Annotated in this window: 61 protein-coding genes (2 of these 61 cut by a window edge); 57 read left to right on the top strand and 4 right to left on the bottom strand. The window is 69.2% G+C overall.

The features are described 5' to 3' along the window. Positions 1-467, top strand: partial view of a Holliday junction branch migration DNA helicase RuvB gene (gene ruvB, locus VHC63_15345; GenBank protein ID HVV37984.1) — the final stretch only. 586 nt of this gene lie to the left of the window's left edge; 467 of the gene's 1,053 nt are visible here — the last part of the coding sequence; its start codon lies off the left edge, out of view; the stop codon is at positions 465-467. Here the strand turns inward: ruvB and VHC63_15350 are convergent. Together VHC63_15350 and VHC63_15355 are read right to left on the bottom strand one after the other, a co-directional pair. After that, entirely contained in the window at positions 464-709 is a 246-nt protein-coding gene (locus tag VHC63_15350) for a hypothetical protein (protein HVV37985.1), read from the bottom strand. The two genes, ruvB and VHC63_15350, sit on opposite strands and share 4 nt — an antisense overlap. Further along, a complete protein-coding gene (locus VHC63_15355; protein ID HVV37986.1) occupies positions 706-1,710 on the bottom strand; it encodes an RNA polymerase sigma factor in 1,005 nt (334 codons plus the stop codon). The genes VHC63_15350 and VHC63_15355 overlap by 4 nt, the downstream gene beginning before the upstream one ends. A gap of 108 nt (positions 1,711-1,818) precedes the next feature. Here VHC63_15355 and queA point away from each other — a divergent pair, with 108 nt between their 5' ends. The 23 genes from queA to nusB all read left to right on the top strand — a co-directional run bounded on the left by queA (position 1,819) and on the right by nusB (position 25,012). After that, positions 1,819-2,829, top strand: a complete 1,011-nt coding sequence (queA, locus tag VHC63_15360; GenBank protein HVV37987.1) for a tRNA preQ1(34) S-adenosylmethionine ribosyltransferase-isomerase QueA — start codon at positions 1,819-1,821, stop codon at positions 2,827-2,829. Further along, positions 2,826-3,938 (top strand): tRNA guanosine(34) transglycosylase Tgt, encoded by a 1,113-nt coding sequence (tgt, locus tag VHC63_15365; GenBank protein HVV37988.1) that lies wholly within the window; start codon positions 2,826-2,828, stop codon positions 3,936-3,938. Before queA ends, tgt begins: the two co-directional genes overlap by 4 nt. Before the next feature lie 14 nt (positions 3,939-3,952). Next, entirely contained in the window at positions 3,953-4,240 is a 288-nt protein-coding gene (gene yajC, locus VHC63_15370) for a preprotein translocase subunit YajC (GenBank protein ID HVV37989.1), read from the top strand. After that, entirely contained in the window at positions 4,237-5,679 is a 1,443-nt protein-coding gene (gene secD, locus VHC63_15375; protein HVV37990.1) for a protein translocase subunit SecD, read from the top strand. Before yajC ends, secD begins: the two co-directional genes overlap by 4 nt. Further along, positions 5,676-6,827 carry a protein translocase subunit SecF gene (secF, locus tag VHC63_15380; GenBank protein ID HVV37991.1) on the top strand — a complete coding sequence of 384 codons (1,152 nt, stop codon included), beginning with the start codon at positions 5,676-5,678 and terminating at the stop codon, positions 6,825-6,827. The genes secD and secF overlap by 4 nt, the downstream gene beginning before the upstream one ends. A gap of 19 nt (positions 6,828-6,846) precedes the next feature. Then, positions 6,847-7,377: an adenine phosphoribosyltransferase gene (locus tag VHC63_15385; protein ID HVV37992.1), complete on the top strand. Its 531-nt coding sequence runs from the start codon at positions 6,847-6,849 to the stop codon at positions 7,375-7,377. Between the two features lie 7 nt (positions 7,378-7,384). Next, a complete protein-coding gene (locus VHC63_15390) occupies positions 7,385-9,601 on the top strand; it encodes a bifunctional (p)ppGpp synthetase/guanosine-3',5'-bis(diphosphate) 3'-pyrophosphohydrolase (GenBank protein HVV37993.1) in 2,217 nt (738 codons plus the stop codon). A 79-nt stretch (positions 9,602-9,680) separates the two neighbouring features. Next, on the top strand, positions 9,681-10,925 hold the full coding sequence (gene hisS, locus VHC63_15395) for a histidine--tRNA ligase (GenBank protein ID HVV37994.1): 1,245 nt from the start codon (positions 9,681-9,683) through the stop codon (positions 10,923-10,925). After that, on the top strand, positions 10,922-12,643 hold the full coding sequence (aspS, locus tag VHC63_15400) for an aspartate--tRNA ligase (protein HVV37995.1): 1,722 nt from the start codon (positions 10,922-10,924) through the stop codon (positions 12,641-12,643). Before hisS ends, aspS begins: the two co-directional genes overlap by 4 nt. 147 nt (positions 12,644-12,790) lie before the next feature. Continuing rightward, the gene (locus VHC63_15405; protein HVV37996.1) at positions 12,791-14,038 is read left to right on the top strand and encodes a replication-associated recombination protein A; all 1,248 of its coding nucleotides are present in this window, start codon (positions 12,791-12,793) and stop codon (positions 14,036-14,038) included. 11 nt (positions 14,039-14,049) lie between these two features. Then, positions 14,050-14,256 carry a hypothetical protein gene (locus VHC63_15410; protein HVV37997.1) on the top strand — a complete coding sequence of 69 codons (207 nt, stop codon included), beginning with the start codon at positions 14,050-14,052 and terminating at the stop codon, positions 14,254-14,256. 45 nt (positions 14,257-14,301) lie between these two features. Then, the gene (gene alaS / locus VHC63_15415) at positions 14,302-16,881 is read left to right on the top strand and encodes an alanine--tRNA ligase (protein ID HVV37998.1); all 2,580 of its coding nucleotides are present in this window, start codon (positions 14,302-14,304) and stop codon (positions 16,879-16,881) included. Next, complete coding sequence (gene ruvX, locus VHC63_15420) at positions 16,878-17,309, top strand: Holliday junction resolvase RuvX (protein ID HVV37999.1); 432 nt, start codon at positions 16,878-16,880, stop codon at positions 17,307-17,309. Before alaS ends, ruvX begins: the two co-directional genes overlap by 4 nt. Positions 17,310-17,320: 11 nt before the next feature. Continuing rightward, a complete protein-coding gene (gene mltG, locus VHC63_15425) occupies positions 17,321-18,337 on the top strand; it encodes an endolytic transglycosylase MltG (GenBank protein ID HVV38000.1) in 1,017 nt (338 codons plus the stop codon). After that, on the top strand, positions 18,337-19,176 hold the full coding sequence (locus VHC63_15430) for a shikimate dehydrogenase (protein ID HVV38001.1): 840 nt from the start codon (positions 18,337-18,339) through the stop codon (positions 19,174-19,176). The genes mltG and VHC63_15430 overlap by 1 nt, the downstream gene beginning before the upstream one ends. Next, complete coding sequence (locus VHC63_15435) at positions 19,173-19,868, top strand: A24 family peptidase (protein ID HVV38002.1); 696 nt, start codon at positions 19,173-19,175, stop codon at positions 19,866-19,868. Before VHC63_15430 ends, VHC63_15435 begins: the two co-directional genes overlap by 4 nt. 9 nt (positions 19,869-19,877) lie before the next feature. Further along, positions 19,878-21,032 carry a chorismate synthase gene (gene aroC, locus VHC63_15440; protein ID HVV38003.1) on the top strand — a complete coding sequence of 385 codons (1,155 nt, stop codon included), beginning with the start codon at positions 19,878-19,880 and terminating at the stop codon, positions 21,030-21,032. Continuing rightward, entirely contained in the window at positions 21,025-21,522 is a 498-nt protein-coding gene (locus tag VHC63_15445; protein HVV38004.1) for a shikimate kinase, read from the top strand. Before aroC ends, VHC63_15445 begins: the two co-directional genes overlap by 8 nt. Beyond that, positions 21,516-22,523, top strand: coding sequence for a 3-dehydroquinate synthase family protein (locus VHC63_15450; protein ID HVV38005.1), 1,008 nt, complete (start codon positions 21,516-21,518; stop codon positions 22,521-22,523). Before VHC63_15445 ends, VHC63_15450 begins: the two co-directional genes overlap by 7 nt. Before the next feature lie 4 nt (positions 22,524-22,527). Next, positions 22,528-22,965: a type II 3-dehydroquinate dehydratase gene (locus VHC63_15455; protein HVV38006.1), complete on the top strand. Its 438-nt coding sequence runs from the start codon at positions 22,528-22,530 to the stop codon at positions 22,963-22,965. Next, positions 22,958-24,061, top strand: a complete 1,104-nt coding sequence (locus VHC63_15460) for an aminopeptidase P family protein (GenBank protein ID HVV38007.1) — start codon at positions 22,958-22,960, stop codon at positions 24,059-24,061. The genes VHC63_15455 and VHC63_15460 overlap by 8 nt, the downstream gene beginning before the upstream one ends. Further along, entirely contained in the window at positions 24,049-24,612 is a 564-nt protein-coding gene (efp, locus tag VHC63_15465) for an elongation factor P (protein ID HVV38008.1), read from the top strand. Before VHC63_15460 ends, efp begins: the two co-directional genes overlap by 13 nt. 22 nt (positions 24,613-24,634) lie before the next feature. Beyond that, positions 24,635-25,012, top strand: coding sequence for a transcription antitermination factor NusB (gene nusB, locus VHC63_15470; protein ID HVV38009.1), 378 nt, complete (start codon positions 24,635-24,637; stop codon positions 25,010-25,012). A 9-nt stretch (positions 25,013-25,021) separates the two neighbouring features. Here nusB and VHC63_15475 read toward each other — a convergent pair whose 3' ends face one another. Then, positions 25,022-26,335, bottom strand: a complete 1,314-nt coding sequence (locus tag VHC63_15475) for a hypothetical protein (GenBank protein HVV38010.1) — start codon at positions 26,333-26,335, stop codon at positions 25,022-25,024. A gap of 296 nt (positions 26,336-26,631) precedes the next feature. Between VHC63_15475 and pyrR the strand changes: the two genes are divergently transcribed. The 25 genes from pyrR to VHC63_15600 are packed head-to-tail and all read left to right on the top strand — an operon-like array spanning position 26,632 to position 49,864. Next, positions 26,632-27,270, top strand: a complete 639-nt coding sequence (gene pyrR / locus VHC63_15480) for a bifunctional pyr operon transcriptional regulator/uracil phosphoribosyltransferase PyrR (protein ID HVV38011.1) — start codon at positions 26,632-26,634, stop codon at positions 27,268-27,270. Continuing rightward, complete coding sequence (locus VHC63_15485) at positions 27,267-28,190, top strand: aspartate carbamoyltransferase catalytic subunit (GenBank protein HVV38012.1); 924 nt, start codon at positions 27,267-27,269, stop codon at positions 28,188-28,190. The genes pyrR and VHC63_15485 overlap by 4 nt, the downstream gene beginning before the upstream one ends. Next, on the top strand, positions 28,183-29,460 hold the full coding sequence (locus VHC63_15490) for a dihydroorotase (protein HVV38013.1): 1,278 nt from the start codon (positions 28,183-28,185) through the stop codon (positions 29,458-29,460). The genes VHC63_15485 and VHC63_15490 overlap by 8 nt, the downstream gene beginning before the upstream one ends. Continuing rightward, entirely contained in the window at positions 29,457-30,536 is a 1,080-nt protein-coding gene (gene carA / locus VHC63_15495; protein ID HVV38014.1) for a glutamine-hydrolyzing carbamoyl-phosphate synthase small subunit, read from the top strand. The genes VHC63_15490 and carA overlap by 4 nt, the downstream gene beginning before the upstream one ends. Further along, positions 30,536-33,820 (top strand): carbamoyl-phosphate synthase large subunit, encoded by a 3,285-nt coding sequence (carB, locus tag VHC63_15500; GenBank protein HVV38015.1) that lies wholly within the window; start codon positions 30,536-30,538, stop codon positions 33,818-33,820. Before carA ends, carB begins: the two co-directional genes overlap by 1 nt. Positions 33,821-33,833: 13 nt before the next feature. Further along, positions 33,834-34,769, top strand: coding sequence for a dihydroorotate dehydrogenase (locus VHC63_15505; GenBank protein ID HVV38016.1), 936 nt, complete (start codon positions 33,834-33,836; stop codon positions 34,767-34,769). Then, on the top strand, positions 34,766-35,449 hold the full coding sequence (pyrF, locus tag VHC63_15510) for an orotidine-5'-phosphate decarboxylase (protein ID HVV38017.1): 684 nt from the start codon (positions 34,766-34,768) through the stop codon (positions 35,447-35,449). Before VHC63_15505 ends, pyrF begins: the two co-directional genes overlap by 4 nt. Continuing rightward, positions 35,427-36,044, top strand: coding sequence for a maleylpyruvate isomerase family mycothiol-dependent enzyme (locus VHC63_15515; GenBank protein ID HVV38018.1), 618 nt, complete (start codon positions 35,427-35,429; stop codon positions 36,042-36,044). Before pyrF ends, VHC63_15515 begins: the two co-directional genes overlap by 23 nt. Before the next feature lie 33 nt (positions 36,045-36,077). Then, positions 36,078-36,404 carry an integration host factor, actinobacterial type gene (mihF, locus tag VHC63_15520; GenBank protein HVV38019.1) on the top strand — a complete coding sequence of 109 codons (327 nt, stop codon included), beginning with the start codon at positions 36,078-36,080 and terminating at the stop codon, positions 36,402-36,404. Beyond that, positions 36,404-36,961, top strand: a complete 558-nt coding sequence (locus VHC63_15525) for a guanylate kinase (GenBank protein HVV38020.1) — start codon at positions 36,404-36,406, stop codon at positions 36,959-36,961. The genes mihF and VHC63_15525 overlap by 1 nt, the downstream gene beginning before the upstream one ends. Then, positions 36,954-37,265: a DNA-directed RNA polymerase subunit omega gene (gene rpoZ / locus VHC63_15530; GenBank protein ID HVV38021.1), complete on the top strand. Its 312-nt coding sequence runs from the start codon at positions 36,954-36,956 to the stop codon at positions 37,263-37,265. The genes VHC63_15525 and rpoZ overlap by 8 nt, the downstream gene beginning before the upstream one ends. 28 nt (positions 37,266-37,293) lie before the next feature. Next, positions 37,294-38,496, top strand: a complete 1,203-nt coding sequence (coaBC, locus tag VHC63_15535; GenBank protein HVV38022.1) for a bifunctional phosphopantothenoylcysteine decarboxylase/phosphopantothenate--cysteine ligase CoaBC — start codon at positions 37,294-37,296, stop codon at positions 38,494-38,496. Then, entirely contained in the window at positions 38,493-39,683 is a 1,191-nt protein-coding gene (metK, locus tag VHC63_15540; GenBank protein HVV38023.1) for a methionine adenosyltransferase, read from the top strand. Before coaBC ends, metK begins: the two co-directional genes overlap by 4 nt. A gap of 4 nt (positions 39,684-39,687) precedes the next feature. Continuing rightward, entirely contained in the window at positions 39,688-41,307 is a 1,620-nt protein-coding gene (locus VHC63_15545) for a hypothetical protein (protein ID HVV38024.1), read from the top strand. Between the two features lie 25 nt (positions 41,308-41,332). Beyond that, entirely contained in the window at positions 41,333-41,827 is a 495-nt protein-coding gene (gene def / locus VHC63_15550; GenBank protein ID HVV38025.1) for a peptide deformylase, read from the top strand. Between the two features lie 8 nt (positions 41,828-41,835). Next, a complete protein-coding gene (locus VHC63_15555; GenBank protein ID HVV38026.1) occupies positions 41,836-42,639 on the top strand; it encodes a methionyl-tRNA formyltransferase in 804 nt (267 codons plus the stop codon). Beyond that, on the top strand, positions 42,636-43,769 hold the full coding sequence (locus VHC63_15560; protein HVV38027.1) for a transcription antitermination factor NusB: 1,134 nt from the start codon (positions 42,636-42,638) through the stop codon (positions 43,767-43,769). Before VHC63_15555 ends, VHC63_15560 begins: the two co-directional genes overlap by 4 nt. 12 nt (positions 43,770-43,781) lie before the next feature. Continuing rightward, positions 43,782-44,441: a ribulose-phosphate 3-epimerase gene (rpe, locus tag VHC63_15565; protein ID HVV38028.1), complete on the top strand. Its 660-nt coding sequence runs from the start codon at positions 43,782-43,784 to the stop codon at positions 44,439-44,441. A 10-nt stretch (positions 44,442-44,451) separates the two neighbouring features. Further along, the gene (locus VHC63_15570; GenBank protein HVV38029.1) at positions 44,452-45,519 is read left to right on the top strand and encodes a hypothetical protein; all 1,068 of its coding nucleotides are present in this window, start codon (positions 44,452-44,454) and stop codon (positions 45,517-45,519) included. Between the two features lie 16 nt (positions 45,520-45,535). Then, positions 45,536-46,453 carry a bifunctional diaminohydroxyphosphoribosylaminopyrimidine deaminase/5-amino-6-(5-phosphoribosylamino)uracil reductase RibD gene (gene ribD / locus VHC63_15575; protein HVV38030.1) on the top strand — a complete coding sequence of 306 codons (918 nt, stop codon included), beginning with the start codon at positions 45,536-45,538 and terminating at the stop codon, positions 46,451-46,453. Continuing rightward, complete coding sequence (locus VHC63_15580; protein HVV38031.1) at positions 46,454-47,014, top strand: riboflavin synthase; 561 nt, start codon at positions 46,454-46,456, stop codon at positions 47,012-47,014. 37 nt (positions 47,015-47,051) lie between these two features. Continuing rightward, a complete protein-coding gene (locus VHC63_15585) occupies positions 47,052-48,299 on the top strand; it encodes a bifunctional 3,4-dihydroxy-2-butanone-4-phosphate synthase/GTP cyclohydrolase II (protein ID HVV38032.1) in 1,248 nt (415 codons plus the stop codon). Then, complete coding sequence (gene ribH / locus VHC63_15590; protein ID HVV38033.1) at positions 48,299-48,775, top strand: 6,7-dimethyl-8-ribityllumazine synthase; 477 nt, start codon at positions 48,299-48,301, stop codon at positions 48,773-48,775. The genes VHC63_15585 and ribH overlap by 1 nt, the downstream gene beginning before the upstream one ends. A 1-nt stretch (position 48,776) precedes the next feature. Continuing rightward, positions 48,777-49,652, top strand: a complete 876-nt coding sequence (hisG, locus tag VHC63_15595; protein HVV38034.1) for an ATP phosphoribosyltransferase — start codon at positions 48,777-48,779, stop codon at positions 49,650-49,652. Next, positions 49,649-49,864: a cold shock domain-containing protein gene (locus VHC63_15600; GenBank protein ID HVV38035.1), complete on the top strand. Its 216-nt coding sequence runs from the start codon at positions 49,649-49,651 to the stop codon at positions 49,862-49,864. The genes hisG and VHC63_15600 overlap by 4 nt, the downstream gene beginning before the upstream one ends. Here the strand turns inward: VHC63_15600 and VHC63_15605 are convergent. Then, the gene (locus VHC63_15605; protein HVV38036.1) at positions 49,854-50,237 is read right to left on the bottom strand and encodes a hypothetical protein; all 384 of its coding nucleotides are present in this window, start codon (positions 50,235-50,237) and stop codon (positions 49,854-49,856) included. The two genes, VHC63_15600 and VHC63_15605, sit on opposite strands and share 11 nt — an antisense overlap. 197 nt (positions 50,238-50,434) lie before the next feature. Here VHC63_15605 and infC point away from each other — a divergent pair, with 197 nt between their 5' ends. The 8 genes in view from infC to argC are tightly spaced (at most 40 nt apart) and all read left to right on the top strand, a layout consistent with a single transcriptional unit that may run on beyond the window. Next, a complete protein-coding gene (gene infC / locus VHC63_15610) occupies positions 50,435-51,037 on the top strand; it encodes a translation initiation factor IF-3 (GenBank protein HVV38037.1) in 603 nt (200 codons plus the stop codon). Between the two features lie 5 nt (positions 51,038-51,042). Then, complete coding sequence (gene rpmI / locus VHC63_15615) at positions 51,043-51,237, top strand: 50S ribosomal protein L35 (protein ID HVV38038.1); 195 nt, start codon at positions 51,043-51,045, stop codon at positions 51,235-51,237. Between the two features lie 28 nt (positions 51,238-51,265). Then, positions 51,266-51,637 (top strand): 50S ribosomal protein L20, encoded by a 372-nt coding sequence (rplT, locus tag VHC63_15620; GenBank protein ID HVV38039.1) that lies wholly within the window; start codon positions 51,266-51,268, stop codon positions 51,635-51,637. Between the two features lie 29 nt (positions 51,638-51,666). Next, positions 51,667-52,422, top strand: a complete 756-nt coding sequence (locus tag VHC63_15625; GenBank protein HVV38040.1) for an RNA methyltransferase — start codon at positions 51,667-51,669, stop codon at positions 52,420-52,422. After that, positions 52,422-53,414, top strand: coding sequence for an ATP-binding protein (locus VHC63_15630; GenBank protein HVV38041.1), 993 nt, complete (start codon positions 52,422-52,424; stop codon positions 53,412-53,414). The genes VHC63_15625 and VHC63_15630 overlap by 1 nt, the downstream gene beginning before the upstream one ends. Further along, positions 53,407-54,426: a phenylalanine--tRNA ligase subunit alpha gene (gene pheS, locus VHC63_15635; protein HVV38042.1), complete on the top strand. Its 1,020-nt coding sequence runs from the start codon at positions 53,407-53,409 to the stop codon at positions 54,424-54,426. The genes VHC63_15630 and pheS overlap by 8 nt, the downstream gene beginning before the upstream one ends. A 9-nt stretch (positions 54,427-54,435) precedes the next feature. Continuing rightward, positions 54,436-56,856: a phenylalanine--tRNA ligase subunit beta gene (gene pheT / locus VHC63_15640; protein ID HVV38043.1), complete on the top strand. Its 2,421-nt coding sequence runs from the start codon at positions 54,436-54,438 to the stop codon at positions 56,854-56,856. Positions 56,857-56,896: 40 nt separating this feature from the next. Then, a protein-coding gene (gene argC, locus VHC63_15645) for an N-acetyl-gamma-glutamyl-phosphate reductase (protein HVV38044.1) crosses the window boundary here: on the top strand, positions 56,897-57,671 show its 5' portion. The gene runs 242 nt beyond the window's last position; 775 of the gene's 1,017 nt are visible here — the first part of the coding sequence; its start codon is at positions 56,897-56,899; its stop codon lies beyond the right edge, outside the window.

Raw genomic sequence — 57,671 nt, forward strand, 5'->3', positions numbered from 1 at the left:
CGCGCATCCTCGACGTGCCGATCACGCCCGAGGGCGCAGGCGAGATCGCCCGGCGCTCGCGCGGCACGCCCCGGATCGCCAACCGTCTGCTCAAGCGCGTGCGCGACGTCGCCGAGGTGCACGGCGACGGCACCATCGACGCCGCCGTCGCCCGGGAAGGACTCGCCCTCTACGGCGTCGACGAGCAGGGCCTCGACAAGGTCGACCGCGCCGTGCTGCGGGCGTTGTGCGTCAGCTTCGGCGGCGGACCCGTCGGGTTGTCGACCCTCGCCGTCGCTGTGGGTGAAGAGCCCGAGACGGTCGAGGACGTGCACGAACCGTTCCTGTTGGTCAGCGGCTTTCTCGTGCGCACGGCGCGTGGTCGCATGGCGACGCCCGCCGCCTGGCGCCAACTCGGCCTCGACCCGCCCGCAGCCGCGCCGAATGTGGCTTCAGAAGCGCTCGGGTTGTTCGACGCGCCCGACTAGAAGGGGAACGGGAAGAACAGGCACCACGCCTGGTTCGTCTTGGTGTCGCCGAAGCAGACGTGGCGTTGTGCCCAGCCCGGCGGCGACGGCACGAGCGCCAGGACAGGATTCACCAGCGCCCCGACGGTCGCGCTGGAACGCGGGTCGGACACTGGCGACGAACCGTCCGCCAGCACTGGTCGAGCCGCGAGCATGCCGGTGGCGGCCGCGACGATGGCCGCGCCCGCGATGAGTCGCTTCACTTGCGCACCCCGAACTGAACCTTGCCGATGTTCGCGGCGTCAGTGGCGACGAAGAAACGGCCGACTGCCAGGCCCGACGGACTCGACGCGCTCGCCGAGGTGGCGTCGGTCTTCTGGAAATTCGCCGCTGCAGGTGTCGTTGCCACCACGGCCGGAGCCGCTTGCTGCGTTGCCGGGGGCGCGACGGTCGCCGGAACAACCGGTGACGCCGCTACGGCGCTTGTGACCGTGACGACCGTGGGCACCCTGGGCGCCGCGACGGCCGGCACCGCGGGTGCGGCGGCGCCGCCGAAGCCGAGCGAGGTGGCGACCGCCGCCACACCCATGGCGCTGGCCGCCGCGGCCGGCGCGAGCTGGGACGAGAGCGCCCCGGCGTGCATGCGGGCCCGCGCCGCGATCCGCCACGCGATGCCGAGGATCGGCAGGCTGGCGAGGCGGGCGTCGGGGCCGGCGAGCGCCAGGAACTCACGGCGCAGCGCCTTGCGCGCCCGGAACAGCAGCGCTTCGACGGTGCCCATCGTGACGCTGTAGTGATCGGCGATCTGCTGGTAGCTCCAGCCCTGCGTCTCGCGCAGTTCGAGCACCTCGCGGTGGCGCGGGCCGAGCTGCTGCATCGCCTGCGACAGGTACGCCAGATCGACGTTGTCGATGACTTGCTGCTGACCGCCGTCGACGGCGCCGGGGTCGATATCGGCGGTGGGCTCAGAGCGCGACACGCGGCGGTGGCTGTCGATGCACAAGCGAGCGGCGATCACGGTCAGCCACGGGTAGAAGCGACGCTCACCGGCGAAACGCGGCATGGCGGTGAAGGCGCGGGCGAAGGCTTCCTGCGTGATCTCTTCGGCTTCGTGCATGTCGCCGACACGACGGGCGCAGAAGCGCAGCAGGCGCTGGTAGTAGCGCGCGTAGAGGTCGCCAAAGGCGGCTTCGTCGCCCGCTTGGCAAAGTTCGACCAGGCTACGGTCCCTTACGAGATCGACGTCGTCTGCCCGGACAGCCACTCCAGCCCCAACCCTCTGTACTCGACGGAGCCCTTAGGGTAGCGAAGGCGAGCGGATTCGTACAGCCACGATCCTTCGAATTCATCCAGCGTTCTAGATTCGGCGCCCATGCAGGTCAGCGAACTGGTCTACGACCTGCCCGAAAGTGCCATCGCTCAGCGGCCGATCGAACCCCGGGATGCCGCCAGATTGCTCGTAAGCCTTGGAAATGCTGCGCCGCAGCACGCGCGTGTACGGGATTTGTGCCAATTTGTGAGAAGCGGCGACATTTTGGTCGTCAACGACACGAAGGTCCTGCAGGCTCGGCTGCGTCTGCAGAAACAGACGGGCGGAAACGTCGAGGTGTTCCTGCTGTCGCCCCGGGACGACACCCATACGTCGTGGGAAGCGCTGGTGCGCCCGGGCAAGCGCGTGCCACCGGGCACGCAACTGCTGCACGCCGGCAAGCCGGTCGCAGTGGTGGGCGACGTGCTCGACGAGGCGGGCACGCGTGCCGTCGAGTTGCTGGGCGACGGGTCGCCGGACGAACTCGTCGCCGCCATCGGTGACGTGCCGCTGCCGCCCTACATCCACGAACGCCTCGACGACCCTGAGCGCTACCAGACGGTGTACGCCCGCAACCCCGGGTCGGTCGCCGCGCCGACCGCGGGACTCCACCTCACCGAGGAAGTGCTGGACGCCTGCCGTGCCGCCGGGGCGCGCGTCGCGGCCGTCACGCTCGACGTCGGGCTAGGAACGTTCCGGCCGATGTCGTCTGAGCGCGTCGAGGACCACCACATGCACGCCGAGACCTATCTGGTGCCGGAGGAGACGGCGGCGGCCATCGCCGAGGCGTCGCGCGTCATCGCGATAGGAACGACGTCGCTGCGCTGCCTCGAGTCGTGGGCCGCCACGGGAGCGCGCCGCGGCTCGACGGAGTTGTTCATTCACGGCGACTACCCGTTCAAGGTCGTCGACGTGCTGCTGACGAACTTCCACCTTCCGGGATCGTCGCTGCTCGCGTTGCTCGACGCCTTCAGCGGTCCGCGGTGGCGCGACCTGTACGCGCTGGCGTTGCGCGACGGGTACCGCTTCTTGTCCTTCGGTGACGCCATGCTCGTCGATCGGCGCGGCGCATGAGCGTGTCGCCGATCGCCATCGAAGCCGTCGACGGCGAGGCGCGCGCCGGCACCGTCACGACGGCGCGCGGCACGTTTGCGACGCCGGTGTTCATGCCGGTGGGGACGCGTGGTTCGGTGAAGGCGGTCGACGCCCGCGACCTCGAGGCGCTGGGCGCGTCGGTCGTGCTCGGCAACACGTATCACCTGATGCTGCGGCCGGGCGCCGATGTCGTCGCCGCACTCGGCGGCCTCGGCGCGTTCAGCGGGTGGCGCGGCCATACCCTCACCGACTCCGGCGGCTTCCAGGTGTTCTCGCTCAACCCCAAAGTCGACGACGAGGGCGTCACGTTTCGCTCGACCTACGACGGGTCGCAGCATCGGCTCACGCCCGAGAGCGCGGTGGCGACGCAAGCCGCGATCGGCGCCGACATCCAGATGGTGCTCGATGTCTGCTCGGCGCTGCCGGCCGAAGACGACGTCATCCGCCTCGCCGTCGAGCGCACCGCGCAGTGGGCCGAGCGTGCCCGCGGCGCAGCGCGTCCCGAGGGCCAGGCGCTGTTCGGCATCGTCCAGGGTGGTGTCGACGAGGCGCGGCGCGTGGATTCGGCGCGGCGCACCGTCGCCCTCGACTTCGACGGCTACGGCATCGGCGGGCTGTCGGTGGGCGAGTCCCGCGCCGACATGGTGCGCACGCTGGAGGCGACGACGCCGGAGTTGCCCGTCGACCGGCCCCGCTACCTCATGGGCGTCGGCGACCCGATCGGAATGGTCGAAGCGATCGCCCGGGGCGTCGACATGTTCGACTGCGTGTTGCCGACCCGCCTGGCGCGCCACGGCACCGCCTTGACGGCGTCCGGTCGGCTTCAGGTGCGCAACGCCGTGCACGCCACGTCCGCGGACCCCATCGACGTCGCCTGCGACTGCCCGACGTGCCAGCGCTACAGCCGCGGCTACTTGCGCCACCTGCTGCAGGTGAACGAGCCCAGTGCGGCGCGGCTGCTCACCCTGCACAACCTGGCCTGGGTGCTCGGCCTGATGCGAAGGATCCGCGAGGCGATCGCTGCCGGGCGATTCGCCGCGATCCGGGAGGAAGTCGTCGACATCTGGGATCGCCCTCAGGTCAAGTAAGTTCGGCCGCCGCTATGGGTGCCTTGATTTTTCCGCTGCTGCTCCTCGCTGCTTTCTACTTCCTGTTGCTCCGGCCGCAGCAGAGCCGCGTCAAGTCGCACAACAACCTCGTTTCGTCGATCGCCATCGGTGACGAGATCGTCAGCGCCGGCGGCATCGTCGGTCACGTGACCGCTATCGGCGACCGCGACGTGCAGTTCGAGATCGCCCCGGGCGTCGTCGTGACCCTCGCCAAGGGCGCAATTGCCCAGCGGGCTCCGAGCAACGAGCCGGCACCAGGAGCCACGGAGACGACCGAATGAAGAAGCGGCGCAACGCGCTGTCGCTCGTCATCATCGTCGCAGTCGCGCTCAGCTCGCTGACCTACACGCTGGTCAAGAAGAACAAGCCCACCCTCGGCCTCGACCTCCAGGGGGGTATCTCGCTGGTGCTGGCGCCGGCCAAGAAGGTCGACTCCGGCGTGCTGAAGCAGTCGGTGGCGATCATCCGCAACCGCGTCGACGCTCTCGGCGTCGGCGAGCCCGACATCACCACCCAGGGCAACAACATCATCGTCGAGCTCCCCGGCGTGAAGGACCAGGACAAGGCGCGCAAGATCATCGGCCAGACCGCCGAACTGCGCTTCCGTCCGGTGCTGCAGGCGAACATCCCGCCGGAGAAGACGGCGGCGACCACGACGACGAAGAAGGGCGCCACCACGTCCACGACCGCCGAGGGCGCCACCACCACGACGACGATCCCCGACATCCCGACGACGCCGCGGGACCAGGACATCGCCACCGAGACCGTGATCCTGCCGATGAACGACGCCAAGGGGAACCAGGTCGAGCGTTTCCAGCTCGGCCCGGCGCTGCTGACGGGCCAGGTGGTGCGCACCGCCCGAGCCGCCTTCGACCAGTCGCAGGGCACGTGGTACGTCCAGCTGTTCCTCACCAGCAAGGGGAGCCCCCAGTTCGACGCCATGGCGGCGGCGAACCAGGGCAAGCAGATCGCCATCGTGCTCGACGGCGTGGTGAAGTCGGCGCCCACGATCAACGCGACGTCGTTCAACGGGAAGCCCACGATCACCGGTTCGTTCACCCAGCGGGAGGCGAAGGACCTGGCCCTCGTGCTGCGCTACGGCGCCCTGCCCGTACAGCTGAAGGAACAGAACGTCGAGAAGATCTCGGCGACCCTCGGCAAGGACTCGCTCAAGGCCGGTGTGCTCGCCGGCCTGGTCGGTCTCGTCCTCGTCCTGCTCTACATGATCTTCTACTACCGGGCTCTCGGCATCGTGGTGGTCATGGGCCTGACGGTGTCGGCGTCGCTGCTGTGGTCGATCATCGGGTACCTCGGTGAGCACAACGGCCTCACGCTCTCGCTGTCGGGTGCCACGGGCATCATTGTGTCGATCGGCGTGACCGTCGACTCCTACGTCGTGTTCTTCGAACGTTTGAAAGACGAGTTGAAGTCGGGCAAGACGATTCGCAGCTCGGTCGACCGCGGGTTCTCCAAGGCGTATCGCACCATCCTCAACGCCGATGGCTCGAGCCTCATCGCTGCGCTGGCCCTCTACTGGTTGACGGTGGGCCCCGTGCGCGGCTTCGCCTTCTACCTCGGCTTGTCGACGCTGCTCGACCTCTTCGTCGCCTACTTCTTCACCCGGCCAATGGTGGCGGTGTTGGCCCAGAGCCGGACGTTCACCGAGGCCCGTCACCTCGGCGTGGCCCGCGGCCTCGCGGTGGAAGGAGCCGCAGGATGACGAACGCAACGCACGAACGAGGCCTCTGGACCCGCCTGTACCACGGCGAAACGCGCATCAACTTCCTCAACGCGAGCAAGTGGTTCTTCCTCGCCTCGGGGATCATCATCGTGCTCGGACTGTTGAGCCTCACCTTCAACGGGCTCAACCGCGGTATCGAGTTCCGCGGCGGCACGTCGTGGGAGATACCGGCCCACAAGCTGACGGTGGCCAAGGCGCGCTCGACGCTGCCTGCGGCGCTGCGCGACGCCAAGGTGCAGCAGCTCGGCAGCGGCGCCATCCGCATCGAAGCCGATCCCAAGAGCACGGAGGCGGCGGACAAGATCACCGTCGATCTCGCCAAGGCGGCGCACGTGCAGGAGCGCCAGATCAGCGTCAACTCCGTCGGGCCGACGTGGGGCAAGGAGATCACGGCCAAGGCGCAGCGCGCCCTCGAGTGGTTCCTCGTGCTGGTCGGCATCTTCATTGCCGTGCGCTTCAGCGAGTGGAAGATGGCCGTGACGATTCTCATCGCCCTGGTGCACGACATCCTGATCACCGTTGGCGTGTACTCGCTGTTCAAACTCGAGGTGACGCCGCCGACGGTCATCGCCATCCTGACGATCCTCGGCTATTCGATCTACGACGGCATCGTCGTGTTCGACAAGGTCGAAGAGAACACCAAACCACTCGCGGTGAGCGGGCGCATGACCTACACCGACATGGTCAACGTGTCGCTCAACCAGACGCTGATGCGGTCGGTCAACACGACGCTCACCGCGGTCATGCCGATCCTGTCGCTCTTGGTGATCGGCGCCTTCATCCTCGGCGCCACCACCCTCGAGGAATTCGCCATCGCGCTCCTCATCGGTCTGGCGTCGGGCGCCTACTCGTCGATCTTCATCGCGTCGCCGATCCTGGCGTGGCTGAAAGAGCGTGAGCCGCGCTTCGCCGCCGTGCGAGACCGACTGGCGCGCGGCGTCGGCGGCGGCGGTCCGCTCGTGCCCGGCGTGGCGACCGTGGGCGCGGCGGGCAGTGGTTACCGCGACCGCGATACCGGGGGCGCCGCACCGCTCGTGCCCGGCCAGGTGCTGACCGGCGAGGGTGCGTCGCGTCCGGCTTCCGCGCCCATCACCGCCCGGGCGCGGAAGAAGGGTCGTCGGCGCTAGCCGAACGTACACTCGACTCATGTCGTCGGACTTCGGTTGGTTGAAGAACCACATCACAGAGGTCCCTGACTTCCCACGGCCGGGCGTCGACTTCAAAGACATCACGCCGCTGTTCGCGGATCCCGACGCCTTCCGCTTCGCGGTGGACGCCCTCGCCGATCACGTCGCCGGCGACCAGGTCGACTACGTCGTGGGCATCGAAGCGCGCGGCTTCGTCACGGCCGCGCCCGTCGCCTACCGCCTCGGTGCCGGACTGGTGGTCGTGCGGAAGGAAGGCAAGCTGCCGCGGGTCGTCGAACGCACGATGTACGCGCTCGAGTACGGCGACGGTGTGCTCGAGGTCCACGCCGATGCGATCCCCACGGACGCGCGCGTGCTCATCGTGGACGACGTACTCGCCACCGGCGGCACGGCGGTGGCGGCCGTCGAACTGGTCGAGCGACTCGGTGGCATCGTCGTCGGCCTCGGGTTCCTCGCCGAGTTGGCGTTCCTGCACGGGCGGGACCGCCTCGCCGGTCGCGACGTCACGACCCTGGTCACCTACGAGTAGCTGAGCGATGGCGACGGTCGACAAGGTCCTGCCGTGGCGGCGCACCGCCGCGTCCGACTCGATCGTGGCGCCCGTCGTCGACGCCTACCGCCAGCGCCACAGCAAGGGCGACGCCGCCCTGATCCTGCGGGCGTACGACAGCGCGGCCGAAGCGCACCGTGAACAGACGCGACAGTCGGGCGAGGCCTACATCCACCATCCGGTGGCCGTGGCCAACATCGTGGCCGGCCTCGGGCTCGACGACATCACCATCGCCGCCGCGCTGCTGCACGACGCGGTCGAGGACACGTCGCTCACGCTCAACGACGTCGCCGACCGATTCGGCAGCGTGGTGGCGGCCGTGGTCGACGGCGTCACCAAACTGGACCGGGTCGCCTTCGACTCCAAGGAGGCGCAGCAGGCCGCCACGATGCGCAAGATGCTCGTGGCGATGGCGAAGGACTGGCGCGTCCTCATCATCAAGCTCGCCGACCGGCTGCACAACATGCGCACCGTGGCCGCCATGCCGGTGTGGAAGCAGCGCCGCACCGCGCAGGAGACGCTCGACATCTACGCGCCGCTGGCGCACCGCCTCGGGATCCAGGAACTGCGCTGGCAGCTCGAGGACCTGTCCTTCGCCGTGCTGCACCCGAAGCTGTACGCCGAGATCGACCACATGGTGGCGGTGCGCTCGCCTGAGCGCGAGGCGTATCTGACCGGCGTGCTCGACACCGCCCGCGAACACCTCGAACGCCTCGGGGTCGAAGCCACCGTCACCGGTCGCCCGAAGAACCTGTACTCGATCTACGAGAAAATGGTGATCAAGGGCAAGGAGTTCAACGAGATCTACGACCTCGTCGGCATCCGCGTGCTCGTCGAGTCGCAGAAGGACTGCTACGCCGCCATCGGTGCCATTCACGCCACGTGGCCGCCGCTGCCCGGGCGCGTGAAGGACTACATCGCCACGCCGAAGTTCAACCTGTATCAGTCGCTGCACACGACCGTCGTCGGCCCGGGCGGCAAGCCCCTGGAAGTGCAGATCCGCACCCACGACATGCACCGGCGCGCCGAGTTCGGCATCGCCGCGCACTGGGGCTACAAGGAGAAGGCAACGCCCCAGGACATCGCCTGGGTACAGCGCTTCGTCGACTGGCAGCAGGACACCACCGACCCAGCCGAGTTCCTCGAGACGCTCAAACTCGACCTCGACACCGACGAGGTCTACGTCTTCACTCCCAAGGGCGACATCATGACGTTGCCGATCGGCTCAGTACCGGTCGACTTCGCGTACGCGGTGCACACCGAGGTCGGTCACCGCTGCATCGGTGCGCGCGTCAACGGGCGTCTGGCACGCCTCGACTCGAAGCTGTCGTCGGGCGACACCGTCGAGGTCATCACCTCGAAACTGCCGACCGCGGGCCCGTCGCGCGACTGGCTCGACCAGGTAGCGTCGCCGCGGGCGCGCAACAAGATCCGCCAGTGGTTCAGCCGGGAGCGCCGCGACGACGCCATCGACAATGGTCGTGACGAGTTGTTCAAGGCGATGCGACGCGAGGGCTTGCCCGTCCAGAAGCTGTCGAACTCGCCGATGTTGCCGACCATCGCCGTCGAGATCGGTCACGCCGACCTCGACGCGCTGTACGCCGCGATCGGCGAGAACCACGTCTCGGCGCACTCCGTCGCCCAACGCATCGCCCGTGAGTTGCGCGGCGGCGATCACGAAGAGCAACTGCCGACCACGGCGCGCCAGGAGCGGCGCAGCGCCCGCAAGCGGCACCCGGCCGGCGTCTACGTCGAAGGGCTCGACGACGTCATGGTGCGGCTCTCGAAGTGCTGCACGCCGGTGCCGGGCGACGCCATCTTGGGCTTTGTGACACGGGGCCGCGGCGTGTCGGTCCACCGCGTCGACTGCGCCAACGCGGCGTCGCTGACGGCGATGGCCGACTCCGGGGAGTCGCGGCTGATCGAAGTCGAGTGGGACCGCGAGTCGCCGGGCGTGTTCATGGTGTCGATCGAGGTATTGGCCCTCGACCGCACCCGCCTGCTGCTCGACGTGTCGCGGGTGCTGTCCGAGCACCACATCAACATCCTCGGCTCGGCGACGGGCGCCGGCGCCGACCGCTTGTCGCGCATGCGCTTCGACATCGAACTCGCCGACCCGTCGCACCTCGAGACGCTCCTGTCGGCCATCAAGCGCATCGACTCCGTCTACGACGCCTACCGCGCGCTGCCCGGAAGGAACTAACGGCGTTCTGTGAAGGATCGCCCGTGTCTGACACGGAAAATCTTTCACAGAAGTGTCGGCCTCTAGGCTTCGTCGCTCCATGGCCGGTCAGTACAAAGCTCCGAAGGGGACCTTCGACGTCCTCGGCCCCGAGTCGGCCCGCTACGAGGCGCTCATCGCGCTGTTCGCCACTATGGCGCACCGGTACGGATTTGAGTTGCTCGTGCAGCCCATGTTCGAGGACGTGGGCGTGTTCCAGCGCATCGGTGGCTCGACCGACGTCGTGCGCAAGGAGATGTACGACTTCGAGGACAAGGGCGGCCGCCACATCGCCCTGCGCCCCGAAGGCACGGCGCAGGCGGCGCGCGCCTATCTCGAGTACCACCCCACGCCGCCGTGGAAGGTCTGGTACACCGGCCCGAAGTTCCGCTACGACCGCCCGCAGAAGGGGCGGTACCGCCAGCACCACGAGGTCGGTGTCGAAGCCATCGGCACCAGCGACGCCGACGTCGACGTCGAGGTCATCTCGCTGGCGTGCGACTTCTACGCCGCCCTCGGCCTCACGCGTCTCAAGCTACGCCTGACCTCGCTCGGCGACAGCGTCTGCCGGCCGGCGTACCGTGCCGAGCTCGAGGCGTTCCTCGAAGCCCGCCGCGACCAGCTGTGTCCCGAACATCGCGACCGCATCAGTGAGAACCCGATGCGGGTGCTCGACTGCAAACGCGACGACTGCATCGCCGCCACCAAGGACGCGCCCCACATGGTCGACCGGTTGTGCGAGCCCTGCACCGAGCACTTCGCGCGGGTCAGGGCCGGCCTCGACGCCGCCGGCATCGCGTATGTGCTCGACCCGTCGCTGGTGCGCGGCCTCGACTACTACACGCGCACGACCTTCGAGTTCGAAGCCGAGGCCCTCGAGTCGGCCCAGAACGCCGCCGGCGGCGGGGGCCGTTACGACGGGCTGATCGAGCAGCTCGGTGGTCAGCCGACGCCGGGCATCGGCTTCGGGCTCGGCATCGAGCGCATCCTCATCGCCTGCGACGCCGAAGGCGCCTTCGCCACCCCGACTGAGCGCCTCGACGTGTTCGTCATCGACACGACAGGAGGCGACGCCGCGCGCGACATCGCCCGCGAGTTGCGCCTCGCCGGTCTGCGCGTCGACCGCGCTTTCGACAACCGGTCGTTCAAGTCGCAGATGACCGCGGCGTTGCGGTCGGGGGCGCGCCTCGCAATCGTCGTCGAAGACACCGGCATCACCATCCGCACGCTGATGCAAAAGGGTGAGCCCGTCAGCGTCGAGCGTGCGAACCTTGTTGCTTCCCTCAATGAAAGGTTGTCCTCGTGACCCTCCGTACCGACTACTGCGGGGCCCTGCGCTCCAGTGACATCGGGCGGACCGTCACGGTCTGCGGTTGGGTGGCTCGTCGGCGTGAGCACGGCGAGCACCTGGCGTTCGTCGACGTGCGTGACTACACCGGCGTGGTGCAGTGCGTGGTCGACGGCGCCCACGACTTGCGCAACGAGTACGTCGTCGCCGTGACCGGGGTTGTCCGCGCTCGCCCGGAGGGCACGGTCAACGACAATCTGCCGACGGGAGAGGTCGAGATCGGCGACTGTAGTGTCGAGGTGCTGAACACCGCCGAGCCGCCGCCGTTCCCGCTCGACGGGCGCGTCGACACGGACGAGACCATCCGTCTCCGTTACCGCTACGTCGACCTGCGCACCGAGCGCATGCAGAAGAACCTGCGCGTCCGGGCCAAGGTCAACAGCGCGGTGCGCCGTGCCATGGAGGAGCAGGACTTCCTCGAGATCGAGACGCCCATGCTCATCGCGTCGACGCCCGAAGGGGCGCGCGACTTCGTGGTCCCGTCGCGCCTCCAGCCCGGCACGTTCTACGTGCTGCCGCAGAGCCCGCAGCTGTTCAAGCAGCTGTCGATGGTCGGTGGCTGCGACAAGTACTTCCAGATCGCCCGCTGCCTGCGCGACGAAGACCTGCGCGCCGACCGTCAGTTCGAGTTCATGCAGCTCGACTTGGAGATGAGCTTCGCCGAGCAGCAGGACGTCCTCGCGGCCACCTCGCGCGCGGTCGCCGCCGCGGTCAAGGCGGTCACCGGCGAAGACCTCGGCACCATCGAAACGATGACGTGGCTCGACGCCATGGAGCGTTTCGGATCCGACAAGCCCGACCTGCGCTTCGGCATGGAACTCGTCGAGCTGACCGACGTCTTTGCTGCGACCGAGTTCAACGCGTTCAAGGCGCCCTGCGTCAAGGGCATCAAGGTCGACGGCGGCGCGGAGTTCACCCGCAACCGGCTCGACGACCTCACCGACATGGCCAAGCGCTACGGCGCCAAGGGTCTCGTGTGGATGCGCGTGACCGACGACGGCCTCGACTCGCCCGTCGCCAAGTTCCTCTCCGCCGACGAGATCGGCGCGCTGCGCACCGAGATGAAGGCCCAGACCGGTGACCTGCTCCTGCTGGTGGCCGACGAGCGCCCGAAGGTGCGCCACGTCCTCGGCCTCCTGCGCGTCGAACTCGGCCGCCCCCCGGTCACCGAAGGCGGCCTCCACTTCACCTGGATCGTCGACTTCCCGCTGTTCGAAGGCATCGACGACGACGGCCGGCCCGTCGCCGCCCACCACCTCTTCACGATGCCCAACCTCGAGGACCTCGACAACCTCGAGAGCGATCCGTTGGCGGTGCGTGCCCAGTCCTATGACCTCGTGCTCAACGGCTGGGAGCTGGGTTCGGGTTCGGTGCGAATCCACCGCCCCGACATCCAGCAGCGCGTGTTCGACGCCGTGGGCATCATGCAAGAGGAGGCGCAGCGGCGCTTCGGGTTCTTGCTCGACGCGTTCAGGTACGGCGCCCCGCCCCACGCCGGCTTCGCCTTCGGCCTCGACCGCCTCGTCGCCATCCTCGCCGGCGAGGAGAACATTCGCGAGGTCATCGCCTTCCCCAAGACGCAATCGGGCCTCGACCTGCTCACCGGCGCGCCCACGCCGATCGAGAACGCCCAGCTGACGGAGCTTCAGCTGCGGCACATGCCGCCACCGAAGTAACCGCCCCCTATCGCGAATTGGTGATGGTGAAGCAGAAAGACCCTGCCTCAGCATCACCAATTGCAGTGGGTTGGGTAGGTTCGACGCATCCCGAGCCGTAAATCCGCGTCCGACAACAGCCTCTTCGAGGAGCAGCTGCGCGAGCAGTTGCGACGGCAGGCGCCGCTGGCCGACCGGCTGCGGCCGACCACGCTCGACGAGATCGTGGGCCAGGAACACCTGCTCGGGCCCGGGCGACCCCTGCGCACGCTGGTCGAGTCGGACCGGCTGAGCTCGATCATCCTCTGGGGTCCACCGGGCACCGGCAAGACGACGCTGGCGCGGGTCATCGCCAGCGTCACCAACCGCGCCTTCGTGCCGCTGAGCGCGGTGACCGCCGGCGTGAAGGACGTGCGCGACACCGTCGACGGGGCGCGCCAGCGCCTGGCGGAGGGTGGCCGGCCGACGATCCTGTTCCTCGACGAGGTGCACCGCTTCAACAAGGCGCAGCAGGACGCCTTGCTGCCCTCGGTGGAGGACGGCACGCTCACGCTGATCGGCGCCACGACCGAGAACCCGTACTTCGAGGTGAACGCGCCGCTGCTATCGCGCTCGACGTTGTTCCGCCTCGAACCGCTGGGCGACGACTCGATGCACAAGCTGGCGCAGCGCGCCCTCGACAGCGAAGGCGCCACCGCCGACGACGACGCCGTCGCCCACCTCATCAACCTCGTCGACGGCGACGGCCGCGCCCTGCTTACGTCGCTCGAAGTGGCGATTGTCCTCGCGGGTCCCGACAAGCACGTCACGCTCGAGCACGCCGAGGCGGCCCGTGGCGCCCGCGCCCTGCGCTACGAGCGCGACGACCACTACGACGTCATCTCGGCGTTCATCAAGTCGATCCGCGGCAGCGATCCCGACGCCGGTCTCTACTGGCTGGCGCGCATGATCACCGCGGGGGAGGATCCGCGCTTCATCGCCCGCCGCCTCGTCATCCTCGCCAGCGAAGACGTCGGCATGGCCGACCCGATGGCGCTCCTGGTGGCGACGGCCGCCGCGCACGCCGTCGAGTTCGTCGGCTTCCCCGAAGCGCAGCTGAACCTGGCCCAGGCGGTCGTGCACTTGGCCACCGCGCCCAAGAGCAACCGCAGCGCCCTCGGGATCTGGAGCGCACTCGACGACGTGGCGGCGCGTCCCGCCGGTCCCGTGCCCGCGCACCTGCGCGACTCGCACTACCGCAGCGCCAGCCGCATCGGCCACGGCGTGGGCTACGAGTATCCACACGACGACCCGCGCGGATGGGTGCCCCAGGAGTACCGCCCCGACGAAGTTGCGGGGCGGACGTACTACGAGCCGTCCGAGCACGGCTTCGAGGCCGAGGTGAAGGACCGCCAACAGCGCCGCCGCGGCTCCTAGGCTGGGCACCTATGCGCATGTTCGGACGCCTCTTGTGGTTCGCCCTCGGCACGTTCGCCGGTTACAACCTCGCCGTGCGCGTGCAGCAGGCGGCGCGCGCCGCCGATCGCCTGCGGCCGGTGAACATGCGCGATGACATCGTCCGGGGGGCGAAGACTGCGGCGTCGCAGGCCCGCCAGGTGATCCGCGACCTGTCGAGCGACAACCTCGCGTCCTAAAGGCTGCGGGCCGGCCGGCCCCCGTCCCGTAGATTGATATCCGTCATGGACTCGAATTCGCTGCGCCGCGCTTTCACCGACTTCTTCGTCGAGCGCGGGCACACGCGGGTCCCGTCGTCGGGCGTCATCCCGCATCATCCGACGGCGCCGCTGTTCACCAACGCCGGCATGAACCAGTTCGTGCCGTACTTCCTCGGCGAGGAACCGGCGCCATTCCCGCGCGCCACCAGCATCCAGAAGTGCATTCGCCTCTCGGGCAAGCACAACGACATCGACGAACTCGGCAAGACGCGCCGCCACATGTCGTTTTTCGAGATGCTGGGCAACTTCAGCTTCGGCGACTACTTCAAGGAAGACGCCATCAAGATGGCGTGGGCGCTGCTGACCGAGGTCGTGGGATTCGACGGCGACCGTCTCTGGCCGACGGTGCACACGACCGACGACGACGCCGAGGCGATCTGGCACGAGACGATCGGCGTGCCGATGGAGCGCATCCAGCGGCTCGGTGACAAGGACAACTTCTGGGACATGGGCCCGACGGGTCCGTGCGGACCGTGCTCCGAGATCCACTACGACTGCGGCCCGGAGTGGGGTGCCGAAGGCGGGCCCGAACACGGCGACAGTGATCGCTACGTCGAGTTCTGGAACCTCGTGTTCATGCAGAACCAGTACGGCGAGAACGGCGAAATCCTCGACCTGCCGCGCAAGAACATCGACACCGGCGGCGGTCTCGAGCGCTGGCTCATGCTCCTCCAGGGCGTCGATACCGTGTTCGACACCGACGAGCTGCGCCGCATCGTCGCCGAAGCCGAACGACTCACCGGAGCGCGCTACGGCAACGACCCGACGACGACGGCTGCGCTCCGCGTCCTCGGCGACCACGCGCGGACCATCCCGATCCTCATCGAAGGCGGCGTGGTGCCGTCGAACGAGGAGCGCGGCTACATCTGCCGCAGCGTCGTGCGACGCGCGGTGCGAAAGACGTATCAACTCGGTGTCGAGCGCGTCGTGTTGCCCGACCTGGTCGGCGCCGCCATCGACATCAGCGCACAGGCGTTCCCCGAGCTGGTGCGGGCCAAGGACACGATCCTCGGCCACGTCGAACGCGAAGAGGAACGATTCCGCCGCACGCTGCGTGACGGCTCGGCGGTGTTGGAACAAGAGGTGGCGACCGGTCGTGTCAGCGGCGCGGTCGCCTTCCAGCTTCACGACACGTTTGGATTCCCGATCGAGATCACGACCGAAGTCGCCGAAGAGCGCGGCGTCGAACTCGACCGCGCCGGATTCGACGAGCGCATGGCCGAGCAGCGCCGTCGGGCCAAGGCCGGCCGGAAAATCGTCGCGGCCGACGGGCGCGATACCGCCACGTACCGGGAAATCCTCGACCAGCACGGGCCCACGATCTTCGTCGGCTACGACGACACTGAGTCCAACTCGACGATCGTCGCGGTGCTCGAGAACGAGGACGGCACCGTCGAGGTCTTCCTCGACCGGACGCCGTTCTACGCCGAGAGCGGCGGCCAGGTGGGCGACACCGGCGCCATCGAGACGGCCAGTGGTCTCGTCCAGGTGACCGACACGACCGCGGCCATTCCGGGCTTGTTCCGCCACATCGGCAAGCTCGAAGGCGAGATCGAAGTCGGCCAGCGCGCCACCGTGTCGATCGACGTGCCCCGACGCGAAGCGATCATGCGCAACCACACCGGCACGCACTTGCTGCACTGGGCGCTGCGCAAAGTGCTGGGCGACCACGTGAAGCAGCAGGGATCGCTCGTCAGTCCCGAATTCCTGCGTTTCGACTTCAGCCACCACCAGCCGATGACGGCCGCCGAGATCGCCCAGGTTGAAGCGTTGGTCAACGCCGAGATCCTCGCCAATCCGACGGTGGGCCGCGGCGAGTACTCGAAGACCGAAGCCGAGCAGATGGGCGCGATCGCCTTCTTCGGTGACAAGTACGGCGATCGCGTGCGCGTGATTCAGGCGGGCCCGAATTCGATCGAGTTCTGTGGCGGCACGCACGTCTCGGCGCTGGGCACGATCGGCACCGTCAAGATCACGAAGGAAGAGTCGATCGGCGCCAACATGCGCCGCATCTTCGCCACCACCGGCGAAGGCACGATCGAGTGGATGAACGAGCGCGATCGGCTTGTGCAGGAAGCCGCCGCGCTGCTGAAGGCGTCGCCCGACGAACTGATAACCGCCGTGACGCGCACCCTCGAACGCAACAAGGCGCTCGAAACCGAACTGCGCAATCTGAAGTCGGCGAGCGCCCGCGCCGAAGGTCCAGCGCTGGCGGCGACGGCGACGAACGGCGTGGTCGTCGCGCGACGTGACGGGCTGGTCCAGGACCAGCTGCGCGACCTGGCGCTCGCCGTGCGCGATCAGTCGGGCGTCAACGCCGTCGTTCTCGGCGGCTCGCCGGAGGAGGGCAAGGTCGCGCTGGTGGCCGTCGTGAGCAAGGACGGCCGCGCCGCCGGCCTCGACGCCGGAGCAATCCTCGCGGATGCCGCCAAAGCCGTCCAGGGCGGTGGTTCGAAGAACCCGGACATGGCGATGGCCGGTGGTCGCAACGTCGCCGCCATCGACGAGGCGCTCAAGCTCGCGGGAGCCGCAGCGGGCGCGTGACGCGCGCTTTGGGGCTCGACCTCGGCAGCGTGCGGATCGGCGTGGCGACGTCGGATCCCGGTCGCGTCATCGCGTCGCCCTATGACGTCATTCGCCGCGGCAACGACCACGCCGCCGATCACGCCGCGATCGCCGCCGCAGTGGACGACAGCCAGGCAACCGTCGTGGTGGTGGGCTTGCCGCGCAACATGCGCGGGCAGGAAACCGCCGCCGCGCAAGCGGTGCGCGCCGAAGCCGAAGAACTGCGCGCCGCGCTCGCGGTGCCCGTCGTGTTCTGGGACGAACGCCTGTCCACGGTCACGGCGCAGCGGTCGTTGATCGAAGGCGGCGTGCGCCGCAAGCAGCGCAAGGACAGCGTCGACAAGGTGGCCGCCGCGGTCATTCTGCAGTCGTGGCTTGATGCCGGGTGCCCCACGGACCGCGGGTAGGGTCGCTCGCCATGCGTAACGCCGTGCGGGTCATTTTGATCGCCGTCGTCGCGTTCGCCCTGTTGCTCGGTGCGGGCTTCGTGTGGTTCCAGCGCCAGCTGAACCCGCCCGGTGCGCCGGGCGCGCTCGTCGACTTCACGATCCCCGAAGGTTCGTCAAACGCCACGATCGGCTCGATCCTCCACGACAAGGGCGTGATCACCAACCGCCGCGTGTTTCGCATCTATCTGAAGCTGCATCCAGGCGAACTGCAGGCGGGCAACTACTCGATGCGGGCGCGGTCGTCGATCGACGACGTGGTCGACGAGTTGGAGGCCGGGCCCAAGCACACGTTCCACCGCTTGACCATTCCCGAGGGCTACACGCTCAAACAGATCGCGGCCAAGGTCGGCCAGCTACCGGGGAAGTCGGCCGACAAGTTCCTCGCCGCCGCGGCGAGCGACACGATCCGCTCGCGATTCGAGCCGGCGAGCGTGCACAACCTCGAGGGTCTCGTGTTTCCCGACACGTACTTCGTCGAAGACAAGGACACCGAGGTCGACATTCTGAGTCGCATGGTGTCGACCTTCGACGACGTCGCCACCGAAGAGGATCTCGCCGCCGGCGCTCTCGGCCACGACGCCTATCAGACGCTCACCATCGCCTCGCTGGTCGAGAGCGAAGGCAAGGTGGCGGCCGACCGCCCCAAGATCGCCCGCGTCATCGACAACCGGTTGAGCATGGGAATGCTGCTCCAGGTCGACGCCACCGTGATCTATGCCCGCGGCGGCCGCCGGCCCAACGGGCAGGTGCTCTACAGCGACCTCAAGATCAACTCGCCGTACAACACGTACCTCGTGAAAGGGCTGCCGCCGACGCCGATCAGCGCGCCCGGCCGCGCCGCCATCCGCGCCGCGCTGCACCCGGCGGACGGCCCGTGGCTGTACTACGTGAAGTTCCAAGCGGACGGCACGCACAAGTTCTCGGTGACTCTGGCGGAGCAAAACGCGGCGATCGCGGATGCCAAGCGGCGCGGGGTCAACCCCTGATGCCGCCGTCGGGCACCACCCGAGTGGCCGGCGTGATCGGCGACCCGGTGCGCCACTCGTTGTCGCCCGCAATCCACAACGCGGCGTTCGCCGAAGCGGGCCTCGACTGGGTGTTCGTGGCCTTCGAAGTGGCCGACGGTGACGCCCCCGCTGCCATCGCCGGCGCCCGCGCCCTCGGCGTCGACGGGCTGTCGGTGACCATGCCGCACAAGGCGACGGTGATCGAAGCGCTCGACCGCTTGAGCCCGACGGCCGCGACCCTTGGTGCGGTCAACGCCATCGTGCGCGAGGGCACCGAGTTCGTCGGGCACTCGACCGACGGCGCCGGCCTCGTCGACTCGCTGGCCTACGACGAGGGCTTCGCCGTCGCCGGCAAGAAGTGCGCGGTGCTCGGTGCCGGCGGAGCGGCGCGGGCAGTGATCCTGGCGCTGGCCGAGGCCGGTGCCGAAGAGGTAGTGGTGATCAACCGCGCGCCCCAGAACGCCGAGCGCGCCGCGGAGCTCGCCGGCGCGCGCGGCCGCGTCGGCGGCGCCGAGAGCATCGTCAACGCCGACCTTGTGGTCAACGCCACGCCGCTCGGCATGGTGGGCCACGCTGAGCGGTCGGCGGTCGACCCCGCGCTGTTCCACTCCGAGCAACTCGTGGTCGATCTCGTCTACGCGCCGCCGATAACGCCGACGATTCAGGCGGCGCGCGCCGCCGGCGCCCACGCCGTCGGTGGTCTCGGGATGCTCGTCCACCAGGCGGCGCACGCCTTCGCGCTGTGGACGGGTCACGACGCGCCCCTGCCGGCGATGTCGGCCGCGGCCATGGCGGCCGTGGCCCACATGCACCGATGAACGTCGCCACGCTTCTCGTGGCGCTGGGGGCCGCGGTGTTCGGTGTCATCGCAACCCCGTACGCGGCGAAGCTCATCCGCGAGACGCCGCCCGACCCCGACGACGATCCGCCGCCCGTGCCCCGCGTCGGGCCATGGCTCGAGCGCAACAAGCTGCTCGCCCCGCTGCTCGCCGTCATCGGCGCCGCCGTCGCCGCCCAGACGGGAGCGCACCCCGTCGCCGCCGCCCACGTCGTCGCCGCCGTGGCATTGGTGCCGCTGTCGGTGATCGACCTCGACCTGTTCCTGTTGCCCAAGCGCATCGTGTGGCCCTCGGTCGGCGCCGTCGCCCTCTTGCTGGCAATCGCGGCGTTGGTCGACGGGCACCTCAACCCGCTGGAGCGCGCCGTGCTGTGCGGGCTTGGCGGATTTGGCGCGCTGCTGATCCTGCACATCATCAGCCCGAACGGCATGGGGTTCGGCGACGTGCGGCTGGCGGGCCTGATCGGACTCGACCTCGGGTGGCTGGGCGTGCAACAGGTGATTCTCGGGATCTTCTCCGGGTTCGTGTTCGCGGCAGTCGTCGGTCTGGCGCTGCTGGCGGCGCGGCGGAAGAAAACCCGCGACCCGTTGCCTTTCGGGCCCTTCCTGGCGCTCGGCATGCTCTTCGTGCTCGTGGGCGGCGATCTCTTACTCGGCTTCGCCCGTCATTAACCTTCTCCTGTGCTGCGTTATCTGACCGCCGGCGAATCGCACGGCAAAGGCCTCGTCGTGATCGTCGAGGGCTTGCCCGCCGGGCTCGCGATCACGGTCGAGGACGTGCAGGCCGAACTGGCGCGGCGCCGCCTCGGATACGGCCGCGGGCCGCGCATGCGCTTCGAGCAGGACGAGGTGACGCTGCTCGGCGGCGTCCGCCACGGCCGCACGCTCGGCTCGCCCGTCGCCATCGAGATCGGCAACACCGAGTGGCCGAAGTGGGTCGACGAGATGGACCCGGCGCCGGGCAAGACGGAAAAGCCGCTGACCCAGCCCCGTCCCGGCCACGCCGATCTCGCCGGCATGCAGAAGTACGGCTTCTCCGACGCCCGCGACGTGCTCGAGCGCGCCAGCGCGCGCGAAACCGCAGCCCGCGTCGCCGCCGGCACGTGTGCGAAGTTGCTGCTGCGCGCCATCGGGACCGAAGTGATCAGCCACGTGATCTCGATGGGCACGGCGTCGGTGAAGTCGGCCGCGGCCCGGCCGCGTCCCGAAGACCTCGCGGCGGTCGACGAGTCGCAGGTGCGCTGCTTCGACGGAGAGTCCGAGGCGGCGATGGTCGAGCAGATCAAGGCGGCTGCGAAGGACGGCGACTCGCTCGGCGGCGTCGTCGAAGTGCTGGGCTACGGCGTGCCCGTCGGCCTCGGCAGCCACGTGCACTGGGACCGCAAACTCGACTCGCTCCTCGCTGGCGCGTTGATGAGCATCCAAGCCGTGAAGGGCGTCGAGATCGGCGAGGGTTTCGAGGTGGCGCACCGGCGCGGCTCGGAGGCGCACGACGCGATCATGTGGGAGACCGACTCCGGGTACCGCCGCGACTCCGACCTCGCCGGCGGCGTCGAGGGCGGCATGTCGACGGGCGCGCTGCTCGTCGCCCGCGCCGCGATGAAGCCGCTCGCCACCCTCAACCGCCCGACGCTGCGCACCGTCGACGTGGTGACGAAGGAAGAAACGGTGAGCTTCAAGGAGCGCACCGACGTCACGGCGGTGCCGGCGATGGGTGTGGTCGCCGAGACGATGGTGGCGCTCGTCCTCGCCGGCGAGGCGCAGCGCAAATTCGGCGGCGACTCGGTCGGCGAGTTCGTCGCCAACCACGACGCCTTCGTCGCCGGCCTTGCCTAAGCAGGCGATCGTCTTGATCGGCATGCCCGGCTCGGGCAAGAGCCGCGTCGGCCAGGCGATGGCGCAGTTGCTGCAGTGGCGCTGGGTAGACGTCGACGCGCTCGTCGCCGACGACGTGCCGGCGTTCATCGAGCGCGAGGGGATCGACGCGTTCCGGACGCGCGAGCGCGACGTGATCGGCGCGCTCAGTCCGCAGGACTGCGTGGTGTCGGTGGGTGGCGGCGCCGTGCTGGATCCGGCGAACCGCGACAACCTGCGCGCGCTGGGGCCGGTGGTGTGGCTGCGCGCGACCCCCGAAACGCTGCTCGAGCGCATCGGCCGCGGCGACGACCGCCCGCTGCTCAAAGGCGACCCGGTCGCCACCCTGCCGGTGTTGCTGGCCGAGCGCACCCCGATCTACGAACAACTGGCGACGGTGATCGTCGACGTCGACGGCCGCGACGCGTTCGAGAACGCCGGCGAAGTCATGAAGGCCCTCAGCGCGTGCTGACGGTGACGGTCGATCTGGGCGAGCGCAGCTACCCGGTGATCGTCGGCGCCGGTGCGCGCCACGAACTCGACGGCGCGTTGCGCGACCGCACGCGCCGCGTCGCCCTCGTCACGCAGGCGGGCATCGGCCTGGCCGACGACGTCACCTCGACGCGCACCGAGTCGCGTCACGTGCTGGGCGACGGCGAGGCCGCGAAGAACCTGGCGTCGGTCGACGCCCTGTGTGAGGCGTTCGCCACCGAAGGACTGACCCGCGCCGACGCCGTCGTCGGCGTCGGCGGGGGAGTCGTGACCGACGTCGCGGGGTTCGCGGCGGCGGTGTACATGCGCGGCATCGACGTCGTGCACGTGCCCACGACGCTGCTCGGCATGATCGACGCCGCCGTCGGCGGCAAGACGGGCGTCAACCTCAAGGCGGGCAAGAACCTCGTCGGTGCGTTCTGGCAGCCCCGCGCCGTGCTGTGCGACCTCGACGCGCTCGCGACCCTGCCCGCGCGCGAGATGCGCTCGGGCCTCGGCGAGTTGTGCAAGTACCACTTCCTCACCGGCCAGGAGCTGGCGTCACTGCCCCTCGACGAGCGCATCGCGGCCGCGGTGGCGATCAAGGCGGCCGCGGTGAGCGCCGACGAGCGCGAGACGACCGGTGTGCGCGCCACGCTCAACTACGGCCACACGTTGGGTCACGCGCTCGAGACCGTCGGCAAGTACGACCTGCGTCACGGCGAGGCGGTGGCGATCGGGCTCGTGTACGCGGCCCGCCTCGCTCGCCGCCTCGGGCGCATCGACGACGATCGCGTGGCGCAGCACGTCGCCGTCGTCGCCGGCAATGACCTACCGACGGCGATCCCGCCGAACTGCGACCCCGAAGAACTGGTGGCCGTCATGCGGCGCGACAAGAAGGCGACGGGCGACGGGCTGACGTTCGTGCTCGACGGGCCCAACGGCGTCGAGCTGGTCGAAGGCATCTCCTTCGACGATGCGCTCGCAGCGATGCGAGACTGATCCCGTGTCCGTCATTGCGCTGCTGCACGGCCCCAACCTGAACCTGCTCGGCCAACGCGAGGTCGACATCTACGGCACCACCACCGAGGCCGATCTGGTGGCGCGCGTCGAGAAGGTCGCCGCCGGTCACGGGGCCACCGTGGAGTTCCTGCAGTCGAACCACGAGGGTGAACTCGTCGACTTCGTCCACCGGGCGCGGGGACGCCTCGCCGGCATCATCGTGAATGGCGGCGCACTAAGTCACTACGGCTGGTCGCTGCACGACGCGCTGGCGGCCTACGACGGCGTCGTGATCGAAGTGCACCTGTCGAACACGGGGAGGCGGGAGGGGTGGCGCCACACGTCGGTCCTGACGCCGGTGTCGAAAGGAACGATCACCGGGCTGGGCCCGGACGGCTACGAATTCGCTACCGAAGCACTGATGAGGTTGCTCAATGGTTGAGATGGACATCGCCGCGCGGCTACCAAAGCTGCGCGCCGCGCTCGATGCTGCGGGGTGCGACGCCCTGCTCGTCACCAACCTGACGAACGTGCGCTACCTGACGGGCTTCACCGGCTCGGCGGCGCTGCTGCTGGTCACGGCCGACGAACTCGTGCTCGCCACCGACGGGCGCTACGCGTTCCAGTCGGCCGAACAGCTGCGCGCCGCGGGTGTCGAGGCCCGCATCGAGATCGGCAATCTGGCCGGGCAGAAGGCGGCGGTGAGCGCCGCGGCCAGCGGTGTGAGTCGCATCGGCCTCGAGGCCACCGACGTCACCTGGGCGCGGCAGCGGGCGTTCGCCGCGGAGTGGTTCGGCGGGGCCGAACTCGTTGCCACCGAGGGCGTCATCGAGAACCTCCGGCGTGTGAAGGATGCGGGCGAGTTGTGGCGCATGCAGGAAGCGGCGCGCATCGCCGACGACGCGCTGGCCAACGTGCGCCCGCTTTTGGCCGACGGGATCAGCGAGCGCGACTTCGCCATCGCCTTGGACTTCGAGATCCGCAAGCTCGGCGCGTCGGGCAATTCGTTCGAGACCATCGTGGCCGCCGGTCCCAACGGCGCCAAGCCGCACGCCCGCCCCTCGGAGCGCGTGATCGAACCGTGCGAGCTGGTGGTGCTCGACTTCGGCGCCATCTTCGACGGTTACTGCTCCGACATGACGCGCACCGTGTGCGCCGGCGACCCGTCGCCCGAGCTCCAGAAGATGGTCGACGTCGTGGCCGAGAGCCAGCGCGCCGGCGTCGCCGCCGTGCGGGCGGGGGTGAAAGCCGCAGACGTGGACAAGGTGTGCCGCGACGTCATCGACGCGGCAGGCTGGGGCGACGCCTTCATGCACTCCACGGGCCACGGCGTCGGCCTCGATATCCACGAGGCGCCCTGGGTTTCCGCGGTGTCGACCGACACGCTCGCGCCTAACCAAGTCGTAACTGTGGAGCCGGGCGTCTACCTTGAAGGCCTCGGCGGGGTCCGGATCGAGGACACCGTCGTCGTCACCGAAGACGGCTGTTACCCGCTCACGAATACAACAAAGGAACTCGCAGTCGCATGGCAACGGTAAGCACCAACGACCTCAACAACGGCATGACCCTCAACTTGCCCGAGGGCCTGTTCAAGGTCGTCGAGTTCCAGCACGTCAAGCCGGGCAAGGGCGGTGCCTTCGTGCGCACCAAGCTCAAGAACGTGCGCAACGGCGCCGTCGTCGACCGCACCTACCGCGCGGACGAGAAGCTCGAGCAGGCGATCATCGAAAAGCGCGAGATGCAGTACCTGTATCGCGATGGCGACGACTACGTCTTCATGGACAACACGACCTACGACCAGTCGCACCTCGCGCCGGCCGTGCTGGGCGACGCCGTCAACTTCCTGAAGGAATCCGACAACGCCATCATTCAGCGCTACGGCGACGAAGTCGTCGGCGTCGACCTGCCGGCGTCGGTCGAGCTGATCGTCACCGAAACCGAACCGGGGGTCCAGGGCGACCGGGTCTCGGGCGCCCGCAAGCCGGCCACGCTCGAGACGGGCCACGTCCTCCAGGTGCCGCTGTTCGTCAACCAGGGCGACAAGATCAAGGTCGACACCCGCAGCGGCGACTACATCACCCGCGCGTAGCGGAGTGTCCGTCGAGCGCACGATGGCGCGCGAACGCGCGCTGGAACTGCTGTACGAAGCCGACGCGAAGTCGGCGCCGGTCGACGACGTGCTGGCCGCGCTGCCCGTCGCGCCGGACCCTTACGCCGTCGACATCGTCACCGGTGTGAGCGAGCACCGCCCCGAGATCGACGCCGTGATCAAGCGGCTCGCTCCCGACTGGCCCGTCGACCGCATGCCGGCGGTGGATCGCGCCGTCCTGCGGCTCGGCGTGTACGAACTGACGCAGCGGCCCGACGTGCCGACGGCGGTCGTCCTCGACGAAGCCGTCGAGTTGGCCAAGCGCTACTCGACCGAAGAGTCGGGCCGCTTCGTCAACGGCGTCCTCGCCGCCGCCGCCCGCGAATTGCGCCCGTCGTAAGTCGCCCTACTACCTCACGCCGCTGGTGATGCCGCCGATGATCGGGATGACGATGTCGCGCAACAGCGCGACCGTGTAGGTCACGTAGCCGTTCGCCGCCTTCGTGAGGTTCTGCAGGCACGGGGTGTCCACGTTGACGAGCTTCGCCTGCGTTCCGCCGTACGTGGAACACGTCGCCATCGGCTGTGCCGCTGTCTGCCCTGACGGGATCCAGTAGATGGTGTTCTGGCAGTCGTCGGCGTCATGGTCGTAGTTCGCGTTGCACGACTGCTTGACGTTGTAGGTGATCTTCCAAGCGAACGGATGGTTCGGGTCACTGCCTGAGTACGTCCCGCTGTTGTCGAACAATGCCTCGGCGGCTTGCGTGACGCAGTAGTGCGAGGAACCGCACCGAACGTTGTTCAGCGTCTTCTCGTCGAGTTGTACGAAGGCCCCGGGTGCCGAGCCGGCCGGTACGTTGAAGTCCGTGTTCTGGTTCGAACCGGCGTAGGCGAGGTCGTCACCGGCGGGCACAAATGCTTGCGAGTGCGCCGAGGTTGTGGTGACGACGCTCGCCGACGTCGTCCCACCGGACGCGCCCGTCGCGGTGAGCGTGGACGTGAAGGACGTGCCGCTCGTCGGCGCGGTTACGGCGGTGGCGAAGGTCTTCGACGCACCCGCCCCGAGGCTGAACGAGCACGCGAGGGTTCCGCCGGCGCCCGAACAACCCGCGGGGAGGGCGACGCGCGTGTCGACGGTGCTTCCGGTCGCGAGTGACACGTTCACGGTCTGGGGCGCTCCCGTGTTGGTGACCGTCGAAGACAGCAGCGTGTCCTCGCCGTAGCGCACGTCCGAGGGCCGGTTGGTGATCGAGGCGTCGACCGCGTAGGGGATGGTGGTCACCGCGCTGGCGGTGTTGTCGGTCGGGTCGAGCACGTTTTGCTCGAAGATGGCGGCGGCGACGTCGACGCGGGAACTCACCGAGGCAACGCCGGCCTGCGGTGTGACCGTGAACACGAAGCTGGCGGACCGGCCGGCGGAGAGCGCTCCGACGGTGCAGCGGGCGGCGCCCCCGGCGACGCTGCAACCGGCCGGCGCCCCGGTGACCGCGCCGCGCTCCGGAGTGAACGTGACGCGGGATCCGGCAGGCTGGTTGATGTTGCCCGAATTCTTGATCGTGCCGACCGCGCTGAACGCCCCGGTGGCGGACGCGGGCGCCGTCACCGCGGCCGAAACGTCGGAGATGACGAGCAGGTCCGCCGAAGCCGCTGTGTGGGACAACAGCGGCAGCACCAGCGCGATCACCGCGCCCATGACACCGACCAGCGTCGATCGCTTCTTCACTGTCCGTCCACCCCCATGACTGCGGCCTGCGCCTGCGACCGCAGTATGCCGAACCGCGCCGCCGATCGGGAGTGACCGAGGTCACACCCCGCTTCGACTCAGGAGCTCTTCTTGGCGGCCTTGGCGGCGCGCTTTTCCTTGAGGGACTTGCCCACCTTCTTGGTGTTCTTGGGTGCCGGTACCTTCGCCATGCACCCAACGTACGACGGTCGTTGCAGTCGCGCCGCGCTTTTCTCCTAAGATCAGCAGAGTCGTAAATCGGGTCCTGTGAGGCTCGAACGGCGAAGGAGAGTTGAGTGGCTGAACGCGAGCGAACGGTGGCGCCTGGCGCCGCCGTTTTTGTTGCACGCACCCAGGTGATGTCGGCCGACGACCTGCGCCGCGCCGTCACCCGCATCGCCCACGAGATCGTGGAGCGCAACCACGGCCTGGGCGACGTCGTGCTGGTCGCCCTCCAGACGGGTGGGGCGCCACTGGCGGGCCGGATCGCGGCGGAGCTGACCCGCATCGAAGGCGTCGACGTGCCAACCGGGACGCTCGACGTCGTGCCCTATCGCGACGACTTCGGGCTGCGCCCGCTCCTGCTCGAAGCCCCGACCGACATTCCCTTCGACGTCACGGGTAAGACCGTGGTGCTCGTCGACGACGTGCTGTTCACCGGCCGCACCGTGCGCGCCGCCCTCAACGCGCTGGCCGACTTCGGGCGGGCCAGCTGCGTGCAGTTGGCGGTGATGGTCGACCGCGGTCACCGCGAGGTGCCGATCCGTCCCGACTTCGTAGGCAAGAACCTGCCGACCCGCCGCGACGAGTTGGTCGACGTGCGCGACGACGGCGTGTACCTGGGGGAGATGCAGACGCGTATGAGCGAGCGAAGCGAGCGAACGAAAGAGACAGCGCCTGTTTCACCGGTGCCGCCGAAGGCGGCGCCCCAGTGAAACATCTCTTGACGATCGGCGACCTCGGGCCCGACGGGATCGAGGAAGTCCTCAAGACGGCCGACACGTTCGCCGAGATCAACCGCCGCCCGATCCCGAAGGTGCAGGCGCTGCGGGGCAAGACGGTCGTGTCGTGTTTCTTCGAAGACTCGACGCGCACGCGCCTCTCTTTCGAGACGGCGGCGCGCCGCCTCGGCGCCGACGTGATGACCTTCGCCGCTGCCAGCTCGTCGCTCAAGAAGGGTGAGTCGTTGCGTGACACCGTCGAGACGCTCGACGCCATCGGCGCCGACGCCTTCGTCGTGCGCCACAAGTCGGCGGGCGTGCCGGCGCAGATCGCCCGCTGGACGGACTCGGCGGTGCTCAACGCCGGCGACGGCCAGCACGAGCACCCGACGCAGGCGCTGCTCGACTGCTACACGCTGCGCCAGCACCTCAGCGACCTGCACGGCAAGCGCATCCTCATCGTGGGCGACGTCAAGCACAGCCGCGTCGCCCGCTCCAACGTCGCGGCCTTCAGCGCGCTGGGCGCCAAAGTGAAGCTGGTGGCGCCCCACACCCTGTTGCCGCCCTCGCTCGACGACTGGCCCGTCGACGTGACGACGAATCTCGACGGCGCGCTCGACGAGGCCGACGTCGTGTACCTGCTGCGCATCCAGCAGGAGCGCATGGACCAAGCGCTACTGCCGTCGCTGCGCGAGTACTCGCAGTCCTACGGGCTCGACGCCAAGCGCGCCGCCCGGCTCAAGCCGGGGGCGTTGATCTTGCACCCCGGTCCGATGAATCGCGGTGTGGAGATCGCGGCTGACGTCGCCGACGCGCCGAACGCAGTCATCACCGAACAAGTGGCAAATGGAGTCTCCGTGCGCATGGCCGTCCTGTACCTGCTGCTCAACGTGGACGGAGACCTCAGTGCCTAAGGAAACGGTGATCAAGGGCGGCACCGTGATCGACGAGACGGGCGCGCGCCGCGCGGACGTCGTCGTCGCCGGCGGCACCATTGTCGCCGTCGGCGCGAACCTCGACGCCAAGACGGTGATCGACGCGTCGGGGTGCATCGTCGCCCCCGGGTTTGTCGACCTGCACACGCACCTGCGCGAGCCCGGTCGCGAAGAGGCCGAAGACATCGAGACGGGCACGCGTGCCGCCGCCCTCGGCGGCTACACCGCGGTGGTCGCCATGCCCAACACCGAGCCGGCGATCGACAACGCCGAGTTGGTGCGCGACATCAAGGCGACCGCTGTCGGCAAGAGCTGCGAGGTCTATCCGGCCGGTGCCATCACCGTCGGGCGCAACGGCGAGCACCTGTCGCCGATGGCCGAGATGGCTCGCGCCGGCGTCACGCTGTTCACCGACGACGGGTCGGGCGTGCAGGACGCCGCGCTCATGCGCCGCGCCCTCGAGTACGCCAAAGGCCTGGGCGTGACCCTGGCGCAGCACTGCGAGGACAATGCCCTCGCCGCCGGCGGGTCGATGCACGAGGGTGCGTGGTCGAGCCGCCTCGGCATTCCCGGCCAGCCGAGCAGCGCAGAGACGGCAATGGTGCTGCGCGACATCGAACTTGTGCGCCTCACCGGCGCGCCGATGCACTTCCTGCACATGTCGACGGCCGAGTCGTTGCGCGCCATCGCGCAGGCCAAGGCCGCCGGCCTGCCGATCACCGCCGAAGTCGCACCGCATCACTTCACGCTCACCGACGCCTGCTGCTGTGACTACGACGCCACGTTCAAGGTCAACCCGCCGCTGCGCACCGAGGCCGACGTCGAAGCGGTGAAGCAAGCGCTGCGCGACGGGACCGTCGACGCAATCGCGACCGATCACGCCCCGCACGCGCCGGAGTTGAAGGAGTTGCCCTTCGATCAGGCGCCGCCCGGCATGCTCGGTCTCGAAACCGCACTGGCGCTCGCGCTCGACGAACTCGACTTGCCGCTCGAGCAGGTGCTGGCGTACATGAGCTGGCGGCCGGCCAAGATCGCGCGACTGCTCGCCGAGCACGGGGGCCCCATCGCGCAGGGTCGCAGCGCCAACATCTGCGTCATCGACCCGGAGTTCGAATGGGTGGTCGAAAGTCGCGCCCTCGCCAGCAAGAGCCGGAACACTCCGTACGAAGGAAGGAAGCTGAAAGGCAAAGTGCGTCACACGATCTGCCGCGGAATCCCCACCGTTCTCGACGGGGCGTCGCAACGATGAGCATCCAGGAAGCAGCGCTGGTCCTCAACGACGGGACGGTGTTCGAAGGCGAAGCCATCGGTGCGCAGCCGGCGAACGGCGTGACCACCGGCGAGGTGGTGTTCAACACTGCGATGTCGGGCTACCAGGAGATCATCACCGATCCGTCCTACGCCGGTCAGATCATCACGTTCACCTACACCCACATCGGCAACTACGGCGTGTCGATGTCGGACAACGAGGCGCCCGCGCCGGCGTGCCGCGGCGTCATCGTGCGTGACCTCGCCCGCCGGCCCTCGAGCTGGCGCGCCGACCACGGCCTCGACGCGTTCCTCACGCAGGCCGGTCTCTCCGGCATCGCCGGGATCGACACCCGACGGTTGACGCGGCACCTGCGCGACGCCGGCGCGATCCCCGGCGCCTTTGGCACCACGGACGAGGCGACGCTGCTCGCCGCCGCCAAGACGGCGCACGGCACCGACAACCAGGACCTCGCGGCGCTCGTCACCACGACACAGCCGTACCTTCTCGGCGAAGGGCCCAAGCACATCGTCGCCTACGACTTCGGCATCAAGCGCACGATCCTGCGCCACCTGACGCACGGCGCCACCGTGATGGTGGTGCCCGCCGACACGCCGGCGGAAGCCGTGCTCGACCGCCAGCCCGACGGCGTGTTCCTCAGCAACGGTCCGGGCGATCCGGCGGCAGTCACCTACGCCGTGCCCACCATCCAGAAGCTGATCGGCAACGTGCCGATCTTCGGTATCTGTCTCGGTCACCAACTCCTGGCGCGCGCCCTCGGCGGCGAGACGCACAAGCTGGCCTTCGGGCACCATGGTGGCAACCATCCGGTCAAGCGGCTCGCCGACAACGCCGTGGAGATCACGAGCCAGAACCACAACTACGCCGTGACGGAAGGCTCGATCGCGAGCGCCGAGATCACCCACGTCAACCTCAACGACGGTGTGATCGAAGGCCTCGCCGTTCCCGCCGAGCGCGCCTTCTCGGTGCAGTACCACCCCGAGGCCGGCCCGGGGCCCCACGACGCGTCGTATCTGTTCGACGAGTTCACGAAGCTCATGGAAGGTGCGAAGTAATGCCCCGCCGCGACGACATCGAATCGATTCTCGTCATCGGGTCGGGCCCGATCGTGATCGGCCAAGCGTGCGAGTTCGACTACTCGGGCACGCAGGCCTGCCGTGTGCTGAAGGCCGAGGGCTACAAGGTCATCCTCGCCAACTCGAACCCGGCGACGATCATGACCGACCCCGACTTTGCCCACCGCACGTACGTGGAACCCCTCGATCCGCGGGTGTTGCAGGCGATCATCGAGAAGGAACAACCGGACGCCGTCCTGCCGACGCTGGGCGGCCAGACGGCGCTCAACCTGGCCATGGGGCTCAACGAGTCCGGGGCGCTCAAGTCGGTGCCCCACGGCCTCATCGGCGCGTCGGTCGACGCCATCCGCACCGCCGAGAACCGAGAACTGTTCAAGGCGGCGATGACCGAAATCGATCTCGCCGTTCCGGCGTCGGGCTTCGCCTACGACATCGACGAGGCGATGACCGTCGGTCGAGAGATCGGGTTCCCGATCATCATCCGCCCGTCGTTCATCCTCGGCGGCAAGGGCACCGGCATCGCGGCCGACGAAGAAGAGCTGCGCCGCCTCGCGACCGAAGGCCTCGACGCGTCGCCCATCCGCGAGATCCTGATCGAGCGGTCGATCGCAGGCTGGAAGGAGTACGAGCTCGAAGTGATGCGCGACCGCGCCGACAACTGCGTGGTCGTGTGCTCGATCGAGAACCTCGACCCCATGGGCGTGCACACCGGCGACTCGATAACGGTCGCGCCCGCGCAGACGCTGAGCGACGTCGAGTACCAGGAGATGCGCGACGCGGCGTTCAAGTGCATTCGGCGCATCGGCGTCGAGACGGGTGGATCCAACATCCAGTTCGCCGTCAACCCGCGCAACGGCGACCGCGTCGTCATCGAGATGAACCCGCGCGTGTCCCGAAGCTCCGCGCTGGCGAGCAAGGCGACGGGCTTTCCGATCGCCAAGATCGCGGCGCGGCTGGCCGTCGGCTACACGCTCGACGAGATCCCCAACGACATCACCAAGAAGACGCCGGCGAGCTTCGAGCCGACGATCGACTACGTCGTGACCAAGGTGCCGCGCTGGGCCTTCGAGAAGCTGCCCGGTTCCAAGGCGGTGCTCGGGACGCGCATGCAGTCCGTCGGCGAAGCCATGTCCATCGGGCGCACGTTCCCCGAGTCGCTGCAGAAGGGGATGCGCTCGCTCGAGCACGGCCGCCTCGGTCTCAACTGCGACCCGGCCGAGTCGATCTACGACGAGTTGGACGACGACGAGTTGGTGCGGCGCGCCGCCATCGCGACCCCCGACCGCGCCTTCCACCTCGAAGCCGCGCTGCGCCGGGGCATCTCGGTCGAGCGCCTGGCGGCGACCACCATGGTCGACCCGTGGTTCCTCGACCAGATCCTGGCGATCGTCGAGGAACGCGCCGCGCTGGCCGAGAAGGGTCTCGACGGGATGCACCGCGCCGATTGGCGCCGCGCCAAGCGACTCGGCTTTGGCGACGCCCAGATGGCGTACCTGTGGGGTTGCACCGCTGCCGAAGTGCGCAAGCGGCGTGAACTCGCTGGCGTCGTCGCCACCTTCAAGACTGTCGACACCTGTGGTGCCGAGTTCGACGCCGATACCCCGTACCACTACTCGACCTACGAGGACGAGAGCGAGGTGCGTCCGAGCAGCAACCGCAAGGTCGTCATCCTCGGGTCGGGCCCGAACCGCATCGGGCAGGGAATCGAGTTCGACTACTGCTGCGTGCACGCATCGTTCGCGCTGCGCGACGCCGGGTTCGAGACGATCATGGTCAACTGCAATCCCGAGACGGTGTCGACCGACTACGACACGTCGGACCGCTTGTACTTCGAACCGATCACCGAAGAAGACGTGCTGAACGTGCTCGACGCCGAGCGGCCCGAAGGCGTGATCGTGAGCCTCGGCGGCCAAACGCCGCTCAAGCTCGCCGGGCTGCTGCCGGCCGAGCTGGTCCTCGGCACGTCGCCCGAGTCGATCGACCTCGCCGAAGACCGCGAGCGCTGGGCGGCGCTGTGCGCCCGCCTCGAAATTCCGCAACCAGCGGGTGGCACGGCGGTGTCGACCGAGGATGCGCTCGCCATCACCGACCGTATCGGCTACCCGGCGCTGGTGCGCCCGAGCTACGTGCTCGGCGGGCGCGCCATGCAAATCGTCTATAACGACGACGACCTGCGCGCCGCCATGGTCGAGCTCGCCGGCTTCGGCTCGCTCGGCAAGGAGGGCGGCCTCTCCGCCGAGCGTCCGGTGCTCGTCGATCGTTTCCTCGAAGACGCCGTCGAAGTCGACGTCGACGCGTTGCGCGACGCGACGGGCGACGTGCTCATCGGCGGTGTGATGGAACACGTCGAGGAAGCCGGTGTGCACTCGGGCGACTCGGCGTGCGTGATCCCGCCGCCGACGCTGCCGGCGTCGGTGGTCGACGTGATCGAGGACTACACCCGCAAGATCGCCGACGCGCTCGACGTCCGCGGCCTCATCAACGTCCAGTACGCGGTGAAGAGCGGTCAGGTGTTCGTCATCGAGGCCAACCCGCGCGCCAGCCGCACCGTGCCGTTCGTCGCCAAGGCCACCGGGGTGCCGCTGGCCAAGATCGCCGCGCGCATCATGGTCGGCGCCACGCTCGCCGAGTTGCGCGCCGAGGGTCTGCTCAAGCCGCCGGCCAACGGGGGGCACGTGTCGGTCAAGGAAGCGGTCCTGCCGTTCAACCGTTTCCCCGACGTCGACACGATCCTCGGTCCCGAGATGCGGGCCACGGGCGAGGTGATGGGCATCGACATGAACTTCGGCATGGCGTTCGCCAAGAGCCAGCTGGCGGCGGGCAACGGCCTGCCGACCGAGGGGGCAGTGTTCTTCTCCCTCGCCGATCGCGACAAGGTGAACGGCGCCGCCGCCGCCGCGAGGTTCGCGGAACTCGGCTTCGACATCATCGCGACCGTCGGCACTGCCGCGTTCTTGCGCGACCACGGCGTGCACGTCACCGAGGAGGTGGCGAAGGTCGGCGAGCAGCGGGGCGTCGACGCCGTCGAGCTCATCGAGTCGGGTCGCATCACGCTGGTGGTCAATACGCCGCGCGGTCGCGGCGCGCGCGCCGACGGCGCGCACATCCGCATCACCGCCAACGTGCGCAACGTGCCCTGTCTGACAACGGTGGCGGCGGCGCGCGCCGCGGCCGCCGGCATCGCGGCGCTGAAAGACGGTCCGCTCCAAGTGGCGCCGCTGCAGGATCACCACACGAACAGCCAGCTGCGCCTCGACGTATGACCGAGGCCGACACGTGATCTGGCGGCGCCGCGCCGAGGTCGACCTCACCACGCAGGTCGGGGGGGTGGTGTTGCCCAATCCGGTGATGACGGCCAGCGGCACCGCCGGTCACGGCGCCGAGCTGGGCGCCTACTTCGACCTGTCGCATCTCGGGGCGATCGTGGTGAAGTCACTGTCGGCCGAACCGTGGGCCGGCAACCCCGCGCCGCGGCTGCATCCCGTCGCGGCCGGGATGATGAATTCGGTCGGGCTGCAGAACCCCGGCGTCGACGCGTGGCGCGATCACGAGCTGCCGGCGCTTCAGGCGCGCGGCGCGCGCGTCGTCGCATCGATCTGGGGCTTCAGCGTCGACGACTACAAAGCCGCCGCCGACGCGCTGGCGACGTGCGGGCCCGAGGTCGTGGCCGTCGAAGTGAACCTCAGCTGTCCCAACACCGAAGCCGGCCGGCAGATGTTCGCCCACGACCCCGAACGCGCCGCCGCGGCCATCGCGGCGACGGCGGGGTGCGGGCGGCCACGCTGGGCCAAGCTCAGCCCGAACGTGACCGACATCGTGCCCGTCGCCGGCGCGGTGCTCGACGCGGGCGCGGATGCCGTCACGCTCGTGAATACCGTGATGGGTCTGGCGATCGACCCGGCGACGGGACGGCCGCGGCTGGGCAACGGCGGAGGAGGACTGTCGGGCGCGGCGATCCACCCGATCGCCGTGCGGGCCGTCTACGAAGTGCGCGCCGCGTTCGGGTCGGCCGCCATCGTCGGCGTCGGCGGCGTGACGTCGGGCGAGACGGCCGCCGAGATGCTGGCGGCGGGCGCCAACGCCGTCGAGGTCGGCACCGCCACCTTCGCCGATCCGCGGGCGCCGATGCGCGTGCTGAACGAGCTGCGCGCCTGGTGCGCCCGCCACAAGATCACCCACATCGACGACCTCATAGGGAGAGCTTTCAGGTGAACATCCGCGACCGGCTTGCGTTGGTCCTCGACTTCCCCGACCTCGTCACCGCCCAGGCGGCGCTGGCGCCCGTGGGCGAGTTCGTACGCACGGTCAAGGTCGGCTACGAGCTGTTCTACGCCGAAGGGCCGCGGGCGGTGTCGACCTTCACCGACCAGGGCTTCGACGTGTTCCTCGACGTGAAGCTGCACGACATCCCGACCACGGTCAACAAAGGCGCCGTCGCCGTCGGCCGACTCGGGGCGCGCTACGTCACGGTGCACACCCTCGGCGGCGAGAAGATGGTGCGGGCGGCCGTCGACGGACTCGCCGAGGGCGCGGCCAAGTCCGGCGTCGAGGCGCCGATGGCGTTGGGCGTCACCGTGCTGACCTCCGACGCGACCGCGGATCCCGCCGAAGTCGAGCGGCGCATGGCGATCGGCCGCGACGGCGGCTGCGGTGGCTTCATTTGCGCCGGCGCCGAGGTCGCCACTGCGGCGCGCGTCGCGCCCGGCCTCATCACCTACGTCCCAGGCATCCGTCTCGCCGGCGCCGACGTCGACGACCAGGGCCGGCCAACCACCCCGGGCGACGCCATCCGCGTCGGCGCCACGATCCTCGGCCTCGGCCGCACGGTGACGGCGGCGCCCGACCCGGTCGCCGCCATGCAACGTGTCTATGACGAAGTCGCTGGATCCTGACGACCTCATCGCGGTCGCCGATCACTGCACCAACTTCCTCGCGCCCCTCGCCGATCGCGACTGGTCGGTGCCCGCCACCGGCCTCCAGTGGAGTTGCCGCGAGACGCTCGAACATCTCGGCTCGTTGTCGTACGCGCCCGTGCTGGCCTTGCGCGCCACCGAGTTGCCGCGCTTCGGCTTCAGCGTGTTCCCCGACCTGCCGGTCGACTGGTTGCTGCCGACCGCCCGGACCAACGCGCTGATCGTGGCGGAGGTGGCGCGCGCCGCGCCGCCCGAGGTGCGGGCGTGGCATCCGGCCGGCATGGCGGATCCGAGTGGGTTCGTCGCGATGATGGCCGACGAGTTCGTGGTGCACACCCACGACATCGCCAGCGCGCTCGGTGCGGACTTTCGGCCCGATAGTTTCGTTATCCGATCGCTGCTCGACCGACTTTTTCCCTGGTGGCCCCGCGAGGCCGATCCGTGGGACGCCCTCGTCTGGGTGCACGGGCGTGCCGCTCTACCTGGGCATCCGTCGCTCGGCGGCACCTGGCTGTGGCATTGCGCGCCCTTGGAGGAATGGGACGGAACTGTCCCGGAATGGGGGACCCAGTGACGAGAAGCAAGCGCGCGCAGTAGCGTTCCGCGCATGCCGTCCCCTCCACAGCTCTCTCCCGAAGCACGCGCCGCCGCGCTCGAGAAGGCCGCGATTGCACGGCGGGCACGTGCCGAGCTGAAGCAGCAACTGCGTCTCGGTTCCCTCACGTTCCGCGAACTCCTCGCCCAGGCCTCGACTGACGAGGTCGCGGCCAAGATCAAGGTGCTCGCCGTTCTCGAGTCGTTGCCCGGCCTGGGCAAGGTCAAGGCCCGTCGGGTCCTCGACGAAGCCGGCGTGAGCGACACGCGCCGAGTGCAGGGCCTCGGGGAGCACCAAAAGGCAAAGCTGCTCGAACTGCTCGACGGTTCCAAGCCCTGATCGTCGTCGTCTCCGGACCCGGCGGTGTCGGTAAGGACACCGTCGCCCAACTGCTGTGCGCCGAGGACGATCGGTTCGTGTTGTCGCGTTCGTGGACGACGCGCGCCCCACGCGCCGGTGATGGGCCCGACGCCTACACGTTCGTGGACCGGCGGGCCTTCGAGCGCCGCGTCGCGGAGGGCGGCTTTCTCGAGTGGGCCGAATACCACGGCAACCTCTACGGCACGCCCGTGCCGGATCCCGACGATCGACGTCACTTGGTGCTCAACATCGAACTGCAGGGGGCGCGTCAAATCCTCGAGCGCTTCGGTCAGGAGACGTTTCTCCTCTTGCTCGAGCCGCCGTCCCTCCAAGTGCTCGAAGCCCGACTGCGGGGCCGCGGCGACGAGGAGGAGGCGCTGCAGCGGCGCCTCACCGCCGCGCTGGAAGAACTTGCCGAAGGCCGACAAATCGCCCATGCGACGGTCGTGAACGACGACTTGACGCAGGCGGTGGCCGAGGTGCGGCGTATACTTGAAAACCGCCTTTCAACGGAGAACCAGACGCACGATGGCTGAACGCCCGCCCACGATGATGTATCCGCCGGTCGAGGATTTGCTCGACAAGGTCGACTCCAAGTTCACGTTGGTCGCCCTTGCGGCGCGGCGCGGGCGTCAGATTAACTCGTACTACAACGGCCTCGGTTCGGAGGGCATCGGCACGATCGTGCCGCCGCAGGTGGCGTCGACGTCTCGCAAGTCGCTGTCGATCGCCCTCGAAGAGATCGCGGCGGGCAAGATCCAGTACGTCGAGCCTTCTGAGGTCGACGCTGAGGCTGCCGCGGCGGACGACGCTGCGGAGACCCAAGAGCCCGAGGCGTAGGTCTTCGGGCCCGGCTGGGCGAAACGTCATGTCTCTTGCCGGGCGCCGCGTCGTTCTGGGGGTGAGCGGCGGGATCGCGGCGTACAAGGCCGTCGAGGTGTGCCGCCGCCTGATGGATCTCGGCGCGCACGTGTCGCCGATCCTCACAGCGAACGCCACGAAGTTCGTCGGCACCGCCACGTTCTCCGCGGTCGCGTCCGAGCGCGCCATCACCTCGTTGTACGACAACGCCGGCGACCCGTCGCCCCACACCCGCCTCGGGCAGAACGCCGATCTGATCGTCGTGGCCCCAGCGACCGCGCGGGCGATCTCCGCCTACGCCACCGGGAACGCCGAGGGGTTGCTGATCGCCACGTTGCTGGCGACGCGGGCGCCCGTGCTCGTGTGTCCGGCGATGCACACCGAGATGTGGGAGCACCCGGCGGTCCAGGACAACTTGGCGATCCTGCGCCGGCGCGGCGTGCACGTGCTCGAACCTGACAGCGGGCGCCTCGCCGGCGGCGACGTCGGCGCGGGCCGCCTGCCCGAGCCCGCCGAGATCGTGAGAGCCGCCGCGCGCGTGTTGGCGCCGCAAGATCTGAAGGGTGTGCGCGTTCTCGTGACTGCGGGAGGCACACGGGAGGCCATCGACGCTGTGCGCGTCATCACGAATCGATCGTCAGGCAAGCAAGGTCACGCCATCGCCGAGGAGGCCGCCGCGCGCGGCGCGTCGGTCACGTTGGTGACGACGACCGAGCGTCCCGTCTCGCGCGGTATCGAACGCGTCCCGGTCAACAGCGCCGCCGACATGCTCGCGGCGGTCACGGCGCAGCGCGACGCCGCCGACGTGATCGTGATGGCGGCGGCCGTCGCCGACTTCCGGCCGGTCGAACCGGCCGGCGGCAAGATCAAGAAGGACGCCGGCGTGCCGGAGATCGTCCTCGAACCGACCGAAGACATCTTGCGCGGTCTCGGAGCGGCGAAGCGTCCGGGGCAGATCCTCGTGGGCTTTGCCGCCGAGACCGAAGACGTCGTTGCCAACGCCACGGCCAAGCTGACGCGCAAGCACCTCGACCTGATCGTCGCCAACGACGTGTCCGCACCCGGCGTCGGATTCGATCACGACACGAACGCCGTCACGATCGTGAGCGCCGACGGTCCCGTTCTCGAAGTACCTCTCTCGTCCAAACACGAAGTGGCGCGGGCGTTGCTCGACGCCGTCGCCTATCGCCTCCCAAGGAGCAATCAGTGAGCAGCTACGTATTCACCTCCGAGTCCGTCACCGAGGGTCACCCCGACAAGATGGCGGACCAGGTCTCCGACGCGGTGCTCGACGCCATGCTGGCGCAGGACCCGATGTCGCGGGTCGCCTGCGAGACGCTGCTCACCACCGGCCTCGTCGTCGTCGCCGGTGAGATCACCACGACGGCGTCGGTCGACATTCCGAACCTCGTGCGCGACACCGTCAACGAGATCGGCTACGACGACGCCCTCAAGGGCTTCGACGGCCACACCTGCGGCGTGCTCGTCACCCTCGACAAGCAGTCGCCCGATATCGCCCAGGGCGTCGACAAGTCCTTCGAGGTGCAGACCGGCAAGAGCGGTGAGGACATCCTCAACGCCCAGGGCGCCGGCGACCAGGGGATGATGTTCGGCTACGCGTGCGACGAGACCGAAGACCTCATGCCGTTGCCGATCTGGTGGGCCCACCGCCTCGCCGAGCGCCTCTCGGCGGTCCGCAAGGACAACACGCTGGCGTACCTCCGTCCTGACGGCAAGACGCAGGTCACGGTGCGCTACGAGGACAACGTGCCGGTTGAGATCTTGACGGTGCTGATCTCCACGCAGCACGCCGAGAACATCGAGCGCGAGCAGATCCAGTCCGACCTCGAGCACCACGTCATCGAGCCGCTGATCCCGGCCAACTTCAAGGGCGCCAAGCCGACGATCCTGTGCAACCCCACGGGCAAGTTCGTGCTCGGCGGCCCGCACGCCGATACCGGTCTCACCGGCCGCAAGATCATCGTCGACACCTACGGCGGCGCGGCGCGCCACGGCGGTGGCGCCTTCTCGGGCAAGGACCCGTCGAAGGTCGACCGTTCGGCCGCGTACGCGGCGCGCTGGGTCGCCAAGCACGTCGTGGCCGCCGGTGCGGCGCGGCGCTGCGAAGTGCAGGTGGCCTACGCCATCGGCAAGGCGGAGCCGGTGTCGTTGCTCGTCGAGACGTTCGGCACCGCCACGGTTGATCCCGAGAAGATCGACCGCGTCGTGCGCGACCTGTTCGACCTGCGTCCGGCCGCGATCCTGCGCGACCTCGACCTGCGCCGGCCCGTCTACAAGGCGACGGCGGCTTATGGTCACTTCGGTCGCAAGGGCGACGGCTTCACGTGGGAGCAGACGCCGCGCGTGGGAGACCTGAAGTCCGCGCTGGGGCTGTAACCCTCTGAGCCGCGTCGTTCAGGTAGTTCCTGACGTCAGCGCGCTCGACCGCGTCTTCGACTACGAGGTCCCCGACAAACTCGACGCGTCCGTACGCGTCGGTTCCGTCGTGCGCGTCGACCTGCATGGCCGGCGTCTGCGCGGTTGGGTCGTCGCCGAGGGTGCGGGCGCCGAGCGCGACGTCGCCCTGAAGCCCATCGCCAAGGTGAGCCCCGGCTTCGTCGACCCCGAACTGGTCGACCTGTCCACCTGGGCCGCTTGGCGCTGGGCCGGCAAACGCCGCACCTTCCTCTCCACCGCCACCGACCAATCCAAACTCGTGTTCTCTGGCACCCAAAACGTGAGCGACAGAACACAGATTTGCCGGGTGTTGCGGTTGGGGCCTGCGATCGACCCGTGGCCCTATGTCATGGAGGCGGCGGTGGGGCCGACGCTGTTGCTGGTGCCGTCGCTGGCGCGGGTCGAGCGCTGGCAGCGGCGGTTGCGCGACGCCGGGCGTCGTGACGTGGTGGTCGGCGCGCGGGCCGGGGCGTGGGCGCCGTGCCCGGGGCTCGCCAGCGTCGTCGTGCTCGACGCCCACGACGAGGTGTACACCGAGGAACGGGCGCCGACGTGGAACGCCTGGGTTGTCGCCGCCGAACGCGCCCGGCGCGCCAACGCGCCGTGCGTCCTGATCACCCCGACGCCGACGCCCGAACTGCTGGCATGGGGTGAACTGGTCACGACCGACCACGCCACCGAGCGGCGGGGGTGGGCCCGCCTCGAGGTGATCGACCGCCGCGGCGACGACCCGCGCACCGGCCTGTGGTCGACCCGCGTGGTCGACCTAGTGCGCGGCGGCGGGCGCGTGCTGTGCATCCTCAACCGCACCGGCCGGGCGCGGCTGTTGCGCTGCGCGTCGTGTGGCACCGTCGCCACTTGCGAGCGGTGTGCATCGGCGGTGCGTCAGGACAGCGACGGCCTTCTCGTGTGCGATCGCTGCACCACGCAGCGGCCCGTGGTTTGCACGGACTGCGGCGCCAGCAAGCTCAAGGCGCTGCGCATCGGCACCGCCCGCGCCGCCGAGGAACTCACCGCGCTGGCGGGCGAGGCAGTGGGGGAGGTGACGGGCGCGTCCGACGACGTGCCCGTCACGCGGGTACTCGTGGGCACCGAGGCGCTCCTGCACCGCGTCGGGCGGGCGGAGGCGGTGGTGTTCGTCGACCTCGACGCCGAACTGGCGGCGCCTCACTTCCGCGCCAACGAGGCGGCGCTGGCCCTCGTCGCGCGGGCGGCGCGCATCGTGCGCGGCCGCTTCGAAGACGGGCGCATCGTCGTGCAGACCCGTCAGCCCGACCACCCCGTGCTCCAGGCGTTGTCGGCGTCGGACCCCCAGCGCGTGATCACCGAGGACGACGTGTTGCGCCGCGCCCTCGACCTGCCGCCCTACGCCGCGCTGGCGCGCCTGTCGGGCGACGATGCCGCCGCCGACGCCGAACGGCTGCGCGGCCGCCTCGGCCTCACCGTCATCGGGCCCGATCCCGCCGGCGCGTATCTCGTGCGCGCCGCCGACCACGCGACGTTGTGCGACGGGCTGCGCGACGTGCACGACGCGCGCGTGTCGGTCGATCCGGTGCGGGTATGACCAACGTCCCTTGTATCCTCGAGACGTGTCCGCGTATGCCATCCGCCTGTACGGCGACCCTGTTCTGAAGCAGGTCGCCGCGCCCGTCGACAACATCGACGGTGCGGTCAAGGCGCTGACCGACGCCATGATCGAGTCGATGTACGAGGTGCACGGCCTCGGCCTCGCCGCGCCGCAGGTCGGCGTGCAGAAGCGCATCTTCGTGTACGACCTCTACGACGACCAGGGCCCGCGGGTCATCATCAACCCGACGCTGTCGGAATTCGACGGTGAGTGGACCTTCGACGAGGGCTGCCTCTCGCTGCCCGGGCTCTACTTCCCGATCACGCGGCCCAAGGTCGTCCACCTGACGGGTTACGACGTCGACGGCAACGAGGTGTCGATCGAGGCCGACGAGATTCTCGCCCGCGCCTTCCAGCACGAACTCGACCATCTCAACGGCACCCTCCTCATCGAGCACCTCGACAAGGAAACTCGCAAGGCGGCCCTCCGGGAGTTGCGGCAGCGCGCCACCGCGTAGCGAGCAGCATGCGGATCGTCTTTCTCGGATCGCCGCCCGCGGCGGTCCCGTCACTCGAAGCGCTGATTGCCGCGGGTCACGACGTCGCCCTCGTCGTCACCCAGCCCGACCGCCGGCGGGGGCGCGGCGGCGACCTCATCCCGACGCCGGTCAAGGCGGCCGCGATCGAACACGCTATCCCGACGACCCACGTCGTCGACGACGCCCTCGGCGTCGGCGCCGAGTTGGGCGTCGTCGTCGCCTTCGGCAAGATCATCAAGCCGCACGTGCTCGAGGCGTTGCCGATGATCAACGTGCACTTCTCGCTCCTGCCCCGATGGCGCGGCGCCGCGCCTGTCGAGCGAGCCATCCTCGCCGGCGATCGCGAGACGGGTGTGTGCATCATGCGCGTCGACGTCGGCCTCGACACCGGTGACGTGTTCGCCAGCGAGCGCCTCGCCGTCGACGACGACATCACTGCGGACGAGCTCACGGCCCGTCTCGCCGATCACGGCGCCCGCCTGCTGGTGCAAACGCTGGACACGGGACTTACCGGGGCCACGCCGCAAGAGGGGGAGGCGACGTACGCCGACAAGATCTCACCCGATGATTTGCACCTCGACCTGGCGCGTCCCGCCGACGAGTTGGTGCGCGTAACGCGCCTCGGTCGCGCGTGGACGACGGCGGCGGGCAAGCGGCTCATCGTGTGGCGCGCCCGCGTCGACGAGTCCGGCGCCTTCGAACCCGTCGAAGTGCAACCCGAGGGCAAGGGGCGCATGAGCTACGCCGACTGGGTGCGCGGCGCCGGCAGCGGCCTGCAACTGGGCTCTTGAGCGGCACCGACGCCCGCCGTCTCGCCGCCGAGGCGCTCGTGCGTATCGACGAAGGCGACGCCTACGCCAACATCGTCGTGCCGGCGATGCTCGAGCGCTCGCAGCTGTCGCCGCGCGACCGCCGTTTCGTCACCGAACTCGTCTACGGCACGACGCGCATGCGCCGCGCCCTCGACGCCTCCATCGACCCGCATCTGCAGCGCGCCCCCGACCCGGCGGCGCGCGCCGCGCTGCGCCTCGGCACCTACCAGCTGCACTACACCGACGTCCCGCCGCACGCCGCGGTGAGCGCGACGGTGGCCGTGGTTCCCAAGCGGGCGCAGGGATTCGTGAACGCCGTGCTCCGGCGCGTCGCCGAGAACCAACCTGTGATTGCCGACGACCTCGGCGTGCGCCTGTCGTATCCGGACTGGATCGTCGAGCGCCTGCGTTCCGATCTCGGTGACGCTGACGCCCTCGGCGCCCTCGAAGCCATGAACGTGGCGCCGAGGCCCCACGAACGCGAGGACGGCTACATCCAGGATCCGGCGTCGGGATGGGTGGCGGGGCTCGTCGACGCGTCGCTCGGCCACGTGATCGCCGACGTGTGCGCCGCGCCCGGCGGCAAGGCGACCGCCGTCGCCCACGTCATCGGCGACGGCATCGTCGTCGCCTGCGACGTGCGACCGCATCGCGCCGGGCTGGTACAGGCGAACGCCACGCGAACCGGGACGTCGGGCCAGGTCGCGCCGGTCGTGGCCGACGGCGCCGCTCCGCCGCTGCGGGCCGCCGCCTTCGACCGCGTGCTGGTCGACGCGCCGTGTTCGGGGCTCGGTGTCCTGCACCGCCGTCCCGATGCGCGCTGGCGGGTGCAGCCGAGCGTCGTGACCGCCCTGGCCGAGCAGAGTCGTGTCCTGCTGCGCTCCGCGGCGGATCTGGTCGCGCCTGGCGGTCTGTTGATCTACTCGGTGTGCACCATCACGTCCGAGGAGACATCCGACGTCGCCGGCTGGGCGGCGCGCGAACTGCACGGCTTCACTCCGATGCCCGCACCTGGTGGCCCGTGGCGCGCCCACGGTCACGGCGCGCTGTTGCTGCCCCAAGTCGCCGGCACCGACGGCATGTTCATCGCCCGCCTGCGGCGCACATAACTTGGGGCCGGCATGAGTGTGCACATTGCGCCGTCGATCCTGGCCGCCGACTTCGCCCACCTGGGCGACGCCGTCGCGAAAGTGGAAAACGCGGCGGACTCGCTGCACGTCGACGTTATGGACGGCCACTTCGTGCCCAACCTCACGATCGGGCCGCCCGTCGTGGCGTCGCTGCGGAAGGTGACGCGCCTGCCCCTCGACTGTCACCTGATGATGACCAACCCCGGCGACTACTTCGAAGCCTTCGCCAAGGCGGGGGCCACGAGCTGCACGGTCCACGTCGAGATCGGCGACACCGCCGCACTCATCGCCGCCATGCGCGACGTCGGCCTCGGCGTCGGCCTCGCCGTAAACCCCGACGGTACCTACGACATGGTCAAGCCGTTCCTGGCCGACATCGACCTGCTCCTGTGCATGAGCGTCTTCCCGGGCTTCGGCGGTCAATCGTTCATCCGCGGCGCTCTCGACACGGTGCGCGCCGCCCGCGCCGACATCGACGACCGGGGCTTGGCGACCGTGATCCAGATCGACGGAGGGATCGACACGTCGACTATCGGCGACGCGTTCGCCGCCGGCGCCACGAATTTCGTCGCCGGCACGGCGGTGTTCCGCCACGCCGATCCGGCGGCGGCTGTGGCGGAACTGCGGCTCGCAGCCACAGCGCATGGGTAGGGTCTCGCGCATGCGCAGACGCCTGCCGGTCCTCCTTGCCGCCCTCGGCCTCGGTGCCGCCGCTTTCGGCGGTTTCCCCACTTCGGCGGGCGCGGCCGCCGGCCGGCCCGAGTTCATCACGGGGACGGGCGACCGTTCCCCGGCCGACGTCGAGCTGTACGACGCCGGCGGCAACCGCACCAACGGCTTCTACGGCTTCGGCGGTGCATCGACCGGGGCCCGCGTGGCGGCAGGCGACGTCGACGGCGACCTACAGCCTGACGTCGTACTCGGTACTGGCGCCGGCGTGGCCTCACAGGTCGCCGTGTACTCGCAGACCGGCGTTTTCATGGGGTCGTTCTCGCCTTACGGTGGTTTCGCCGGCGGCGTGAACGTCGGTGTGGGCGACGTCGACGGCGACACCGTCGACGAGATCGTCACCGCCGCGGATGCGGGCGGTGGCCCCCACGTGATCGTGTGGGACTGGAACACCGCGGCACACACGGCTACAGCCAAGTACGGCTGGTACGCCTACGACCCGAACTTCCACGGCGGCGTGAGCGTTTCGGTCGCCGACGTGGTGGGCTCGGGCCGCGCCGATGTCGTCACCGCGCCCGGTGCCGGTGGTGGTCCCCACGTCATCATCTGGGACCTCGGGAGCGGCGCGCCGGTGGCGAGTGCACAGTGGATGGCGTACGCCCCCGGCTTCACCGGCGGCGTACGGGTCAGCGCCGGCGACATCGACGGCGCCCGCGCCGTGGTCACCGGTGCCGGGCCCGGCGGCGGGCCCCACGTCAGGCTGTTCTCCACCAACGGTGCGGTCAAGAGCGAATTCATGGCCTACAGCACCGCGTACCACGGCGGCGTCAACGTGCTGCTGAGCACGGCGCAGGGTGGCGACCTAGGCCACATCATCACCGCGCCCGCATCGTGGGGTGGTCCGCACATCCGCGCCTTCACCTCGTCGGGATCGGTGCTGTGGGAGTTCATGGCCTACAACGGCGTGACGATGAACGGGGTGCGCCTCGGGCGCATCCCGCAACTCGGATCGAGCAACAACGTGAACCAAGGCGGCTCGAACAGTTCCGTCAGCGGGTAACGACGACGCGGCGCGCATGGCCCGCGCCGCCCAACTCGGCCGCGCGGTGCGGCGCACCGCGTCGCCGAACCCCGGCGTCGGCTGCGTGATCGCCGCGCCCGACGGGCGCATCTTCGAAGGCGCGACGGAGCCGCCCGGTGCCCGGCACGCCGAGATCGTGGCGCTCGACGCCGCCGGCGAGGCCGCCGCGGGCGCCACCGTCTGGGTGACGCTCGAACCCTGTGCGCACATCGGTCGCACGGGTCCCTGCGCCGACGCCCTGATCCGGGCGGACGTGACCCGCGTCGTCGTGGCCCTCGAAGACCCCGATCCGCAGGTCGCCGGCCAGGGGATCGCCCGGATGCGCGCCGTTGGCATCGACGTCGTGGTCGGCGTGGGCGCCGACGAGGTGGGCCAGGATCTGCGGGCCTATCTCACGCATCGCCGTCTCGGTCGCCCGTTCGTCACGCTGAAGCTGGCGATGACCCCCGCCGGCCGCACCGTCCCGGACACGGGCCAGTGGATCACTGGTCCCGAGGCGCGTGCCGACGGGCATCGCCTGCGCGCCGAGAACGACGCAATTCTCGTGGGCGCCAACACGGTGCGGGTCGACAACCCGCGCCTGACGACCCGCGATGCGCCCGGTCCCGATCCGGTGCGCGTCGTGCTCGGTCACGCCCCGGCCGACGCCGCCGTGCAGCCCTGCGTCGAGGTGACCGGCGATCCGCACGACGTTCTGCGCGAGCTGGCGGCGCGCGGCATCACGTCGCTCCTCGTGGAGGGTGGCGAGCACACCGCACGCGCTTTCCACGACGCCGGCCTCGTCGACGAATACGTCTTCTACGTCGCCAACGCCGCACCGGGCGACGACCTGCCCACGTGGGGGCTCGATGTCGTCGACGTGACGCCGATCGGCAACGATGTACGCGTGACGCTCGTGCGAAAGCAGGCCTAGGTGTTCACCGGCATCGTCGAAGAACTCGGTTCGGTGCGCGCCCGTGACGGCGGCAAGTTCGAGTTCAACGCCAAGGTCGTCGTCGACGGCGTCAAGCTGGGCGACTCGATCGCCTGCAACGGCGTGTGCCTGACCGTCACCGCGTACGGCGACGACTGGTTCGCCGTCGACGTGGTAGACGAATCGCTCGCCCGCAGCACCTTCGACACGCTGGCGGTCGGCGACCCGGTCAACTTCGAGCGCCCGGTGCGGGTCGAGGACCGCCTCGGCGGCCACATCGTGCAGGGCCACGTCGACGGCGTCGGCACGATCCGCCGTGCGCCGCCGGATCTGTCCGTGGCGTGCGAGCCGTCGCTGCTCAAGTACATGGTCGGGAAGGGGTCGATCACCATCGACGGCATCAGCCTCACGATCGTCTCCGTCGACGACGCCGGCTTCACCGTCGCCCTCATCCCGCACACGCTCCAAGTCACCACCATGGGTGCCCGGCAGGTGGGCGACCGGGTCAACCTGGAGGTCGACGTGCTGGCCAAGTATGTGGAGCGGCTGCTCCAGAAGTAGTCTTAGGCGTACCTAACATTCCGAGGGGTACGGACCGATGCCGTTCGCAAGTATTGAAAAGGCCGTAGCGGCCATCGCCCGCGGCGAGATCGTCGTCGTGGTCGACGACGAGGACCGTGAGAACGAGGGTGACCTCATCATGGCGGCCGAATTCGCCACGCCGGAGTCGATTGCGTTCTTCCTCAGCCACACGTCGGGCGTCATCTGCATGCCGCTGCTGGGCGAGCGCTGCGACGAGCTGAACCTGCCGCTCATGGTTTCGGTCAACACCGAGCAGAACCGCACGGCCTTCACGGTGTCGGTCGACTACCGCCACGGCACGACGACGGGAATCAGCTCGTCCGATCGCGCCGCCACCGTGCGGGCGCTCATCAACGAGGACACGCGCCCCGAAGACCTCGCCCGTCCCGGCCACATCTTTCCGCTGCGCTACCGCGAGGGCGGCACCCTCGTGCGGGCCGGCCACACCGAGGCCACCATCGACCTGTGCCGCATGGCGGGCGTCTACCCCGCCGGGATCCTGTGCGAGATCGTGAGCGAGGACAAGAGCGACATGGCGCGCCTGCCCGAACTCGAGAAATTCTGCGACGAGCACGGCCTGCTGCTCATCTCGATCGCCGACCTCGTGCGCCACCGGCGCCAGAGCGAGAAGCTCGTCACTCGGATCGCCGAGGCGCGCATCCCGACGCAGTTCGGCGAGTTCACGTGTTACGCCTACAAGAGCCTGGTCGACGGCGAGGAGCACCTCGCCTTCGTCGCCGGCGCACCGCAGGGCGCCGACAACGTCTTGGTCCGCGTGCACTCCGAGTGCCTCACCGGCGACGTGTTCGGCTCGCAGCGCTGCGACTGCGGCCCGCAACTCGAAGCCGCGCTGCGCCGCATCGGCGAAGAGGGCCTGGGCGTGGTCGTGTACCTGCGCGGCCACGAAGGTCGCGGCGTCGGCCTGATGCACAAGCTCCAGGCCTACGCCCTGCAAGACCAGGGCCGCGACACCGTCGACGCCAACCTCGACCTTGGCCTGCCGATCGACAGTCGCGAGTACGGCATCGGTGCGCAGATCCTCGTCGACCTCGGCATCACCACGATGCGGTTGATGACCAACAACCCGTCCAAGCGCGGCGGCCTCGAGGGCTACGGCCTCGAGATCGTCGAGCGCGTGCCGCTCGAGATCGCGCCCAACCGGCACAACATCACCTACCTGCGCACCAAGGTCGAGCGCATGGGCCACATGATCGAGGGCCTCGACGAGCACATGGACGACGTCGACCCCGGCGCTGACCTGTAGTGGCGCAGGGCAAGGGAACCCTCGAAGGCCTGGTCGCGCCCGAAGGCACGCGCATCGGCGTCGCCGTCGCCCGCTTCAACGAGGACATCACAACGCAACTGCTCGCCGGAGCGCAGGGCGCGCTGCGTGCCGCCGGAGTTGGCGACGACGCCGCGACGGTCATCTGGGTGCCCGGCGCCTTCGAGCTGCCGCTCGCCGCGCAGCATCTCCTAGCGGCGGGCTGCGACGCCGTCGTGGCGCTGGGTTGTGTCATCCGCGGCGACACCGGCCACTACGACTTCGTGGCGGGGGAATGCGCGTCGGGCCTCCAACGAGTGCAGCTCGACTCGGGCAAGCCGGTGGTGTTCGGTGTGCTCACGACGGAGAACCACGAGCAGGCCGTCGAGCGGGCCGCGGTCGACCGCATGAATAAGGGTGGCGAAGCGGTAGACACGGCGGTTGAAATGCTGCACACCCTCGCCACCATCAAGGACTGAAATGCTGCGCCTCGTCGTACCCAAGGGCTCGCTCGAGAAGATGACCTTCGAGCTGTTCGCCGACGCCGACCTCGCCATCAGCCGCGATTCAGCGGTGAACTACAAGGCGTCGATCGACGACCCGCGCATCTCCGAGGTGCGCATCCTGCGGCCCCAGGAGATCCCGCGCTACGTCGCCGACGGCCTCTTCGACCTCGGCATCGCCGGGCGCGACTGGATCGAAGAGACGGCGTCGGACGTCGTCAGCCTCGGCGAGTTGAACTACTCGAAGGTCAGCAACCGGCCGGTGCGCATCGTGCTGTGCGTCGCCAACGACTCGCCGTGGCAGTCGGCCAAGGATCTGCCGTCGGGCGTTCGGGTCGCCACCGAGTACGTCGGCCTGACGCAGCGTTTCCTGTCGGCCAAGGGCGTGCACGCGGCGGTGCAGCACAGCCACGGCGCCACCGAGGCCAAGGTGCCCGACATCGTCGACGCCGTCGTCGAACTGACCGAGACCGGCTCGGCGCTGCGGGCCGCCGGCCTGCGCATCGTCGACGAGCTGCTGGTGAGCCACACCGAGTTGATGGCGAACAAGGAGGCGTACGCCGATCCCGAGAAGGCGCACGCCATGGACCAGATCCTCACGCTGCTGCAGGGGACGCTGGAAGCTCGGGGCAAGGTGCTGGTGAAGCTCAACGTCGCCGCCGCCCAGCTCGACGCCGTCATCGCCAAGCTGCCCTCGATGAAGTCCCCGACGGTGAGCAAACTGTTCGGCGACGACGCCTACGCCGTCGAGACCGTCGTGCCCAAGAACGTGATCAACACGCTCATCCCGTCGCTCAAGGACGCAGGCGCCACCGACATCATCGAGCTGCCGCTGTCCAAGATCGTCCATTGAGGACGGCCAGCTTCGGCGACGCCGAGGGCACAGTGGCGTCGTTCGAAAAGGACCGCGGTCTCGGCGAGATCGTCACGCCCGACGGGGACCTCTACCCGTTCCACTGCACCGCCATCGCCGACGGCACCCGCGACATCGACGTCGGCAAACACGTCACCTTCACCATCGTGGCGGGCCACCGCGGCCGCCTCGAAGCGACCGCTATTCGCTAGCGGTGTCGCCGGCGGCTTCGGCTTGCGCGGTGGCCACGGCCTTGCTCACCTCGACGAAGGCCAGGCGGATGTTGGTGAGCCCGTCGCGGAGGGTGGCGGCATTCGGGCCGAGGCGGTCGCCGAGGCCCTCGACGAGCAGGCCTAACGCGTCGATGGCGAGCTTGGCCTCGTCGAGTTGGGGCGGGATGACCGAAAGGTGCAGCGCCCCCACTTCGAAGAACTGGTAGGCCGACTGCGTTACGATGTCGGCGACGGGTGTCTGCGCGAGTTGCTCCCGCAACGCCTCGAGCCGCTCGGCCAGTTCCTCCTCGGTCAGCTCCTCGGGCGCACGTTCGACGGGCTTCTCGCCGTCCGGAGTCCACAAAGTGCTCACAATTCGGCTACCCTAGGCGGTCCAACTGAAGAGGAAAGCGGGTCACGGGTTCGAGAGAACGCAGCGCCCCACCTGTCCGCCGCAGCAATTCGAGGCAGCCAGGTCGAACAACCGCTGACGCGGGCGTTGCTTTCCAACGCCCGCGTTCTTCGCGTCCACGGGCGCAACACACCCGACCACACAAGGAGAGTGAGGCCATCGCCCCACCGCCCGCCAACAACGAGCCCAGGATCAACGATCGCATCCGAGCTCGCGAAGTCCGCCTCGTCGACCCTGAAGGGGGCCAGCTCGGCATCAAGCCGCTTCCCGAAGCGCTCCAGATTGCCCGAGACATGGACCTCGACCTCGTCGAAGTCGCCGCCAACGCGAGCCCGCCGGTGTGCCGGATCATGGACTACGGCAAGTTCAAGTTCGAAGCCGCGCAAAAGGCGCGGGAATCTCGTCGCAAGTCGACCAACGTCGGCCTGAAGGAGATGAAGTACCGCCCGAAAATCGCGGCGGGCGACTTCGACACCAAGACTCGCAAGGTGGCGGGATTCCTGTCCGAAGGGCACAAAGTCAAGATCTCGATCATGTTCCGCGCCCGGGAGATCACCCACCCGGAACTCGGTCGCAAGATTCTCGACAACGTGGCCAATGCTGTGGCCGCGGTTGGGAAGGTCGAGTCGAGTCCCAAACTCGACGGCCGCAACATGATCATGGTCCTCGCCCCGGACAAGAAGGCGCAGGCGGCCGCCAAGGCCCCCTCACACTCCGATGAAGAAGCACCTGAAGTCCCCGCTGCCAGCAACGAGGAGTAATTGACATGCCGAAGATGAAGACGCACAAGGGCGCTGCCGCCCGGTTCAAGGTCACCGGGTCGGGCAAGCTGCGCCGCCGCTCGCAGGGCATGAACCACATCCTCGAGAAGAAGTCCCCGGATCGCCGGCGGCGCCTGAACCGCGCCACGGAGGTCTCCGCGGCCGACGCGCCGCGCATCCGTCGTCAGCTCGGGCTCTAGCCCCCGACCAACCAACAGGAGAACTGCAATGGCCAGGGTCAAGCGCGCCGTCCACGGCAAGAAGCATCGCCGCGTCATCCTCGAGCAGGCACAGGGGTATTTCGGCAACAAGAGCCGCAGCTTCAAGTCGGCCAACGAAGCCGTCATGCACGCCGGCAACTACGCCTTCCGCGACCGGCGCGCCCGCAAGGGTGACTTCCGCAAGCTGTGGATCCAGCGCATCAACGCCGGTACGCGCCAGCACGGTCTGAGCTACAGCCGCTTCATCAACGGTCTGAAGAACGCCGGAGTCGAAGTCGACCGCAAGGTCCTCGCCGACCTCGCCGTCACCGAGCCGGCGGCGTTCGCCGCCCTCGTCGAGGTGGCGCGCAACGCGGCGAGCACCGAGGCCGCCAGCTGACCCAAGGTCTCGGCGTTCGCAACGCCAAGGTGCAGCGTCTGCGCCGCTTACTGCACAAGCGCAGCGCTCGCCAGGCCGACGGGGTCTTCGTGGCCGAGGGCGCCACGTTGGTGCGCGAGGCCCTTGCCAGTGGGCGCGTGCCCGAATCGCTGTTCTACGCGCCCGGCGCTGATCCGGCGCTTGTGCGCGACGCCGCCGCGGCCGGTGCCGCGGTGCACGCACTGGCCGACGGTGTGATCGAAGCCGTCGCCGACGCCGTCACGCCGCAGCCCGTCTGCGCCGTGTTGGCCGCCCTCGACACGCCGATCGACGCCTTGGCTGACGACGGTGTCGTCGTGGTGGCCGTCGACGTGCGCGACCCGGGGAACGCCGGAACGCTGATCCGATCGGCGGCGGCGGCCGGTGCACGCGGCGTGGTGCTGTGTGACGGCTGCGTCGAGTTGTACAACCCGAAGACCGTCCGAGCGACAGCGGGCGCGCTGTTCCGTCTTCCCGTCGTAACGTCAGTGTCCGTGAACGAGGCCTTGTCGTCGCTCGGCGCCGCCGGACGGCGCCGTTTGGCCGCGGTGGCGACCGGCGGCGACGACTACGCAACGGTGGACCTCACCGGTCCGGTCGCGTTCGTCGTCGGCAACGAGGCCCACGGGCTGCCGGCCACGCTTCCGGGAATCGACGCCGCCATCACCATTCCGATGCCGGGGTCCACGGAAAGCTTGAATGTTGGGGTGGCAACCGCGGTGCTGTGCTTCGAGGCGGCGCGACAGGCGCGGGCGGCCGTCGCGTGATGATCGACCGCCTCGCTGACGGCGTTCTCGTCGCGGACAGCGGCATGACGATCGTCGACGTCAACGCGACGCTCGCCGGCATGCTGGGCCAGACCAAGGACGCCCTCGTCGGTCAACCGGTGCGGGTGGTGTTCGCCGATGGCGTCGAGTTGGCGACCGGCGACGACGGCGTCCTCACCGAACAGGAAGTCGAACTCAACGTCGGCGACGGTGAGCGTTCGCTGGCCCGTGTTACCGGCCGCGTGGACGACGAAGGCATGATCCTGTCGTTCCGGTCGGACAAGTCGACCGCCGGCATCGAGATCGTGTCGACGGTGAGCCACGAGCTGCGCTCGCCCCTCACGTCGGTCAAGGGCTACACCAGCCTGCTGCTCAACCGCTGGGACCGCCTGGCCGACGACCAGAAGAAGATGATGCTCGAGCAGGTCCACCACGACGCCGACCGCGTCACGCGGCTCATCACCGAACTACTCGACATCTCGCGCCTCGAGACGGGCCGGCTCGTGCTGCGCCGTGAGATGGTCGACCTGAGCGCGTTGACCAAGGCGATCGTCGACAAGGTCGGGATGGAGTACGCCGACCTCGACGTGACGATTCACTTCGCCGACGACGTCCCCAACGTGTACGCCGATCCCGACAAGCTCGAGCAGGTCATCACCAACCTCGTCGAGAACGCCTGCAAGTACGCGTCGCCCCGCGGCATCGCGCTCACGGCCGACCTCGACGCGGCGCGCGACGAAGTCGTCGTGTCGGTCACCGACGTCGGCGAGGGCATTCCGCACGACGCCCTGCCGAAGGTCTTCACCAAGTTCTTCCGCCGCAACGAGGGCCGGCCGACGGGCTCGGGGCTCGGTCTCTGGATCAGCCGTGGGCTCGTCGAAGCGCACGGCGGGCACCTCACGGCGTCGTCGGCGTTGGGGAAGGGGAGCACCTTCCGCTTTACTTTGCCGACCAACGCATTCGAAGACATCCACGGAACCGACGATGGCTGACCAACTCGAAGAGCTGCTCGACCGCATTCGGCGCGCCACGTCGGTGGAGGAAATCAACGCCGCCAAGAACGAGGCGCTCGGCAAGACAGGTTTCTTGACCCTGGCGAAGAAGGAGCTGCGCAACGTCGCGCCCGAAGACCGGGCCCGCGCCGGCGCCGCTATCAACGCGCAGACCGAGCGAGTTCTGCTCGCCGTCGACGAGGCGCTCCTCGAGCGCTCGGCCGACGAACGCAGCAAGCAACTCGAAGCCGACCGCATCGACCTGACCGAGCATCGCGACCCGCGGCCACGCGGCCGAATGCACCTGATCACGCAGACCCAGCAGCGCCTCGAGGACGTGTTCGTCGCCATGGGCTTCACGGTCGAGGAGGGGCCGCTCGTCGAGACGGACTGGCACAACTTCCAGGCGCTCAACATCCCGCCGGCGCATCCGGCGCGGGCGAACCAGGACACGCTGTATCTCGACTTCGGCGCCCCCGAGTCGACGCTGCTGCGCACCCACACGTCACCGGTGCAGGCCCGCACGATGCTGGCGAAGCAGCCGCCGATCTACGCGGTGTGCCCGGGCCGCGTCTATCGCAAGGACACACCCGACGCCCGGCACACGCCGGCGTTCAGCCAAATCGAGGGCCTCGTTGTCGACAAAGGCATCACCTTCGGCAACCTCGCCGGCACGATCGACGCGTTCACCAAGTCGTACTTCGGCCCCGACATCCAGGCGCGGCTGCGCCCCGCCTACTTCCCCTTCACCGAGCCGTCGGCCGAGTTCGAAGTGACGTGTGCCATCTGCCGCGGCGCCGGCTGTCGCACCTGCTCGCAGACGGGATGGATCGAACTCGGCGGCTGCGGCATGGTGCATCCCAACGTGTTGCGCGCCGTCGGCCTCGACCCCGAGGAATGGTCGGGCTTCGCCTTCGGTTTCGGCATCGACCGCTGCGCCCAGGTGTTCCACACCATTCCGGACATGCGCGTCATGGCCGACAACGACCTGCGATTTATTCGCCAGTTCTAGGAGTACTCCGTGCTCGTCCCGGTTTCGTGGCTTCGTGATTTCGCGCCGATCGGCGACGACATCGACGCGCTCGTCGACACGTGCAACGCCCTCGGCCTCGTCGTCGAGGGCGTCGAGTACGTGGGGGCGAGCGTCAAAGACGTCGTCGTGGCGAAGGTGCTCGAGGTCAACCTGATCGAAGGCGCCGACAAGATCCGCCGCATCGTCGTCGACCACGGCGAGGGCCCGGTGCAGGTCGTCTGTGGCGCCTGGAACTTCGACACCGGCGCCACCGTGGCGTTCGCACCGGTCGGGGCCGTCCTGCCGGGCGACTTCGTCATCGGCAAGCGCAAGATGAAGGGCGTCGAGTCCAACGGGATGATCTGCTCGGCGCGCGAGCTCGAACTCGGCGACGACCACGCCGGGATCATGCTGCTCGACGACGCCCTGGTTCCCGGCACCAAACTCGCCGATGCGCTCGGCATCGAGCCCGACGTCGTGCTCGACCTCGCCATCGAGGGCAACCGCCCCGACGCGCTGTGCATCCTCGGCGTCGCCCGCGACCTGGCGGCGAAACTCGGCCTCCCGTTCACCGAGCCGAGCAACGCAATGGAGCTGCCGGCGCCGTCGGCGGACGGGCCGGTCGTGTCGGTGGAAGCGCCGGCGATGTGTCCGATCTTCACGGCGACGCGTCTCGAAGGCGTCACCATCGGGCCGTCGCCCGAGTGGATGCAGCGCCGCCTCACCCTCGCCGGCATGCGCCCGATCAACAACGTCGTCGACATCTCCAACTACGTGATGCTCGAACACGGGCAACCCACGCACCCCTATGACGGCGATCGCCTGCCCGGTGGCGGCTTCATCGTGCGCCCGGCCGAACCCGGCGAGCAGTTGCTCACCCTCGACGGCGAGACGCGCACGCTCGGCGTCGGCGGCGAGGACTGCGTGATCGCCGATGCCAACGGCGTCGGCGTCGGCATCGCCGGCGTCATGGGCGGCGGCACCTCCGAGATCGAAGACGGCACCACCAACGTCGTGCTCGAGGCGGCGTGGTTCGAGCCGATGGTGATCGCCCGCACGTCAAAGCGTCTCGGTCTGCGCTCCGAGGCATCGGCCCGCTTCGAGAAGGGCGTCGACGCCGGCCACGTCGAGCGCGCCGTCGCCCGCTTCTGTTCCCTGGCGGTGGCCTACGCCGGCGCGCGCGTCGGGGCGCGCACGGTGTGGGTGTCCGAGGAGTACACGCCGCGGCCCGCGGTCATCAGCCTGCGCACGTCGCGGGTCAACGGCCTGCTCGGGGCCGAGCTCAGCGCAGAGCAGATCGACGGCTACCTCACGAGCATCGGTTTCACCGTCGCCCGCCGAGACGACGAAGTGGCCGAGGTGACGGCGCCGTCGTGGCGGCCCGACGCCACCATCGAAGAGGCGCTGGTCGAGGAAGTGGCGCGCCACTACGGCTACGAGTCCGTGCCGCGCGTGCTGCGCACGGCTCCCGGTACCAACGGGGGGCTCACGCGAAACCAACGCGAGTGCCGGGTCATCCGCGATTTGCTGTGCGGGTTGGGTGTCAACGAGGCGATGACGTCGCCGCTGCTCGGCCCCGGTGACCACGCGGTGGCGGGTTTGCCGGAGGAGAACCTGATCAAGGCCGACCGGCCGCTGGCGCTCGAAGAGTCGATCCTCCGTGCGTCCTTGCTCCCGGGCCTGCTGCGCTCGATCGTGCACAACGTCCGCCACCGCGCCGGCGAGGTGTGGCTGTACGAGATCGGCGCGGTGTGGGAGCGGCCCGACGAGCCGCCCGTCGACCCGTCGGTCATCAACCGCTACGTGACGGGCCCCGAAGGCGGCCTGCCGCACGAGAACGAGCGCGTGGCCGCGGCGCTGTGGCCCGCCGATGCCTACGCCGCGGTCGACGCCTGGACGGTGCTCGCCGACGCGTTGCGCCTCGAGAAGCCGGCGGTGGCCAACGCCACCGAACCCGTCGATGGCCTGCACCCGACGCGAACCGGCGTGGTGACCGTCGACGGCTCGGCGATCGGCGTCGTCGGCGAAGTCGACCCCGCCGTGCTCGACCGCCTCGGGATCGAGGGTCGTGTCGCGTGGCTCGACGTCGACCTCGCAGCCCTGCACGCCGCCCCGCGCCGTTCGGCGACGGCGGTGGACGTCAGCCGTTTCCCGTCGAGCGACATCGACCTCGCCTTCGTCGTGCCCGACGGCGTTGCCGCCGCCGACGTGCTCGCCACCCTGCAAGCGGCCGCCGGCGACCTGCTCGTCCACGCCGAGCTGTTCGACGTCTACCGCGGCACCGGCGTGCCCGAAGGCCACCGCAGCCTGGCCTTCCGGCTGCGGTTCTGCGCCCTCGACCGGACCCTCACCGACGCCGAAGTCGGCGAGCGGCGCGCTGCCGGCATCGCCGCAGTCGAGAAGAGCCACGGAGCGACCTTGCGCGGCTAACGCCTTCGCGGACCTACGCGGATGTGTGTATAATCATGCAATGGCGAAGGTGGCGGTACTCGGCGCGTCGGGATACGCAGGGGCGGAGCTGCTGCGGTTTCTCGCCGGCCACCCGGAGTTCGAGGTCACCTACGCCACCGGCGACAGCGCCGTCGGCGCGCCGGTAGCCGACAGCTACCCCAGCCTCGCCGCCGCCTATCCCGACCTGGTGTACGAGGCCGTCGACGTCGACAAGGCGACGCAGCACGACCTCGTCTTCCTGGCGCTGCCCCACGGCGCGTCGGGCGCCGTCGTGCCGCAGCTCGTCGACAAGGTCGGCGGGATCGTCGACCTCGGCGCCGACTTCCGCCTGCGCGACGCCGCGCTGTACCCGCGGTGGTACGGCGAGGCGCACCCGGCGCCCGAATTGCTCGGGCGGTTCGTGCACGGCATCCCCGAGCTGTACCGCGACGAGATCAAGCAGCAGAAGCTCGCCGCCGCCGCCGGCTGCTACCCGACGGCCGCCGCCCTAGCGCTGGCCCCGCTGGTCAAGGCGGGGCTCATCGCGACGACGGGCGTGATCGTCGACGCGGCGTCGGGGGTGTCGGGCGCCGGCAAGGTCCCCAAGCCCAATACGCACTTCAACACCGTCGACGAAGACTTCACCGCCTACGGCCTGCTGACGCACCGCCACACGCCCGAGATGGAGCAGGCGACGGGCGCCGAGATCCTGTTCACGCCCCACCTCGCGCCGATGAACCGCGGCATCCTCGCCACCTGTTACGCCCGGCCGGTGGGCTCACAGTCCACCGCCTCGGTGCTGGAGGCACTCCACG

It is taken from the genome of Acidimicrobiales bacterium (genome assembly GCA_035546775.1).
Classification (GTDB): domain Bacteria; phylum Actinomycetota; class Acidimicrobiia; order Acidimicrobiales; family JACCXE01; genus JACCXE01.

What these genes read in the sequence shown, in the direction of transcription:
- queA (HVV37987.1), top strand. Translation starts at nt 1,819, where the DNA reads ATGCAGGTCAGCGAACTGGTCTACGACCTGCCCGAAAGTGCCATCGCT.
- tgt (HVV37988.1), top strand. Translation starts at nt 2,826, where the DNA reads ATGAGCGTGTCGCCGATCGCCATCGAAGCCGTCGACGGCGAGGCGCGC.
- yajC (HVV37989.1), top strand. Translation starts at nt 3,953, where the DNA reads ATGGGTGCCTTGATTTTTCCGCTGCTGCTCCTCGCTGCTTTCTACTTC.
- secD (HVV37990.1), top strand. Translation starts at nt 4,237, where the DNA reads ATGAAGAAGCGGCGCAACGCGCTGTCGCTCGTCATCATCGTCGCAGTC.
- secF (HVV37991.1), top strand. Translation starts at nt 5,676, where the DNA reads ATGACGAACGCAACGCACGAACGAGGCCTCTGGACCCGCCTGTACCAC.
- VHC63_15385 (HVV37992.1), top strand. Translation starts at nt 6,847, where the DNA reads ATGTCGTCGGACTTCGGTTGGTTGAAGAACCACATCACAGAGGTCCCT.
- VHC63_15390 (HVV37993.1), top strand. Translation starts at nt 7,385, where the DNA reads ATGGCGACGGTCGACAAGGTCCTGCCGTGGCGGCGCACCGCCGCGTCC.
- hisS (HVV37994.1), top strand. Translation starts at nt 9,681, where the DNA reads ATGGCCGGTCAGTACAAAGCTCCGAAGGGGACCTTCGACGTCCTCGGC.
- VHC63_15410 (HVV37997.1), top strand. Translation starts at nt 14,050, where the DNA reads ATGCGCATGTTCGGACGCCTCTTGTGGTTCGCCCTCGGCACGTTCGCC.
- alaS (HVV37998.1), top strand. Translation starts at nt 14,302, where the DNA reads ATGGACTCGAATTCGCTGCGCCGCGCTTTCACCGACTTCTTCGTCGAG.
- mltG (HVV38000.1), top strand. Translation starts at nt 17,321, where the DNA reads ATGCGTAACGCCGTGCGGGTCATTTTGATCGCCGTCGTCGCGTTCGCC.
- VHC63_15430 (HVV38001.1), top strand. Translation starts at nt 18,337, where the DNA reads ATGCCGCCGTCGGGCACCACCCGAGTGGCCGGCGTGATCGGCGACCCG.
- VHC63_15435 (HVV38002.1), top strand. Translation starts at nt 19,173, where the DNA reads ATGAACGTCGCCACGCTTCTCGTGGCGCTGGGGGCCGCGGTGTTCGGT.
- VHC63_15460 (HVV38007.1), top strand. Translation starts at nt 22,958, where the DNA reads ATGGTTGAGATGGACATCGCCGCGCGGCTACCAAAGCTGCGCGCCGCG.
- efp (HVV38008.1), top strand. Translation starts at nt 24,049, where the DNA reads ATGGCAACGGTAAGCACCAACGACCTCAACAACGGCATGACCCTCAAC.
- nusB (HVV38009.1), top strand. Translation starts at nt 24,635, where the DNA reads ATGGCGCGCGAACGCGCGCTGGAACTGCTGTACGAAGCCGACGCGAAG.
- carA (HVV38014.1), top strand. Translation starts at nt 29,457, where the DNA reads ATGAGCATCCAGGAAGCAGCGCTGGTCCTCAACGACGGGACGGTGTTC.
- carB (HVV38015.1), top strand. Translation starts at nt 30,536, where the DNA reads ATGCCCCGCCGCGACGACATCGAATCGATTCTCGTCATCGGGTCGGGC.
- VHC63_15515 (HVV38018.1), top strand. Translation starts at nt 35,427, where the DNA reads ATGACGAAGTCGCTGGATCCTGACGACCTCATCGCGGTCGCCGATCAC.
- mihF (HVV38019.1), top strand. Translation starts at nt 36,078, where the DNA reads ATGCCGTCCCCTCCACAGCTCTCTCCCGAAGCACGCGCCGCCGCGCTC.
- rpoZ (HVV38021.1), top strand. Translation starts at nt 36,954, where the DNA reads ATGGCTGAACGCCCGCCCACGATGATGTATCCGCCGGTCGAGGATTTG.
- coaBC (HVV38022.1), top strand. Translation starts at nt 37,294, where the DNA reads ATGTCTCTTGCCGGGCGCCGCGTCGTTCTGGGGGTGAGCGGCGGGATC.
- VHC63_15555 (HVV38026.1), top strand. Translation starts at nt 41,836, where the DNA reads ATGCGGATCGTCTTTCTCGGATCGCCGCCCGCGGCGGTCCCGTCACTC.
- rpe (HVV38028.1), top strand. Translation starts at nt 43,782, where the DNA reads ATGAGTGTGCACATTGCGCCGTCGATCCTGGCCGCCGACTTCGCCCAC.
- VHC63_15570 (HVV38029.1), top strand. Translation starts at nt 44,452, where the DNA reads ATGCGCAGACGCCTGCCGGTCCTCCTTGCCGCCCTCGGCCTCGGTGCC.
- ribD (HVV38030.1), top strand. Translation starts at nt 45,536, where the DNA reads ATGGCCCGCGCCGCCCAACTCGGCCGCGCGGTGCGGCGCACCGCGTCG.
- VHC63_15585 (HVV38032.1), top strand. Translation starts at nt 47,052, where the DNA reads ATGCCGTTCGCAAGTATTGAAAAGGCCGTAGCGGCCATCGCCCGCGGC.
- hisG (HVV38034.1), top strand. Translation starts at nt 48,777, where the DNA reads ATGCTGCGCCTCGTCGTACCCAAGGGCTCGCTCGAGAAGATGACCTTC.
- rpmI (HVV38038.1), top strand. Translation starts at nt 51,043, where the DNA reads ATGCCGAAGATGAAGACGCACAAGGGCGCTGCCGCCCGGTTCAAGGTC.
- rplT (HVV38039.1), top strand. Translation starts at nt 51,266, where the DNA reads ATGGCCAGGGTCAAGCGCGCCGTCCACGGCAAGAAGCATCGCCGCGTC.
- VHC63_15630 (HVV38041.1), top strand. Translation starts at nt 52,422, where the DNA reads ATGATCGACCGCCTCGCTGACGGCGTTCTCGTCGCGGACAGCGGCATG.
- pheS (HVV38042.1), top strand. Translation starts at nt 53,407, where the DNA reads ATGGCTGACCAACTCGAAGAGCTGCTCGACCGCATTCGGCGCGCCACG.